Genomic DNA, 53864 nt, shown 5'->3' with positions numbered 1-53864 from the left:
CGGGTCATTCCGGCGCAGACCAAGGAAACCGCACGCATGGTGGTGCGCGCGGTGGTGAACGATCTGCTGGCGCGGCTGGAAGAGCCGATGCGCACGGCGGTCAGCGGGGCGCTGGACCGCGCGCGCCGCAACCGCCGCCCCCGCCTGGCCGAGATCGACTGGCACCGCACCATCCGCAGCAACCTGCGGCACTGGCAGCCGGAACTGCGCACGGTGGTGCCGCAGGAACTGGTGGGCTATGGCCGCAAGGCGCGCAAGCCGCAGCGCGAAGTGCTGCTGTGCATCGACCAGAGCGGTTCGATGGCCGCCTCGGTGGTCTATTCCAGCATCTTCGGTGCGGTCATGGCCTCGCTGCCGTCGGTGTCCACCCGGCTGGTGGTGTTCGACACCGAAGTGGTGGACATGAGCGAGCAGCTGGATGATCCGGTGGACATCCTGTTCGGCGTGCAGCTGGGCGGCGGGACCGACATCCACCGTGCGGTGAGCTACTGCCAGGGCCTGATCCGCGAACCGCACAGCGCCATCCTGGTGCTGATTTCCGATTTGTACGAAGGCGGCGTTGAAGACAAACTGCTGGCGCGCGCACGCGAACTGGTCGAATCGGGCGTGCAGTTCATCGTGCTGCTGGCACTGAGCGATGAGGGCCGCCCGTCCTACGACCAGCAGCTGGCGGCCAAGCTGGCGGCGCTGGGCGTGCCGTCGTTCGCCTGCACGCCCGACGCATTCCCTGGGTTGATGGCCGCGGCGATCCGCCGCGACGACATCAACCAGTGGGCCGGCGCCAATGGCCTGCTGGCCACCCGCGGCGAATGAGGGTCAGGCCTTCAACCAGCGGGGCGACACCGCCACGCCCAGGAAGGCCACCGCAACGCCGATGAAGGCGCCCACCAGCCCCACATGGTGGGCGGCGAAGCCGATCAGCACCGGCCCTGCCAGCACACCGGCATAGCCCAGCGTGGTGACCGCGGTGATCGCCACGCCCTCGGGCATGCGGGTCTGGTTGCCGGCCAGCGAGAACAGCGCCGGCACCACGTTGGCACAGCCCAGGCCCAGCATCACGTAGCCGACCAGCGAGGCCTGCCACGGCGTGACCAGAGTCAGCACCAGCACGCCCGCTGCGCCCAGCAGGCCACCCAGCACGATGGCGCGGTGCCGCCCCAGGTGGTCGACCACGCGGTCACCGAACAGGCGCGCCACGGTCATGCTCAGGGCGAAGGCCGCATAGCCCAGGCCGGCCAGCGTGGGTGCCACGCCGCGCACATCGGTCAGCAGCAGCGCGCTCCAGTCCAGCATGGTGCCTTCAGCCAGGAACGCCACGAACGCCAGCACGCTGATGAACAGCACGATGCCGCGCGGCCACGCCAGGAAGGGGCCTTCATGCGCGACCCGTTCGTTGCGCCAGTGGCGCAGGGCGGGCAGGGCGATCAGCACCATCACCGCGCAGCCCACCAGCACTGCCGGCAGCAGCGGCAGCCACGCCCCCAGCAGCAGCGTGCTGGCGGCACCGACGAAGCCGCCGATGCTGTAGAAGGCGTGGAAGCCGGACATCATCGCGCGCCGCGATTCGCGTTCCACCACTACCGCCTGCACGTTCATGGTGCAGTCCATGGCACCCACGCCGGCACCGAACACGAACAGGATCGCGCCCAGCGCCCAGGGCGAGGAGGCCACCGCCAGCCACGGCAGTGACAGGCAGATCAGTGCGCTGGTGGCGATCATCACCGTGCGGCAGCCCAGCCGTGCAGCAAGCACGCCCGCCAGCGGCATGGCCAGCAGCGAACCGGCGCCCAGACCGAGCAGGATCAGGCCGAGGGTGGCGTCGTCCACCCCGCTGCGGGCCTTGGCGAAGGGCACCAGCGTGGCCCAGATGGCGGTGGCAAAACCAGGAATGAAGAACGCAGCACGGGTGGCGTGCTGCTGCGCGCGGGGCGAGGAAACAGGCGTCATGGAAGAACCGGGCCAGGGGATCAGGAATGGGTGGGATGCACGGCAATGCCGGCGGCGCGGAAGCGTTCGGCCAGCGCGGCCGGTGCGGTGGTGGTCAACACCAGATCGTCGATCTCATCCAGCGCGGCCACCTGCCATACACCGCGCGCGCCCAGCTTCTCGGTGGTGGCGGCTACGATCACCCGGCTGGCGCAGGCCAGCATCGCGCGCTTCAACGTCGCTTCCTCGCCATCCATCGCCCACACGCCGGTATCGGCATCGACGGCACAGGCGCCAGGCAGGTACACATCGGCGCGCAGTCGCTGCACCTGGGCCAGCGCTTCGGCGCCCACCGCACCGCCGCCCTCGGCCAGGCGACCGCCGATCAGGTGCACGGCGGTGCCGGCCTGCCACGCCGCCGCCGTGGCGATCTGCGGCGCATTGGTGATCACCGTCAGCGCCAGCGCGCCGGGCAGCTGTTGGGCGATGGCCTGGTTGGTCGAACCGGCATCGATCAACACCACCTGGCCGGGCTGCAGCAGGGCGACCACGCGCGCGGCCAGTTCGGCCTTGTCGCCGCGGTCCTGGGTGAGCCGCTCGCGCAGCGGCGCCGGCTTCGGTGCCGGCAGCACCGCGCCGCCGTACACGCGCTGGCACAGCCCCTGGGCCGCCAGTTCGCGCAGGTCGCGGCGGATCGAATCTTCGGAAACGGCATAGCGGCGCGCCAGGTCGGCAGCCACCACGCGGCCCTGCTGGCGCAGTTCGTCCAGGATCAACTGGGTGCGCTGGGCGGGAAGGGTAGGGTCAGGAGTCATCGATGAAGTGTGCACGAATGTGCATGAACGTGCAATTTCGCGCATGTTGCGACATTCTGGCCCTGATCCGCGCCCGTGCGATACGGCAGACCTATCGTGCGCCCGGTTCAACGGTATTGGCCGTGTACCCGCGCCAGCCGCGATGCTTGGCGGATGAAGCCGATTTCCCTTGTTTCCTTTACCGGCCAGGTCGGGCTGGTGACCGGTGCCGCTGGTGGTCTGGGCCTGGCTTACAGCCGTTTGCTGGCCGAGCGCGGCGCCCACGTCGTGATGCATGACATCGGTGCGGGCCTGGATGGCAGCGGCAGCGACCCGCAGCGCATCGGCCGGTGCGTGCAGGAACTGCAGGCCCAGGGCTTTTCCGTGGAGGCCGCCCGCGGTGCCATCGACCAACGCGAGCGCTGCCACGCGCTGGTGCGCGACATCCTGCAGCGGCATGGCCGCCTGGATTTCCTGATCCACAACGCCGGCTGGGTGGCCTACCAGGGTGTGGAGAGCATTGACGATGCCGCGCTGGAGCAGATGCTGTGCGTGGCCGCCAAGACACCGCTGTGGCTGGCGCAGGCGGCATGGTCGGCGATGCGCGAGGCCGGCGGCGGGCGCATCGTGATCACCACCTCCGACCGTGCGCTGTACCCGCAGTACGCGCAACGCGGGCTGTCGGCCTATGCCATGGCCAAGCTGGCGGCACAGGGCCTGGTGAACGTGCTGGCGCTGGAGGGCGCTGAGCACGGCATCGTGGTCAATGCCGTCTCTCCGGTCGCCAAGACACGCATGTGGGGCATCGAAGGCGAACCCGATGAGCTACATCCGGCCGCGGTCGCCACCGGCGTTGCGTTCCTGGCATCCACGCGTTGCCAGCAGGGCGGCTGGATCCTGCGCGCCAGCAACGGCCAGTTCCATGCGTTGCGCCTGCAGGAAGCCGCGCATGTCGCGTACCCGCGCGACCTGCGCGCGGTGCAGGCCGACAGCATCGAGGCCGTCGCACTGCAATGGCCGGTGATCGCGCGGCCGAGTATCGATGCACGCGGCTGAGCGCGTACCCTAGGCCGGTCTTTGTTGCCGGTCCTGCCATGATCGATCTGCGTCTGCTCCGCCAGTTCGTGGCAGTGGCCGAAGAACTGCACTTCCACCGCGCCGCGGCTCGCCTGCACATGTCGCAGCCGCCGCTGACGGCCGCCGTCCGGCGTCTCGAAGAAGAACTGGGCGCAGAGCTGATCGTGCGCGGCAACCGCACGTTGGGCTTGACCACCGCCGGGCGCACGCTGCTGCTGGAGGCGCGGGCCACCCTGCTGCAGGCCGACCAAGCGGTGCAGCGCACCCGTGAAGCGGCCGCCGGGCAGATCGGAAGCCTGCGGGTGGGCTACGTTGGCAGCGCGCTGTACGGGCGCCTGCCGATCTTGATCCGGCGCTTCCGCCAAGCGTTTCCGCAGGTGCGCCTGCACCTGCAGGAGGCTACCTCGCGCCAGCAGCAGCATTGGCTGCGCGAATCGCAGGTGGATGTCGGCCTGCTGATTCCGCCCATCATCTCAGCCGAATTGCGCTTGCGGCCGTTTGATCACGATTGCCTGGCCATTGCACTGCCGCGTGGCCATCGGTTGGCTGTGCAGACCGCGTTGACGGTGGCCGATCTGGCCGACGAGCCGTTCGTGTCCTGGCCTTCTGCCGAAGGCGTCGGTTTCCACGCACAGGTGCTGGGCCTGTGCACGGCCGCCGGCTTCACGCCGCGCGTCGTGCAGGAAGCGCATGGCATGCACGCGGTGCTGTCGCTGGTGGCTGTGGAGGCCGGCGTTGCCATTGTCCCTGCCAGCATGCGTGGCTTCCGCCCGGATGAGATCGTCTACCGGTGGATCGACGGCGTGGATGCGCGTTTTGAACTGCAGCTGTGCACGCGCCCGGACAGGGCTGCGCCGGTACTGCAGCAGTTTCTGGACATGGCGGCTGCGGAAGATCTGGCGTAATCGGCCCGATGGTGGTGTCCACGCGTGTGGCGCACTGCTCGAAACAGCGCGTGCCGCGGTCTTGCGCGAGTACCCCAGGCAAGCGGGAGACCTTGAATCTGCAGGGCCGGGGCGTGGCCTGAGTGATCGCTGGAAAAACCCCGGCTGTTGCAGCGGCAATTCCCTACATACACACAGCCCCATGCAGGCAAGTCTGTGCGCGCCGGTTCCGTGGGGCCGGCTGGGATTGGCGTCCCACAATCAACTCTGGCGCGGCACCGGCGCACGTCAAGGACGGCGTGCCTGGCTGCCGCGAACCACTGTCTGTGGTGGGCGATGTGTGGGGATCATGACGGTCCGCCGGTCAGTCCAGAGTTGTCCGGTACGCCAACCCGCATCGCCCGCCGCCCGTCCGCGCCTCGTTGCGGACGTGCCGGTCGCGCCTGCCGGGGGCAGTGCGCACGCACCTGGGGAGGGGCGGCGGGCGGTGCATCTGGGGGGCTAGGGCAGCAGCTGGCGCGTCATGCGGAAGATGTCGCTGACGGCATACAGGCCAGCGTGTCGTGCGAGGTGTGCATTGTCCGGCCCGCGTGCGATGCCGCTGGCCAGCAGGCGGAACTGCCGGGCCGGGTCGGGCTGTTGCTGCAGACCGTACAGGGCGTGGCGGTCCACGTAATCGCGGCCATCGTTCAGCCGCTCGCCGCGGGCCCTCACGCCCTGCAGTTGTTCCCAGGCCAGCGGCATGTCCTGCGCAATGTCATAGAACTCCACGATCGGCGCATCGTGGCTGACCTCCAGCACGTGGAAGGCGTGATGGCGGCCGGCCGCCTGCATGCCGACCACATCGCCGGCGCGCCAGGCCGTGTTCGCCTTCGGCACGGAAGGGCGCCGCGCGGGCATCAGCGGCGCGGTGCGCAGCAATGCTTCGATCTCCGCGCTGCGGCGATGGAAGGTGTCGTTCAACGCCACGGCGGCATTCAGGGCCGCGATGGCCGTGATCGCATCAGCGGTCAGCCGCGCGTCGGCAAAGCCCTGCCGGTGCAGGCACAGGGCCAGTGCCAGCACAGTCTTGTGCATGTACAGCGGCGCAACCTCGGCAGGGGCGGCGTGCAGGATGCAGTTCCAGCGCAGCAGGAGGGTGTCGATCACCTCGGCACCGATCTGCGCTTGCGCGCGCTCAGCCGCTTGCGGCCCCAGCCGTGCCCAGTGCGCGCAGCGCTTGACGTCGCTGTCGATCGCTTCGACCAGCTTGTCCGCGGCAAGCAGTTTCAGTACGTCCGGGTATTTGATTGCCATGCGCCCACGTGTTTCCGCTACGGCCGTACAGTCTAGCGAGCGCAGAACAGGTGTTCGACCAGGTAATCAATGAACACCCGCAGGCGCGCACTCGGTTGCCGGTTGCCTGGCCACAGCAACGAGAACTGCCCCTGTTGATGGGGCACGGCCGGCAGCACGTCCTGCAGGCGGCCATCGGCCAGCGCGTCGGCGGCCAGGAAGTCGGGCATCCAGGCCGCGCCCATTCCGCCGATGGCGGCTGCCAGCACGGCCTCCATGTTGTTGCAGGTCATGCCGGTGGCCATGTCGGCAGCGGCATCGCCGCTATGGCCCGGTAGCGTCCACGGCTGCAGCTTACCGCTGGTGGGAACGCGGAAACGTACCGCAGGCAGGTGCCGCAGGTCCGCCTGTCGCTGCGGCGAGCCATGCGCCCGCAGCAAGGGCGGTGCTGCGCAGACGATGAAGCGGAACGTGCCCAGCTGCCGTGCCGTCAGGCTGGAATCGGCCAGATCACCGCTGCGGATCACCGCATCCAGACCCTCGTTGACCACGTCCACCAGCCGGTCGTTGAACTCCAGTTCCAGCTGCACCTGCGGGTAGCGTTGCTGGAAGCCGGGCAGCACCGGCAACAGGAAGCGGTAGCCGATGGTCGGCAGGCCGATACGCAGCAGGCCACGTGGTGCGTGCTGGCGCTGGGCCAGATCGGCCTGCGCCTCGGACAGTTCATCCAGTGCGCGTCGGCAGCGCTGCAGCAGCAGCTCTCCTTCCTCGGTCAGGTGCAGGCGGCGGGTGGTGCGATGGAACAGGCGCGCGCCCAGGTCCTGTTCCAGCCGGACAAGCCGCTTACCCACCGCCGAGGCGGTCAGGCCCAGTGCGCGCGCGGCGCCGACGATGCTGCCCGCTTCGGCGGTGCGGACAAAAGCGAGGAGGGCGGAAATGGAGTCCATGCAGGGATGATTGCGGAAAGAGTGGACGCAATCAACGTCCTTTCAGTGTGTTTTTCCCGCACTGGCTCACGCGCATCATCACGGCCCTTCGCGCAAGGAGGACCGCATGGCCCCACGTTCTACCCAGGATTGCCCCGCTGCCGCCGGGCATGGTGCACTGCTGGCCGTGTGCCTGGCGGCACTCGCTCTGCCACTGGCGTTCTCCGCAGGCGCGGTGGTCGTGCCGTCGCTGCATCCCGGTCCCGACGATTCGCCGCTGGCACTGGCGTGGGTGACCAATGCCTTCATGCTGACCTTTGGCGGCCTGCTGCTGGCTGCCGGCGCACTGGCTGACCGGCTCGGCCGGCGCCGCGTGTTCCTGGCCGGAACCGCCGGGTTCGCTGCCGTCACGGCGTGTGTCTGCATGGCCCCGGGTCTGCTGTGGCTGGATATCGCGCGTGGCCTGCAGGGCGTGGCAGCTGCGGCAGCACTGGCGGCGGGGACGGCCGCATTGGCCGACGCGTGGCAGGGGCCCGGCCGTGCACGCGCCTTCGCCGTGCTGGGCACGACCTTCGGTGCCGGTCTGGCACTGGGGCCGCTGCTGGCCGGTGTGCTGCTGCAGTGGGTGGGGTGGCGTGGCGTGTTTGCCAGCAGTGGCGTGCTGGCCCTGCTGGCCTGCCTGCTGGGCGTGCGCCTGCTGCGCGAAAGCCACGGCAATCGCGCGCGCCTGGATGTGGCCGGCATGCTGGTCTTCAGTCTGATGCTGGCCAGTCTGACCCTTGCGCTGCTGTGGCTGGGCGAACAGGGCATCGGCGACCCGCGTGTGTGGGGAGCACTCGGCGCCTGCGCCGTGCTGGCCATTCTGCTGGTGCGGCTGCAGCAGCGGCACGCCTCGCCGCTGCTGGATCTATCGTTGTTCTCGCAGCGTGCTTTCGTGGGTGTACAGCTGCTGCCGGTTGCTACCTGCTTCGGCTACGTGGTGCTGCTGGTGGTGTTGCCGCTGCAGCTGCTGGGCGTGTACGGGCAGGGCACAGCCATGGTGGGACTGCAGATGCTGGCGCTGTCGGCACCGTTGCTGGTGCTGCCGATACTGGCCGCGCGCTGCGCGCAGCACGTCGGCAGTGCGCTGCTGTGCACGGTGGGCCTGCTGCTGTGCGCACAGGGCCTGTGGTGGCTGTCGCAGCATGCCGCGGCACCGGTGCCGCAGCAATGGATCGCGCCCCTGCTGTTGATCGGCGCGGGCGCTGCGCTGCCGTGGGGCCTGATGGACGGCTTGTCGGTCAGCGTGGTGCCGGTGCAGCGCGCCGGCATGGCCGCCGGCCTGTTCGGCACGGTGCGCGTGGCCGGCGAAGGCATCGCACTGGCCGCGGTGACGGCGCTGCTGGCGGCGTTGATCGGGCGGCACTTGCCAGCGGCCTGGCCCGAGGCCACGGCATCAGCATCGCTGTATCTGGCAAGTGGTGACCTGGAAGGCGCGCAGGCGTGGTTGCCGCACGTCACCGTGGCCGAACTGCAGCAGGCCAGCGGGCAGGCGCTGGCCCAGCTGCTGCGCACGCTGTCGATGCTGACCCTGGGGTGCGCGCTGCTGCTGCAACTCCTGTTGGGGCGCCGTGGGCTGGCGCTCGCGGAGGCCGCTGACAGCGCCTGAACTACTGCCGGCGCGCAGCGCATTGGCCTCTGAGGGTCTCAGGGCGTTGCCGGCAGCGGCGCGCTGAGCAGCTGGCAACTGGCCGTACAACCGGCGTCCTGCACGGCAGCCTGCAGGCGGGCACGCGCTGCGCGGTCGATGCGGCCCTTGCTGTCGGCATCCTTCAGGGTCTTTTCGACGCCATCCAGCACCGCCTGGCGCATCGACGGCGTCATCGCGGCACCGGCTTCGCGCAGGATCGGCAGCGCATCGGCTTCGGTACGCGCGCGACTTTTCGGATTCAGATCGGTCAGCGTCGCGCCCATCGCCAGCATGCCGATCCTGATCGGCAGACCCTCGGCCATCTGCCGCATGTCCTCCAGTTGAACAGCGTCGCTGCTGCTGAGGCCGCGCTTGAGGATTTCGCGGCTCTGCATGTCCATCTGCCGCGCCGTGCACGCGGTGGTCATGATGGCGGTGCGATCGATCGCCACCGAGATCCGTCCCAGCGTAGCGTTCGGGTCTGGCGTGGCCATGGCCAGGCGCACCACCTGCTCAGCGGCCCGCCGGCCATTGCGGCAGGCGGCGAGCAGATCCAGCATGGCGTCCAGTCCGGCGCTGCCGGGCGGCACCAGGGCGGGGTCGGCAATGTCCATGGTCATCATCATGGCGGTGACCAGGGTGTCGTCGTCAGGCACGTTGCCCGCAGAGGCGGCATCGGCCAGCGCGGTCAGCGCGTGCAGGCGATCGGCCTGCAGCTCCAGGGCAGTGGCGGCGGGCGCGGGCCCGGCAGCCAGCAGGGGGGGCGTGGTGGCCAGCAATGCCGCCAGACAGATCGCACGCAGGCGCAGGGGGGTGACGTCCATGTTGCATCCTTGCCGAGGGGCCATTCGTTGGCCGGTTGCGTGGAGTGTAGCGGCCCTCGCTGCGGGCATCGTGAAATCGAACCGTTGTCATCGGCATGTCGTGGCGGACTCACGCGGCGCATGCCGGCACAGGCCTAGAGTGGACCGTCCCCGTCCCCCACGGAGACCTGCCATGTGGCTGCTTCATCACCTTTGGCCCCGCCGCCGAGTGCGCGCACCGGCGTTGATCGATGAACTGCCGCTACCGCCGCGCCGACCGTGGCTGAAGCGTCCCGCACGCGCCGGGCGCAGCGGCATGGCGCCCTGGCAGAAGATCGCACCGCCAACACGCCGAAGCCGTCACTGAGGGTTTGGCGCGGGCGTCCGGTCGGCCGGGTGGTTCACGCCATCATTTGTCGGAATCAGCCCAAGTGCGAACGGATCGATGCCTTCCAGACAGGCCACGTTGTAGCCGTACTGGTCGGGGTTGGAGCGGCGCCGGTGGTGGGTGTAGATGCCACACAGGCCACAGAAATAGTGTTCGGCCACGTGGGTATTGAACTGGTACAGGCGCAGGTGGGCGTGCCCGCGCACCACCTGCAGGCCCTGCTGCGGCACGCTGGCGACGATCGCGCCGCGGCGCCGGCACATGGAACAGTCGCAGCGGCGTGGATCGACGATGCCCTCGGGCAGGTCCAGTTGCAGTTCGACGGTGCCGCAATGGCAGGTGGCACGGTGCTGTGCCTGTACCGGAACCCCGGCGACGGAAGTGATGCCCATCCATGCGTCCTGCGCTGTGGTCAGGGCGCCAGTATGCACTTGCTGAACGCGTTGTAGATGCCAGGGTCAGGTCGCTTGTGGCTAACTAGGCCGCCCCCGCAAGCGACAGGATGCCCGTGAGAGCCGCAGGACGTTGGATGACAGGATGTGCCATGGCGCTGCTGGCGCTGTGGGTGGCCGGCCTGCTGGCCTATCAGTTGCCGGGGCCGGGCTGGCTGTCGGCAGGCGTGGCCGTGCTGTGGCTGGCGCTGGCCGGCTTCACCGCTTGGCGGGTGGCGCGTGGCCGCAGCCCGCGCCGCTGGACTGCCACCGTAGCCGCCTGCCTGGGATTGGCCGGGCTGGGCTGGCTGCTGCTGACCCCGCGCCAGGACCGCGACTGGGCCGACGACGTGGCCCAGCGCTTGCATGTGGCCTCGTTCGACGGCCGCCATGTGGTGCTGGACAACGTGCGCGATTTCACCTGGCGCAGCGAAACCGACTACGACGCGCGCTGGGTGCAGCGCCGCTACGATCTGGACCAGCTGCGTTCGGCCGATCTGGTGCTGTCGTACTGGATGGGCCCGGCCATCGCCCACACGCTGGTGTCGTTCGGTTTCGACGATGGCCGTTACCTGGTGTTCTCGCTGGAAATCCGCAAGGAGCGCGGCGAGGCATTTTCGGCCATCGGCGGCTTCTTCCGCCGCTTCGAAATGACCCTGGTGGCTTCGGAGGAAACCGACATTCTGCGTACCCGCACCAATGCGCGCGGTGAGGATGTCTATCTGTACCGCCTGCATGGCATGGACCGCGCGCAGCTGAAAACGCTGTTCGCCGCGTATCTGGACGAGGCACGCAAACTGGATGCAAAGCCGGCGTTCTACAACACGCTGACCAGCAACTGCACCACCATCGTGTTCGATCTGGCGCGCCATATCGCACCGGGTTTGCCGCTGGACTACCGCCTGCTGCTGTCGGGCTATCTGGCCGAGTACGCGCAGCAGGTGGGCGCATTGACCCCCGGCGTGCCCTTCGCCGAACTGCACGCGAAGGGCCGTATAACCCAGCGTGCGCTGCAGATGGCACCGGGGCAGAACTTCTCCCGCGTCATCCGCCAGGGCGTGCCGGGTACCGGCCCGGATGAACAGCCATGAGCCTGCGATCGATGATGGGCGCAGGGCGCCTGCTGCCGGCCGTGCTGGCGATGTTCCTGCTGCTGGGCAGCAGTGGCTGCGCGATGGTGACGGTGAAGCAGGTCGCATCCAGCGATTCGCTGGTGAACAAGCGCTCGGATGTGCTGAACACCGGCAAGCTGAGCCCGGCCTCGCGCGAGACCCTGAGTGCAGCAGGTCTGGATGAGTCGCAGTGCGACAAGGACTTCCTGGTCTGCCGCAGCACGCTGCTGATGACCGACGATCTGAATGTCGAGCAGCGGCTGTCCACTTTGTCCGAACTGTGGGTGAAGGCCGCACTGGCGCTGACGCCGAAGAAGCACGTCCAGGGTGAAGTGCCGATGAGTGATGCGGCGCTGGATGCGTGGCTGGAGGCGGCGCGCTACGGCTATGCCTATCTGTTCCACAGCGGTCGCTCACCGTCCGATCGCGCGTTCGAGGATCGCCAGACCCAGGTGCGCGATTACTACAACTACGCGGCCGAAAAAGCGGCGGTGGTGCTGTTCACCCGTGCCCGCGCCGCGGCGCTGGCCGGCGAGGATTACACCCAGCCGTTGTCTGCCGGCAGTTGGACGCTGGCCTCGAACTATGCGCAGCTGCAGTTGAAGAGCATTCCCGCGCAGCTGGTGCCGGCCGGATCGGTCAGCTTCGTCGGCCTGCGCAGCACGTACCGTCGCGATGGCTTCGGTGCCGAACTGGTGATGGTGATGGATCCGCCGAAGCTGGTGGCGCCGGTGATCGCCGCCGACGGCCCGCAGGTGCAGGACGCAGGCAGCGCCACCGATGCGCCGGCGCATCGCCGTGGGCGCGAGGCTGACGTGCCAGTGTTCAGCGAAATGTCGGCAATCAACGTGACTGCGCTGCTGCGCTTCCAGGGCGATACGCTGGAGGATGTGATGCGCACGCGGCGTGTGGAGCTGGATGCTTATTCGCCGGAAGCCACCGAGCGCATCACCCTGCATGGCGAGAGCGTGCCGCTGGCTGGCAACTTCACTGCCGCCTATGGTCTGTGGCTGGCGCAGAGTGGTTTTGCCAGGCAGTCGCTGCGCACGCTGTTCGGCCTGAGCGAGGGCATCGGCGAACCGCACATCTACCTGATGCAGCCGTGGGACCCCAATCGCCGCATCATCTTCATGCTGCACGGCCTGGCCAGCAGCCCGGAAGCCTGGGTGAACCTGGCCAACGAGATCATGGGCGACCCCGAGCTGCGCAGCCAGTTCCAGGTGTGGCAGGTCTACTACCCGACCAATGCACCGATCGCCCTGAACCGGTATGAGATCGCCGCGGCATTCAACGGTACGCTGAAACACTTTGATCCGCAGGGCACCGCGCCGGCGTCGAAGGACATGGTGTACATCGGCCACAGCATGGGCGGCGTGCTGGGACGCCTGCTGGTCAGCGATTCCGGTGACGTGCTGTGGGACGATCTGCTGGCCAGCTACGACCTGAAGGGCGAGCGGTTGAAGCGGGTGCAGGCCAAGCTGGGCCCGCTGCTGCACTTCAAGGCGCAGCCCAATGTCGAGCGCGCGATCTTCATTGCCGCGCCCCACCAGGGCACCGATATTGCCGGCAACAAGGTGGGTCGGCTGATCGGTCGGCTGGTGCGGCTGCCGCTGACTCTTCTGGGCAAGTTCGAAGATGTGTTCCTGGCGCTGGCGCAGGCCGAACAGCAGGTCGATGGCACCGCCAAACCGAAGATTCCCAACAGCATCGACAACCTGAAGGCCAGCGATCCGTTCGTGAAGGCCGCCGCGCAGCTGCCCATCGAGGCAGGCCTGAAATACCACTCGATCATTGCCCAGCGCAAACCGGAACTGCCGTTGCAGCAATCCGACGATGGCCTGGTGCCGTACTGGAGCGCCCACCTGCCGGGCGCACTGTCGGAGAAAGTGATCATTTCTGGCCACAGCGTGCAGGAAACACCGCAGGCCGTGCTGGAAGTGCGGCGCATCCTGCACCAGGACATCGACGAGGTGGGGCCGGTTGTTCGACCTTGAGTGGCCCCGGGGTCAGATCCCTTTCCCGCGGAAAGGGCTCTGACCCCGCAGCGCGACTACACCCGCCGCGCAACCACGCTGGCGAACACCGCCAGGCCGACGGTGATTGCCAGGCACAGCACGTATCCGGTGTGCGGGGCGCGTTCCACGAACAGCGCAAACAAGGCACCGGACACGGCCAGCGCGGTTGCCACGCACAGTGCTTCGCTCAACTGCAGCGCCGAACTGTTGCGGCCCTGTTCCTGCGGCGCTGACAGCGACAGCGTGAGCACCGACAGGCTGGCGTAGATCAGGCCCATGCCGAAACCGGTCAGGGCCCAGCCTGCCAGCGCCAGCAGCAGCGGCACCGCGTTGAACAGCACCGCCAGGGTGGCGGTGATACCCACGCTCATCAGCACAGTGCCCACCCGCAGCAGACGCTGGCGCGACCAGCCGCGCTGCTGGTGGCCCTGCAGCCACGATCCAGCGAACCAGCCCAGCGCACCCAGGCTGAGCACCGCGCCGGCCCAACTGGGCGAGAGCCCGCGCTCGCGCTGCAGCAGCAGTGGCAGGTAGGCCTCGCAGGCGAAGAAGGCTGCCGCCGCCACGCCGCGCAGGGCGATCACGCTGGGCAGGCCGCGGCGCAGGCGCAGCGTGCCGGTCGGCAGCAACTGGCGGGCGCACCACAGCAGCGCGACCACGGCCACCGCCATGCAGGCCAGCGCCACCGTGCCGTGCTGCTGGCCGCCGACATACAGCAGCAGGGCGGCCAGTGCTGCGCCGCTGGCCCAGCGCACGCGATCGTCGGCCTCGCCCGCATTCGTGCCCGCAGAGGCTGCCGCGCGCGCCGGACCGGCCAGGGCCGGCCGCAGCATCAGTGCGGCCGGTATCGCCAGCAACGGCACCAGCAGGAACACCCAGCGCCAACCCAGGTGCTGCACGATCAGCCCGCTGATCGCCGGGCCCACCAGCGACGGCACCACCCAGCCGGCAGAAAAGGCGGCGAATACCTTCGGCCGCAGTGCCTCGGGATAGTGGCGGCCCACCATCACGTACAGCGCCACCGAGATGGCGCCGCTACCCAACCCCTGCAGCAACCGCCCCGCCACCAGCATGCCCATGCGCGTGGCCAGGCCCGCCAGCAGCAGGCCCAGCAGGAAGCTGGCCAGACCCCACCACAGCGGCCGTGCCGGTCCATCGCGATCGGCCCAGCGCCCGGCCAGGGTCATGCCGACCACGCTGGTGGCCAGCGTTCCGCCAAAGGCCAGTGCGTACAGGCGCAGGCCATCCAGCGCTTCGGCCACGGTGGGCATGGCCGCCGCCACCGCCAGCGCCTCGAAGGCCAGCAATGCAACCAGCACGACCATGCCAACGGTGGTGGCGCGGTGGGCAGGCGAAAGAATGGAATCGACCACGGGCGCAGGCGCCGCGGCAGCAGGGGAGGGGGTGTTCATCGGCAGACGATAGCAGTGCAGCGCTTGTGTTCGTGCTGCGGAAGCGCCAGCATCACACCTGAACCAAGGTTGAGGTCAAGCAATGGCGGAATCGGAACTGGCGGTGGGCGAGGTGGCGCAACGCAGTGGCGTGGCAGTGTCGGCGCTGCACTTCTACGAGCGCAAGGGGCTGATCAGCAGTCTGCGCACGGCAGGCAACCAGCGTCGTTACGCCCGTGACGTGCTGCGCCGGCTGGCCGTGATACGCGTGGCGCAGCGGGTCGGCATGCCGCTGGAAGCGGTGGCGCGCGCGTTCGACACCCTGCCGCAGGGGCGCGCGCCGACCAAGGCCGATTGGGCCAGGTTGTCGGCACGCTGGCAGCAGGAGCTGGAAGAACGCATCCACATGCTGCAGTTGCTGCGCGATGAACTGACCGGCTGCATCGGTTGCGGTTGCCTGTCGTTGAAACGCTGCCGGCTGGCCAACCCGGACGACGTGCTGGGCCAGCGCGGCGATGGTCCCATGCGCTGGGGCTGATCCGTTTCTGCGAGCGCCTACCAGACGGTCAGCGTCTCGCCGCTCTGGATGCCTTCCACCGCGCGCTGGAAGGCCATCGCGGCGCGCTGCGCAGTGACCGCTTCAAAGCCGGGAAAGTAGGGCCCGTAGGCCTCCATTGATTCCACCAGCACATTCGGGCTGACCACGTTGATGCGCAGCCCGCGCGGCAGCAGTTCCAGTGCAGCCGCACGCACGAAGCCTTCCAGTGCCTGGTTCACGGCCGTGGCGTTGGCACCGTCGCGGATCGGCTGCGCGCTGACGATGCCGCTGGTCAGCGTGATCGAACCGCCCGGCTGCAGGTGATGCTGCGCGGCCAGTGCCAGGCGCACCTGGCCCAGCAGCTTGTCCTGCAGGCCGCTGTTGAACTGCGCGGCGGTCATGCGCTGCAGCGGGCCGAAGTGCAGCTTGCCAGCGGTGGAGATCACCGCGTCCAGCGGGCCGCTCTGTGCGAACAGCTCGGCCACGCTGCCGTCATCGGTCAGGTCCACGCGCAGGCTGCCGCTGTTGCGGCCGGCGGTGATGATCTGGTGCTGCTGGCCCAGGTGGCGGGCAACGGCCTGGCCGAGCGTGCCGCTGGCACCGACGAGGAGGATCTTCATGGCGACTCCGGGGCGAAGAGGGGAGGTGCCCAGTCTGCGCCCCGCTCCGATGGTTTGGTAAGGTGCTTATCGTTTGCTGATTGCTAACCAGAGGTTTGCAATGGATCTGTTGCGCTGCATGCAGGCGTTTGCCGCCGTGGCCGACCGGGGCAGTTTTTCTGCAGCCGCCGAGCACCTGCAGGTGTCGGCGGTGATGGTGGGCAAGTACGTCCAGCAGCTGGAAGTGCACCTGGGCAGTGCGTTGCTGCAGCGGAACACGCGCCGCCAGCGGTTGACCGACGCCGGGGTTACTTATCTGGCCGCTTGCCGCCAGGTGCTGGAGCAGGTGCTGCAGGCCGAGGCCGACGTGGCCGGCCTGCAGCGGCAGCCGCGTGGCCTGCTGCGCATCAGCGCGCCCACCACCTGGGGCAGCTGCGTGCTGGCGCCCCTGCTGGCCGGTCTGTTGCGCGCACAGCCGGAACTGAACATCGAGCTGGACCTGAGCAACCGCCGGGTGGACCTGATCGAGGACGGCTTCGATGCGGCGATCCGGGTTGGCCCGCTGCCTTCACAGGAACTGGTGGCGCGCCCATTGCCGCCGTATGCGATGAGCCTGTGCGCGGCGCCGGCCTACCTGCGCCGCCGCGGCACACCGCGTACGCCGGCCGATCTGGCCGGACATGACTGCCTGAGCCACCTGGCCTGGCGCGGCGGCCATGGCTGGCAGCTGGCCAACGGCGAACAGGTGGACTGGGAAGCGCGGTTGAGCAGCAACGATGGCCTGGCCTTGCGCGAAGCGGCGGTGGCCGGCGCGGGCCTGGTGCTGCAGCCGACCGCGCTGCTGGCCGCCGAGATCGCCGCGGGGCGGTTGAAGCCGGTGCTGCGCGACTACCTGCCCGAACCACGGCCGATGCACCTGATCTATCTGCCCGACCGCAGGCCACGGCCGAGGTTGCAGTGTTTCGTGGAGTACGTGATGCAGCAGCTGGGGTAGATCAGGGCCAGGGGTCAGAGCCCTTTGCTGGCGCAAAGGGATCCGACCCCAGATGGATGATCGGTGGGTGCCGACCGTTGGTCGGCACACCGGGCTCAATCGTTGGCCGCAGACAATTCCCGCCCACGCTGCTGCGCCGCGCGCAATGCCTTGCTCACCAGCCGTTCAAATCCATCGGCCTGGAAGCTTTCGATCGCCGCCTGGGTGGTGCCATTGGGCGAGGTGACCCGGCGCCGCAGTTCGGCCGGGCTCTCGCCGGCTTCATCCAGCATGCGCGACGCGCCCAGCAGGGTCTGCACCACCAGCGTGCGCGCGGCATCGGCCGGCAGGCCCTGGGCGATGCCCGCCGCTTCCATCGCCTCGGCAAGCAGGAAGACATAGGCCGGACCACTGCCGGAGACGGCGGTCACCGAATCCATCAGTGCTTCATCATCGATCCACACCGTGCGCCCGGCGCTGGCCAGGATCTGTTCGGCCTGCGCCTGCTGCGGCGCGCTGACCGCGGCGGTGGCATACAGCCCGGTCACACCGGCGCCGAGCAGGGCAGGGGTATTGGGCATGGCGCGGACCACCGGCAGGGTGCCGCCCAGCCAGCGCTGCAGCTGCGCACTGGTAATACCCGCGGCGATCGAGACGGCGAGCGGCTGGTGCTGCTGCGCCAGCGACTGCAGGCTCTGGCACACCCCGCGCAGCACCTGTGGCTTGACCGCCAGCAGCCACACGTCGCCCTGGGCAGCCGCATCGCTGGCGTTGTCATGGGTCTGCACGCCGAAATCGTCGGCCAGCGCCTGCCGAAGTTCGGCCACCGGTTCGGCCACGTGAATGTGCGCAGGCGCCGTGCCCTGGCGGATCAGCCCGGCGATCAGGCTGCGCGCCATGTTGCCGCCGCCGATGAAGGTGATGGATGCCGCTGCCATGGAACAGTTCTCCTTGCGAATCAGACCGGGCGCGGGCGCGCACCGAACAGGGCGGTGCCGATGCGCACCAGGGTGGCGCCTTCGGCGATGGCTTCGGCGTAGTCGCCGCTCATGCCCATCGACAGGGTATCCACGTGAGGGTGGCCGGCGGCCAGTGTCTCGAAAAGTGTGCGCATGCGCACGAAAGCCTCGCGGCGGCGCGCGGCCTCGGGCCACGGCGCAGGAATCGCCATCAGGCCACGCAGGCGCAGCGATGGTTCAGCGGCGATGGCCTGGGCCAGCGCATCCACCTGCTGCGGCGTGCAGCCGTGCTTGCTGCCTTCATCGTCTATGTTGACCTGGATGAGCACGTTCAGCGGCGCGCGGCCGGCCGGGCGGTGGTGGGCCAGTGCGGTCACCAGCTTGGCCCGGTCCACGCTCTGCACCCAGTCGAAATGGGCAGCTACGGCCTCGGCCTTGTTCGACTGCAGATGGCCGATCAGGTGCCATTCCAGCCGCAGGTCCTGCAGCGCCTGCATCTTGGACAGGGCTTCCTGCACGTAATTCTCGCCGAAGGCCTGCTGGCCCTGCGCGGCCAGCGCGGCCACGGCCTGTGCCGGCTGGGTCTTGGAAACGGCCAGCAGGCGCGGGGCTGGCCGCCCGGCGGCTTCGGCGGCGTTGTGCAGGTTGCTCAGGATTTCGGGCAGGGGAGTGGGCACGTAACGCGTTCCGGTGTGACAGGAGGCTATACTGCCGCCCGGGGAAAGATCCTTCCAGTCGCAGCCGTTATTGGGGAGTAGCCGCTCATGGATATCGCCGAACTGTTGGCGTTTTCCGTAAAGAACAAAGCGTCGGACCTGCACCTGTCCGCAGGCCTGCCGCCGATGATCCGCGTGGACGGCGATGTTCGCCGGATCAACATTCCAGCCCTGGACCACAAGCAGGTCCACGCGCTGGTCTACGACATCATGTCCGACAAGCAGCGCCGCGATTACGAGGAATTCCTCGAAGTGGATTTCTCCTTCGAGATTCCCTCGCTGGCGCGCTTCCGTGTCAATGCCTTCAACCAGAACCGTGGTGCCGGTGCGGTGTTCCGTACCATTCCCTCCGAAGTGCTGACCCTGGAAGACCTGGCCTGCCCGCCGCTGTTCCGCGAAGTGATCCAGCAGCCGCAGGGTCTGATCCTGGTGACCGGGCCTACCGGTTCAGGCAAGTCGACCACGCTGGCGGCGATGATCGACCACATCAACAAGAACGAATACGGCCATATCCTCACCGTCGAGGATCCGATCGAATTCGTGCACACCTCGCAGAAGTGCCTGATCAACCAGCGCGAAGTGCACCGTGATACGCACGGCTTCAACGAAGCACTGCGCTCGGCGCTGCGTGAAGATCCGGACATCATCCTGGTGGGCGAACTTCGCGACCTGGAAACCATCCGCCTGGCGCTGACCGCTGCGGAAACCGGCCACCTGGTGTTCGGCACGCTGCACACCAGTTCGGCGGCCAAGACCATCGACCGAATCATCGACGTGTTCCCGGCCGGCGAAAAGCCGATGGTGCGCTCGATGCTGTCCGAGTCGCTGCGTGCGGTGATTTCGCAGGCGCTGCTGAAGAAGGTGGGCGGTGGCCGTACCGCTGCGTGGGAAATCATGGTCGGCACCCCGGCCATCCGCAACCTGATCCGCGAGGACAAGGTGGCGCAGATGTACTCGGCCATCCAGACCGGCCAGCAGTACGGCATGATGACCCTGGACCAGCATCTGCAGGACCTGGTCAAGCGCAGCCTGATCACCCGCAACCAGGCGCGCGAGTACGCCAAGGACAAGCGTCTGTTCGAGTAAGGAGGGCTTCGGCACGGCGGCCCGCACAGACGTGGCCGCCGCGCTGACGTTCCGCGCTCGACCGATCTCTGGCACATGCCCATTGGGAGCCCGCCATGAACAGCACCGCCAGCACCATCGACTTCACCTCGTTCCTCAAGCTGATGGCGCACCAGCGCGCCTCCGACCTGTTCATCACCGCGGGCATGCCGCCGGCGATCAAGGTGAACGGCAAGATCTCGCCCATCACCCAGACACCACTGACCCCGCAGCAGAGCCGCGACCTGGTGCTGAACGTGATGACGCCGGCGCAGCGCGAGGAGTTCGAAAAGACCCACGAATGCAACTTCGCCATCGGCCTGGCCGGGGTGGGGCGCTTCCGTGTCAGCTGCTTCTACCAGCGCAACCAGGTGGGCATGGTGCTGCGTCGCATCGAGACGCGCATTCCCACCGTGGAAGAACTGAGCCTGCCGCCGATCATCAAGACGCTGGCGATGACCAAGCGCGGCATCATCCTGTTCGTCGGCGCCACCGGTACCGGCAAGTCCACCTCGCTGGCGGCGATGATCGGCTACCGCAACCAGAACTCGACCGGCCACATCATCACCATCGAAGACCCGATCGAATTCGTGCACACGCACGAAGGCTGCATCATCACCCAGCGCGAAGTGGGCATCGATACCGACAGCTGGGAAGCGGCCCTGAAGAACACCTTGCGCCAGGCGCCGGACGTGATCATGATCGGCGAGGTGCGCACGCGCGAGGGCATGGACCACGCCATTGCCTTCGCCGAAACCGGCCACCTGGTGCTGTGCACGCTGCACGCCAACAACGCCAACCAGGCGATGGACCGCATCATCAACTTCTTCCCGGAAGACCGCCGCAACCAGTTGCTGATGGATCTTTCGCTGAACCTGAAGGGCGTGGTCGCGCAGCAGCTGGTGCCGTCGCCGGACGGTCGCTCGCGCAAGGTCGCCATGGAAATCCTGCTGGGCACGCCGCTGGTGCAGGACTACATCCGCGAGGGCGAGATCCACAAGCTGAAGGAACTGATGAAGGAATCGGTCCAGCTGGGCATGAAGACCTTCGACCAGAGCCTGTTCGAGCTGTACCAGGCCGGCGAGATCAGTTACGAGGACGCGCTGCGCTACGCCGATTCGCAGAACGAGGTGCGCCTGCGCATCAAGCTCAGCCAGGGCGGCGACGCACGCACGCTGTCGCAGGGTCTGGATGGGGTGGAGATTTCCGAGGCGCGTTGAGCGCCCGGACAGTGCCGGGGTGAACGCACCCCGGCGGCGGTTGCAACCTGACGGGGTGCATATGGATATGCCGGCGCTGCGCAATGTTGTGCTGATCGATTACGAGAACGTGCAGCCCTGTTCTCTGAAGGGACTGGTCGCACCTGGCTTCACGGTCATCGTGTTCGTGGGCAGTGCGCAGACGAAGATCCACATCGACGTGGCCGAGGCGATCCATGCGCTGGGCAGTCACGGGTGCTACGTGCGCTGCAAGGGGCAGGGAGCCAATGCGCTCGACTTTCATATTGCCTTCCATGTCGGTGAACTGCTCAGCAGCGATCCGAAGGCGCGCATCCACATCATTTCCAAGGACACCGGCTACGATCCGCTGATCGCCTATCTGCGCGGGCGACAGTTCGCGGTGTCCCGCAGCGTGTCGATAGAGGCGCTGCCGATGTTCCGCAGTGCGGCCGCGAGCACGCCGGCTGCGGCCAAGCCCCAGGCAAAATCAACGGACAAGGCGATGAGTGGGCAGGAGTGCCTGAAGTATGTTCATGGGTGGTTGGTCAAGGTGGGCAGCAAGCGCCCTGCCTCGATCAAGTCGTTGGGCAATGCGTTGGCTGGGCATGTGCCGCAGGACCGGATCCCTGGCGTGATTGCCGAGCTGCAGCAGAGGAAGTGGATGGTGGTGGAGGGTGGCAAGCTTCGTTACCAGCTGGGCAAGTTCACCGCCTGAGGCGGCTGCAAAGGCGGGGTTTCGCCCGATTGACCGCGCGTTCGTAGCGTCGAGCTTGCTCGACTGATGGCCCGCGCAGTGCAGGGTAGTCGAGCAAGCTCGACTCTACCGGGGGGTTCTGCGATAGTCGCGCCGTCACCGCGTTCGCGGGACAGGGGGAGCCGGCACCGCGCCGGCGCGACAGACAACAGGTTTGCATATGGAACTGCACGACCCGTACCGTGCGCCGGCGGCTGCGCCTGCGCGCCCGCCGGTGCTGCCGGCTGCTGCGCCGACGCCGCTGGCCAGCCGGCCCGCGCCCACTGCGGCGGTCTACTATTCGCCGCCCACCATGAAGATCGTCGCACTGTCCCTGTCCACCCTGGGCGTGTACCCGATGTACTGGTTCTGGCGGAACTGGCAGGCGATCAAACGCGAGAGCGAGGGCGAACAATGGCCCTGGGCACGCGCGCTGTTTTCGCCGATCTGGGCCTACTTCTGCTTCCGCGATCTGCAGGTCGTCGCCGAGAACCGGCGGCGCATCCTGGCGTTCACCCCGGGCATGCTGACAGTGTTCTACATCCTGCTGTGCCTGGTCGGCCAGGTACGCGGTGGGGTGGGGCTGATCTCGGTGCTGGCGTTCATGCCGTTGCTGCCGATCAACAGTCTGCTGCGTCGCTATCACCAGGATGAGCGGGTGGACATGCAGCAGATGGACCGTTTCGGCGGCTGGCATATCCTGCTGCTGATCGTGGGCGGCAGTGTGCTGCTGCTGGCCCTCGCGTTCGGGGTGATGCTGGCCGGCCGTCGGCTCTGATGCCGATTGATGAATTCCAATCATGACCGACTGCCATTCAGGCCGTTCCATCCGGCGGCCTGGCGGGCGTATCGTCGTCGTTCCCCCTTTCAGGAACACGACGATGCAGACACGTGAACTCGGCCGCAGCGGCTTGAAGGTTTCCGCGCTGGGCCTGGGCTGCATGGGCCTGAGCCACAGCTACGGCACGCCTGTTGCGCAGGAGCAGGGCATTGCCCTGCTGCATGCGGCGGTCGAACGCGGCGTCACCTTCTTCGACACCGCCGAAGTGTATGGCCCTTACACCAACGAAGAACTGGTCGGCCAGGCGCTGGCGCCGTACCGCGACCAGCTGGTGATTGCCACCAAGTTCGGCTTCAAGCAGGCGCGCACCGATACCGGCCTGGACAGCCGGCCGGAGAACATCCGCGCGGTGGCCGAAGCCAGTCTGAAGCGCCTGCGCACCGATCGCATCGACCTGTTCTACCAGCACCGCGTGGACCCGAACGTACCGATCGAGGACGTGGCCGGCACGGTGGGCGAATTGATTGCCGAGGGCAAGGTGCTGCATTTCGGCCTGTCAGAAGCCAGTGCGGCCACCGTGCGCCGCGCGCATGCGGTGCAGCCGGTGGCGGCGGTGCAGAGCGAATACTCACTGTGGTGGCGTGAGCCCGGGCGCGAACTGCTGCCCACGCTGCAGGAGCTGGGCATCGGCTTCGTGCCGTTCAGCCCGCTTGGCCGTGGCTTCCTGACCGGTGCGATCACCGCCGAAACCACCTTCGCCGAGAACGACTTCCGCAACACCGTGCCGCGTTTCGAAGTGGAAGCGCGCCGCGCCAACCAGGCGCTGGTGGACCGCATCAGCACCCTGGCCGCGGCCCGTGGGGCAACCCCGGCGCAGATAGCGCTGGCCTGGTTGCTGGCGCAGGCACCGTGGATCGTGCCGATTCCCGGCACCACCAAGGTGCACCGTCTGGAAGAGAATCTTGCCGCCGCTGCGCTGCAGTTGTCGCCGCAGGAACTGCAGCACATTGCCCAGGTATTGGACGAAGTGGCGATCGTCGGCGAGCGCTACAACGCGCAGCGTGCGGCGCAGGCCAAGGGCTGATCTGATCTGTGGTGGGTGCGGACCATTGATTGTGGGTGCGGACCGTTGGTCCGCACTCCTCGGCCTAGCCCCCCATCGGCCCACGCAGCGCGTCCAGTACGGTGCGCATGGCCACGCTGACGTGGCGGCGTGACGGGTAATAGGCGTAGTAGCCGTCGAACGTGGGGCACCAGTCGTCCAGCGTCGACTGCAGGCGCCCGTCGTCCAGCATGGCCTGCACCTGGTCTTCGGGCAGCCAGGCCAGGCCGCTGCCGGCCAGGGCCGCGGTGCGGGTCATGCCCATGGTGTTGAAGGTCCATTGCCCGGCGACACGCACGCTGAGCTCGCCGCCATCGCGGCCGAAATCCCAGGGCATCAGCCCGCCGTGGGTGGGCAGGCGCAGGGTGATGCAGTTGTGCGCGGCCAGATCGTGGGGATGCGTCGGGGCCACGTGCTGGCGGAAGTAGGCCGGTGCGCCGACCACGCGCATGCGCAGCGGCGGGCTGATCGGCACCGCCACCATGTCGCGGGCCAGGCGTTCACCCAGCCGGATGCCGATGTCGTAGCGTTCGGCCACGATGTCGGCCAGACCGTAATCGGTGGTCAGTTCCACGTTCAGGTCCGGGTGCTGCTGCAGCAGCGGCGCCAGCCGTGGCCAGGCCAGGTATTCAGCGGCGTGGCCGGTGGCGTTGATGCGGATGGTGCCGGCCGGGCGCTCGCGGTACTGGGCCAGCGCGACCAGCTCTTCCTCGATTTCCGCCAGTCGCGGGGCCAGTGACTGCAGCAGGCGCGCACCGGCTTCGGTGGTGGACACGCTGCGGGTGGTGCGGGTCAGCTGGCGCACGCCCAGGCGTGCTTCCAGCCCGCGCATGGCATGGCTCAGGGCCGACTGGGATACGCCCAGCTGTGCGGCGGCGCGGGTGAAGCTGCCCTCGCGGGCGACGTGGACGAAGGCCTGCAGGTCATTGAGGTTTTCACGGGGCATGGGGGGATGATACGGCCGGGCTGCGCCCGGCACCTGCCGAAGCAACGTCAACGTCAACAGCAGCCGCAACGGCAAAGGCAACGTCAAAAGCTGGCTATCCGTGGGATGGCGGGGTGGGTCCGGTTGAGGGGGACGCTGCAAGTACGTCCATGTAAGCTCGGTCGCCGCATCCATGCGGCTCACGCCCCCTCAACCGGACCCACCCCGCCTTCGACAGTTTGCTGCGATCTGTCGGGCCAGGCGGGGTAGTGGGGTTGTCGATTTGTGCGGCTGTGATTCGTTGAATGAATGACGTTCAACAGGAGTGGCACATGCGCACTGACACCCCGCCGAAAGGCCCGGCCTCGTATTTCCCTTCCATCGAAAAAACCTACGGCCAGCCGGTGGCGCACTGGCTGGGCCTGCTGGCCAAGCAGCCGGGCCTGAAGCACATGGAACTGGTCAGCTACCTGAAGATCGAACACGGCCTGGGCCACGGCCACGCCAACGCCCTGGTCGCCCACCATCTCAAAGCCGCACGCTGACCTCCGCTCCCGAGCGAAGCGACCCGCTCCTGCTTTTTTCTTTTTTCTTTTCACGTGACTGGACGGCGCACGGAACCTGTCCAAGGACGGGCGGGGTGGGGGCGCGGGGGTGTCCGCGGCATGGATGCCGCGGCCAAGCCCCCAGGGAAGGGTTAACGGCGTCCCCCGCGAACCCGCCCCGCCCGGCCAAGCCGACGAACCACGCAATGCCGCCCAGCCACAAGGGGCTGCGCCGTTCGCCGGCCACCCAACTGAATCGATTTCATCTGCAACTGTCATCGGGATCGTGTCTAATACGCGTCCCCACTGCAGCACCCCACACCCCATGTCCCTGCATTCCCATGGCCCCGCGCCGTGCGACGACGCTGACGGCCACCTGGTCACCGCCGGTCCGCTGACCCCGCCGCCTGACAGTGCCGGCACCCCCGCCGACGACAAAGCACTTCGCCATTCCGTGGCCGAAGACGTGCAGGGCATGGTGCTGGCCATGCTGGTGGCCTCGCTGGGCCTGGCCATCTTCGCCAAGGGCGGGCTGATGATCGGCGGCATGGCAGGCATGGCCTTCCTGCTGCACTACGCCATGGGCTGGAACTTCGGCCTGGTGTTCGTGCTGGTGAACCTGCCGTTCTACTGGGTGGCGGTGCGCCGCATGGGCTGGGAATTCACCCTGAAGACCTTCGCGGCGGTCACGGCCTGTGGCGTGCTGACCGACATCCTGCCGCGCTGGGCCGATTTCTCGCACATGGCGCCGCTGTATTCGGCGCTGGTGGGCGGCGCGCTGTCGGGGCTGGGCATCCTGTTCTTCATCCGCCACCGGGCCAGCTTGGGCGGCATCGGCATCCTGGCGGTGTACCTGCAGCGCACCCGTGGCTGGAGTGCGGGCAAGGTGCAGATGTCCTTCGACGCCTGCCTGATGGTGGCCGCGTTCTTCGTACTGTCGCCGTCGAAGGTGATGTACTCGGCCATCGGCGCGGTGGTGCTCAGCCTGGTGCTGATGTTCAACCACCGCCCCGGTCGGTACATGGGCGTCTGATTGCACCAATGGCTTCCGCCGGGCCATGCCCGGCGGATCTGCATCAGCGGCCAGCCGCCTGCAGCCACGGCGGGGACAGCTTCAACAGCCGCGCATGCACCGGGCAATCCTCGGCATGCGCGCCGGGCAGGTAGCCCAGGCTCATCAGGAATTCGCCGGTGATCTCGCCGCCGGTGAAGCGGAAGGTCTTCTTGAACAGCTTCACCCAGTCGGCCTTGCTGCGCGGATGGTGCGCATCCAGCCAGGCGGCGAAGCTGCCATGCTGCGCGCGCAGCTGCTGGATCACCTGCGCGTTGTGGATCGCAGCCAGCACTTTCAGCCGGTTGCGGATGATGCCGGTGTCCGACAGCAGGCGTTCAATGTCCTGCTCGGCATAGTCCGCCACGCGGTCCACGTCGAAGCCATCGTAGGCCGCACGGAAGCCCTCGCGCTTCTTCAGGATGGTTTCCCAGCTCAGGCCGGCCTGGTTGATTTCCAGCACCAGGCGCTCGAACAGTTCGCGTTCCTCGCGCTGCGGGAAGCCGTATTCATGGGCGTGGTAGTAATCGTGCACCGGATGGCCCGGGGCGATGCGGCAGTATCCGCTCATTTGCTGCGCCTCTTACCGAAGTCGTTGTTGTACTGCAGGGTGCTCGCCTGGTCATCCAGCAGGAACTCCGGCCAGCGGCTCTCGCGCGTCTGCAGGCGACCTTCGCGCAGCGCCTGGTTGGCGGCCTCGGCACCGAAGCGGATCTGCCCCACGTTCGTCCAGTGTCCTTCGTCGAGGGTGTGCAGGTCGCACTGCGGGCCCCATGCCCTTCGGATCTGGCACAGCAGCACGTCCGGCTGGCCGTCGCCGTCCAGATCGCGCTGCAGGGCCATGCAACCCTCGTTGCTGGACAGGCACTCGGTGCTGTCCAGGTCATCCAGCACCGCCTGCCACCAGCTGTCCGGGGGCATTGCGCTGCCTTTCGCCATCTGGATGCGTGCCTTCAGCGTCGGCAGGTCGTACACGCCGGCCTCCACCAGGTTTTCCTGGCGATAGCTGGGCATTTTCCTGCCGCTCAATTGCTGGGCAATGATGCTCGAGGCGCGGCGGTCGGCCTGGATGGCGGGGTCCTGCTGCAGCCTGCGCAGCACGTCCACGCCCCGGCGCCCGGTGTGTTCGCGCAGGTAGCTGACATCACGCACCACCAGTTGCGCAGGATTGCTGCGCAGCCGCTCGGCCACACTGGCCGCGGACAGGCGCGCCGGGTCCAGCACGGGGGAATTGCCCAGTACGGCCACGGCGATCACCGCCCAGCTCATCACCCGGTTCACCGGTTCCACGCCCTGCAGCCAGCGCTCCCCGGGCCGGAGCACGGCCAGCGCATAGCCCAGCGCGTAGCCGGCGGTGATCAGCGCAGCGGCCGCTGCCCAGAAGCGATCGATGGTCCAGCCGTACTGGCCGATCCGCAGTGCCAGCGCGTACAACGCCAGTCCGGCGTAGATCGGCAGCGTCAGCAGGCCGGCTTCCACCGCACGCCGCAGCAGGCGCGGGTAGGGCAGTTCAGTGTCGTCGCGCTGGTAGACCGCATTTACCAGGCAGATCAGCAGCAGGGCCAGGGTCAGCAGTTCCTTGGCCGGCGAGCGGTGGCCGGCGCCGCTCATCAGCCCAGTGAAGGGCAGCGACAGCACGAACAGCACGGCGATGAACGCCAGCAATGGCAGCAGCGCGCGGCAGATCGCGAACAGCACCTGGCGGGTGATCTGGATGGCGCGGTGCTGGGTACGCCCGATCAGCACACCGAATCCGGCCAGGGTGCCGGTGGCGAGCGCCACGAAGGCGCGCTCGGCGAACAGTTGCTGGAAGAACGACACCTCTACCAGGGTGAACAGGGCGGCCCACAACCACAGCAGCATCCAGCCCAGGCCGGTGAACACGGCCGCCAGCAACAGCACCAGCCCGTTCTGCCAGGCGCGCTCGAACAGGGCGGCGTGGTCGGCGCGCCAGGAACCGTGCTGCAGCCGGAACTGCCACCACGGCAGCGCCACGAAGGTCGCCACTGCCAGGCCCAGTGCCAGCGGTTCACGCTGCGCGGACGTCCAGTGCCCTTCCATGCCACGCAGGGTCCAGCCCACCCAACCGGCCAGCGCCGCCACCAGCAGCGATGCCAGCGCCGCATGCAGCCACAGCCGGCGGTCCCTCAGGTCGACCAGGGTCAGCGCGATGGCGGTGGGCACGGTCAGCACCCACGCGTACCAGGCGAAGCGGCAGGCGGGATCCTGGAAAGGCGCGGTCTCGTACAGTTCCTGCGCGGCGTACAGCGCCAGACCCTGCAGCAGGGCGATCAATACGATCATGCTGCGCGTCGGCCACGCCAGTGCTGCGTCCTGTTGCATGGGGTTTCCTCCTTGGATGCGGCCATCCTAGCCCATGCCTTCGCGCCCGCGTGCGGCCCCAGCAGGTAGAATGACCGCCATGCCTGTAACGCCCACCTCCCTTGCCGATCACCTGCTCGTCGCGCTGCCGTCGCTGACCGACGCCACCTTCGCCCGTACCGTCGCCCTGATCTGCCAGCACGACGACAACGGCGCCATGGGGGTGCTGGTCAACCAGCCGTCGGAATACACGCTGGGCGAGGTGCTGGCGCAGATGGACATTGCCACCGGCGACAGTGAACTGCAGGCGCGCATGGTGCTCAACGGCGGGCCGGTGCACCCTGAACGCGGCTTCGTGATCCACGACGATGCGCGTGAATGGGATTCCAGCCTGGCGGTGGGCAATGGGTTGTTCCTGACCACATCACGCGACATCCTGGAAGCCATGGCCCGCGGCGAAGGCCCGGCCAATGCGCTGGTTACCCTGGGCTGTGCCGGCTGGGGGGCGGGCCAGCTGGAAAGCGAGCTGGCCGAGAACAGCTGGTTGACGGTGCCGGCCGATGCAGAGGTGGTGTTCCAGCTGCCGTTGGAGCAGCGCTGGCAGGGCGCCGCAGCGCGCATCGGCGTGGACCTGTTCCGCCTGACCGACTACAGCGGCCATGTCTGAGCCGGTCCTGATCCGTCGCGACGGTACCGTGCTCGGCTTCGATGTCGGCTCGCGTCGGATCGGCGTGGCCATCGGCAGCGCGTTCGCCGCGCACGCCCGTGCGGTGGCCGTGGTGGATGTGCACGGCAACGGCCCGGACTGGGCTGCCGTGGAGCGCCTGATCAAGGAATGGAAGCCGGACGGCCTGGTGGTGGGCGATCCGCTCACCCTGGACGGCCAGGACCAACCCAACCGCAAGCGCGCGCAGGGCTTCGCCCGCCAGCTGCGGGAACGTTTCAAGCTGCCGGTGGTGATGATCGACGAGCGTTCCAGCTCGGTCGAAGCCGCCCGCCGTTTCGCCGTCGAGCGCGCCGAAGGGCGCAAGCGCCGCCGTGATGCGGCCGCGCTGGATGCCGTGGCCGCGGCGGTGATCATCGACCGCTGGCTGTCGTCCCCCGACGACGCCATCCCCATTCCCTGACTGCACGACGCCTGCCATGACCGCCCAGCAACTCGACGCCTCCGGCCGCCTGCGCCACCTGTTGACCCTTGAAGGCCTTCCCCGCGAAACCCTGGTGCAGCTGCTCGACCGCGCGGGCCAGATCCGCGATGCGGCCGTTGGCCGGGTAGGCAACAAGCGGCAGGTGCTGGCCGGTTCGGCGGTGTGCACGCTGTTCTTCGAACCGTCCACCCGCACCCGCAGTTCGTTCCAGCTGGCGGCCCAGCGCCTGGGCGCCGATGTGCTGAACTTCGATGCCTCCACGTCTTCCACGCGCAAGGGCGAGACCGCCTGCGACACGTTGAAGAACCTGGAAGCGATGGGCGTGCGCGGCTTCGTGGTGCGCCACCCCGATGATGGCGCGGTGGCGGCACTGGCCGCCGCGGCCGGCGAGGGCACTGCGCTGGTGAACGCCGGCGATGGCCGCAGCTCGCACCCGACCCAAGGCCTGCTGGACATGCTGACCCTGCGCCAGGCCAAGGGCCCGGACTTCTCGAAGCTGAAGGTGGTGATCGTCGGCGACGTGAAGCACTCGCGCGTGGCCCGCACCGACCTGCATGCGCTGCGCACGCTGGGCGTGGGCGAGATCCGCGTGTGCGGCCCGCAGTCGCTGCTGCCCGACGATGAAACCCTGAAGGGCTGCGTGGTCGGCGACGACTTCGACGCCATGCTGGAAGGTGCCGATGCGCTGATGATGCTGCGCCTGCAGCGCGAGCGCATGGAAGAAGGCCTGGTGCCGTCGCTGGAGCAGTATCACGCTCAGTACGGCCTGAACGCCGCACGCCTGGCCCGTGCCGGCAAGGATGCCGCGGTGCTGCACCCGGGCCCGATCAACCGCGGCGTGGAAGTGACCGATGAGGTGGCCGACGGTCCGCAGTCGTGGGTGCTGCGCCAGGTCGCCAACGGCGTGGCCGTGCGCATGGCCGTGCTGGAAACCCTGCTGGGTTGATAGCGGTATTGGCGGGCACACACCCCGCTCTGGTAGGTGCCAACCTTGGTTGGCACACGCCCCGCTTTGGTAGGTGCCAACCTTGGTTGGCAAACGCCCCGCTTTGGTAGGTGCCAACCTTGGTTGGCACTATTCGTCAGTGCCAGTGGTTCCCAGACAAACACATGGCGATTCCAGCTCCCATTCGCACCACGCGTGTCGATAGTGCCCGACCTGTGCCGCCAACCCAACCCTGATCGGGTTACCCATCAGATACATCGCATGCCGGTACAGCGATTCATCAGATCGAATCGCGTGATCGTGATAGCCGCCCTGCCAGAAACGCCCGATTCGCCCTAAGGATCGATTCGCCTGTTGTGCCGTGCGCGACTTGAATCGCTTCATCACCGTTTCAAGTGTCCCTGCGCGCAGTTCGACCAGCCAATGAATGTGGTCGGGCATGACCACATAGGCAATCGATCGGGTGAAGCCTTCCTGGTCGAGACGCTGGAATTCGCGGATAGCCAGCTCTGCAGCAGCATCGCTGGCAAGCAACGGAGCGCGGCCATGGACAACGGTGGTGAGGATGTAGCGGAGGCCGATGCTGGAATGACGGCCGAGCAGAAGTCGAGGGCTGTTCATGGAGGCAAGCATGGGCGGGCCTGCCTGCGGTGAACATCGGGGAATGACTTGGCTTTGGGTAAGCGTGTGCCAACCAAGGTTGGCACCTACCAAGGCGGTGTGAGTGCCAACCAAGGTTGGCACCTACCAAGGCGGTGTGAGTGCCAACCAAGGTTGGCACCTACCAGAGCGGTGCGTGTGCCAACCAAGGTTGGCACCTACCGCAGCGTCAGCGCTTCTGCGCGAACAGCCAGGCCCACATGGCCGGGTCGGCGTAGGTGGCGTCCCAGGCGTTGTGGTTGCCGTCGGGGTACTCGGTGTAGCGCACGTCGCGCGCGCCGGCCGCCTGGAAGGCGGCATGCAGTCTGCGGTCGTCTGCCGGGGGCACCACATCGTCCAGCGCGCCGTGGAAGATCCAGATCGGGGTGCGCTGCAGGCGCTGGGCGATGGCCGCGTAGGGATCGGCTTCATGCGCGACCTGTTCGACGAACAGGGTCGGGCGCACCGCGCGCGGGGCCAGCACCGCGCCGCACACCGGCACGATCGCGGCGAAGCGCTGCGGGTCGTCCAGGGCGATGTTCCAGCTGCCATAGCCGCCCATCGACATGCCGGTGAGGTACTGGCGCGCGGGATCGGCGTTGAATTCGGCCACGGTCGCATCCAGCGCAGCGATGGCGACGCGGTTGTTGTGGCCGCTCCATTCCTGGTCGCCGGGCACCTGCGGGAACACGGCCAGCGCCGGGAAATCGGCCGCGTGGCGGCGCAGATGCGGGCCCAGTCCGGCGTGGGTCGGCTTCACCCCGTCGCTGCCGCGTTCACCCGAGCCATGCAGGAACAGCACCACCGGCAGCGGGCCGGCGGCACGTGCGCGGTCGGCAGGAATGAACACCTGGTAGTAGGCCGTCTGCCCGTCCACCTTCACCGCGCGGGATTCGAAGTGGCCACGTGCGCTGTCCGGCGTGCTGGCGCAAGCGCTGAGCATCAGTACGGCCAGCAGCGGCAGCCAGCGCAGGAACGGACGAACCATGGCGTTTCCCCAGGGGTTGGAAGCGTTTTCATGGTAGTGCGTCGGCGCGCGCCGGGCATCGTGCAGCGCATCACTGCGGGCGCGGGGCGCTGGCGATGATGGCCAACTGCTCCTGTGCTTCGGCATTGCCCGCCGCGGCCGCGGCCTGCACCTGCGCCAGGTCGGGGTGCAGTACCACCAGCAACGGGTTTTCGCACACCGGGCAGTCGTACTCGGTGGCGTCTTCGTCCAGTTCCATCACCATCGCGCGCGAGCTGCCTTTCCATTCGCACGCCGCGCAGGTGTGCATCTGTTCGCGCCAGCCGGGCTGGAAGTAGTTGTCGATCGTGGTGGCCATGGGCGTTCGGAAGGTAGTGCAGCTGGGGTCAGAGCCCTGCTGCGCAGGGATCCGACCCCGTGCGGGGTCAGTGCAGCAGGATGAGGGTGGCCAGGCCGAGGAAGCTGAAGAAGCCCATCACGTCGGTCACTGCGGTCACCACCACGGTACCGGCCACGGCCGGGTCGACGTTCATGCGCTTGAGCAGCAGCGGCAGCAGCACCCCGGCCAGTGCGGCGGCCAGGAAGTTGATGATCAGCGCCAGGGTGATCACCAGCGACAACAGCAGGCTGTGGAACCACAGGAAGGCGATGACGCCCACCAGCAGGCCGATCAGGGTGCCGTTGATCAGCGCGACGCGCGCTTCCTTCCACAGCAGGATGCGGGCGTTGCTCTGGCCCACCTGGCCCAGCGCGATGCCGCGCACCATCAGGGTCAGCACCTGTACGGCGGCATTGCCGCCCACGCCGGCCACGATCGGCATCAGCACGGCCAGTGCCACGACCTTCTGCAGGGTCAGTTCGAACTGGCCGATGACACTGGCGGCCAGGAAGGCGGTGCACAGGTTGATGCCCAGCCAGACCACGCGGCCGCGCACGGCACGCTTGATCGGCGAGAACAGATCCTCTTCCTCGTCCAGACCGGCGGCGCCCAGCGCCTGGTGCTCGGCCTGCGAACGGATGATGTCCACCACGTCATCGATGGTGATGCGGCCGAGCAGGATGTTGTTGTCGTCCACCACCGGCGCAGACACCCAGTCATGGTCGGAGAACTGCCGCGCCACTTCCTGGTCGCTTTCGCCAACATCGATGGCCGGCTGCTCGTCATCAATCAGGCGGTTGATGGGCGTGGTGTCTTCGTGGGTGACCAGTGCGGCCAGCGATACGCGGCCCAGGTACTGATGGCGGCGACTGACCACGAACAGATGGTCGGTGTGGTCGGGCAGCTCGCCGCGCAGGCGCAGGTAGCGCAGCACCACGTCCACGTTGACGTCGGCGCGCACGGTCACCACGTCCGGGTTCATCAGGCGGCCGGCGCTGTCCTCGGGATAGGACAGCACCTGTTCCAGACGCTCGCGGTTCTCGCGGTCCATCGACTTGAGGACTTCGTCGATGACCGTATCGGGCAGATCCTCGACCAGGTCGGCCAGATCGTCGATGTCCAGGTCTTCGACCGCGGCGATGATTTCGTCCGGGTCCATGTCCGCGAGCAGGCTCTCGCGCACTTCCTCACCGACGTGGACCAGCACCTCGCCGTCGTCTTCCGGGTCGACCAGGCCCCACACCACCTCGCGCTTGCCCGGCGGCAGCGATTCCAGCAGGTTGCCGATCTCGGCCGGCGCCAGGGTGTTGACCAGGCGGCGCACCGGGCCCAGCCGGCCGCTGTCGAGCGCATCGGACAACAGGCGCAGTTGGCGCGCAGTCTTGTCGTGGCGTACAGCTTCGGCCATCGCAGCTCCCGCGGAAAGAGAAAAGCCGCGATCCAGGCAAGGATGCGGCAACAGGGGTGTTCAGCGCGTCATTATCGCAAGCCGATGTTGCAACGCATAGCCGCCGGGCATGGCCCGGCGCTACCGGGGACGCATTGTGGTGGTAGCGCCGGGCCGCGCCCGGCGAGCGCGTAGCGCGGCAGTCAGGGTGTCTCGGCCACCAGCGCCAGCCAGCGTTCGATGCCGCGGCGGTCGCGCGCGGCCAGTAGTTTCGGGGCGCGTGCGCGCAGCGCCGCCAGATCGCTTTCGCGCACGGCACGGCGTACTTCCAGCAGGGTGCCGGGGTGCAGGCTGAACTCGGTCAGGCCCAGTGCCAGCAGCAGCGGCGTCATGCGTGCGTCGCCGGCGATCTCGCCGCACACCGCTACCGGAATGCGGTGGCGCGCGCCGGTGTCGATCACCAGCTGCAGCAGGCGTACCACCGCCGGGTGCAGCGGCGAATACAACTCGCCCAGCGCTTCGTTGTTGCGGTCGGCGGCCAGCAGGTACTGCACCAGATCGTTGGTGCCGATCGACAGGAAATCCACCAGGTCGATGAAGCTTTCCAGTGCCAGTGCGGCGGCGGGCACTTCGATCATCGCCCCCAGCGGCACATGGTCGGCCACCGCATGGCCTTCGGCGCGCAGCTGTTCGGCCAGCTTCAGCAGGCGCCGGCGCACCGCCAGCAGTTCTTCGCGGGTGCTGACCATGGGCACCAGCACGCGCAGCTTGCCGTAGGCGGACGCGCGCAGGATCGCGCGCAGCTGCGTGTCGGACACCTTCGGCCGCGCCAGCGACAGGCGCACGCCGCGCAGGCCCAGGGCCGGGTTGTCTTCATTGCTCAGGGTCAGGCCGGTGCGGTCGGCCTTGTCCGCGCCCAGGTCCAGGGTGCGGATGGTGACCGGGCGTCCGCTCATGCCCAGTGCGGCATCGCGGTAGGTCTGGAACTGTTCTTCCTCGTCGGGCAGCTCGTTGCGCTGCAGGAACAGGAACTCGGTGCGGTACAGGCCCAGCCCCTGCGCACCCAGGGCATGTGCCTGGGTCACGTCTTCCAGCGATTCGGCGTTGGCCAGCAGGGCGATATCGACCTGGTCGCGGGTGCGGCTGGGCTTGCTGCGCAGGCGGCCCAGTTCGCGCTGTTCGCGCGCGTGTTCCTTCAGCCGTACGCGGTAGTCACGCAGGTTGTCGGCCTGCGGATTCACGGTGATGCTGCCGTCGGCGCCGTCGATGATCAGCACATCGCCGTCGGCCACCCGGCCCAGTACCTGCGGCACGTTCACGATCAACGGCAGGTGCAGGCTGCGGGCCAGGATCGCACTGTGTGACAGTGCGCTGCCGGCGGCGGTGACGATGCCGACCACGCCCTGGGCCTGCAGCTGGGCCAGCTCGGACGGTGCGATGTTGTCGCAGACCAGGATTTCCCCGGCCAGGCCCTTCACCACCGGCGCGCGGTCGGGTTGCAGGAAGGCATGGATGCGGCCGATCACATGGTCCAGGTCGTCCATGCGGCTCTTCAGATAGGCATCGTCCATGCCATCGAAGACCTTGGCCAGGCGGTCGCGCTGCAGGCGCAGCGCGTAGCCGGCGCTGTAGGGGCCGCTGCGGATCAGTTCGTCCAGGCCGAACAGCAGTTCCGGGTCATCCAGCAGCAGGGCGTGCAGGTCCAGGAATTCGCCCACTTCCTGGTTCAGCGCGCCGTGCAGGCGCTGGCGCAGGTCGTGCATCTCGGTGCGCGCCGCTTCCACGGCGCGGTGCAGGCGGGCCAGCTCGGCCGGCACCTGCTGCGGGGCGACGCGCTGTTCGGCAACTTCCAGCGCATGCGGCAGGCGCACGCGGGCGCGCCCCAGAGCGGTACCGCGCGCGGCGCCGTGGCCGGACAGCAGCTGCACCGGCCGTTGGCCGGAAGGCAGTTGCCCGGCACGTGCGCGCGGCACGCTCAGCTGTCCTCGTCGAAGCGGCGCTCGAACAGATCGACCACCGCGTCCATCGCAGCCGCCTCGTCCTCGCCGGTGATGCGGATGGTGACCGGCGTGCCTTGGCCGGCGGCCAGCAGCATCACGCCCATGATGCTCTTGGCGTTGATCTCACGGCCCTTGGCGGCCATGGTCACGTTGCAGCGGAAGGGCGCCAGGGTCTGCACCAGCTTGGCGGTGGCCCGGGCATGCAGGCCCAGGCGGTTGCTCACGGTGAGTTCTCGTTCAAGCATCGTCGACTATCGCTCCATTGCGGGTGCCCGCCGCCGCAGTGGCGGGCAGTTGATCCAGTGCCTGTTCCGGATAATTCATCACCCGCAGCAACATCGGCAGGCTCAGCGCCGACACCCGGCGAACCGGGGTTCCCAGCCGGGCCAGCTGCCCGGCAAGGTTGGCAGGGCTGGCGCCGTACAGGTCGGTCAGGATCAGCACGCCTTCGCCCCCATCGACCCGGCGCAGGGCAGCCGAGGCGAGCGGAAGAAGGGCATCCAGGTCTGCGTCGAACGGTACTTCGAAAGCTTCGGTCTTCAGCGGCAGCTGCCGCAGGAGCCGGGTCGCCACATCAAGCAGGGCGGTCCCGATTCCAGGGTGTGTTACGAGGAGAATGCCACAGGTCATTACTGCACGTTAACAGGTCGAGGTGAATTGGCGATAGCAGCAGGAGAGGGGCACTGTGTCCCGTATTCAGTGTTGCCGGGGTCAGAGCCCTTTTTCGTTGAAAAAGGGATCCGACCCCATCGTGTCGACCAAGGTCGACACGTACCAACAGCACACGGAATCTGTCAGAGGCGGGGTGGTGTGGGTCTGCAGGACCGCAGGCGCCATGGATGGCGCCTACGAGCCCCCATGGACGGGTTTACGGCGTGTCCTGCAGACCCACACCGCCCCGCCATGCCACCGAATGCCGGCTTTTGACGTTGCATCAGTCGAGCATGGCTCGACGCTACAGGGTGCCGGGCGCGGCCCGGCTGCGCTCAATCCTGTTCGCGGTGGTAGGTGGCCACGTCGTCCCAGCCCATTTCGCGGGCGTGCCGGGCCATGCGTTCGGCCAGGTAGACCGAACGATGCTTGCCACCGGTACAGCCGAAGGCCACGGTCACGTAGCTGCGCGTGCCGTCGCCCAGCTTCGGCAGCCAGGTGTCCAGGAAGTCCATCAGCTGGGTCAGGTAGCGCTGCACGTCCGGCTGCGCTTCCAGGTAGTCGCGCACGCCCGGCTCACGGCCACTCAGCGCGCGCAGTTCCGGGTCCCAGTGCGGGTTGGGCAGCACCCGGGCATCGAACACGAAGTCGGCCTCGGCTGGCACGCCGCGCTTGTAGGCGAACGATTCGAACAGCAGCGACAGGCGCGTGGCATGGCCCAGCGCGAATTCGGTGATGATGCGGCGGCGCAGCTGGTGCACGTTCAGGGCGCTGGTATCGACCACGGCATCGGCTTCATGGCGCAACGGTGCCACCAGTTCGCGCTCGCGGGCGATCGCTTCGGGCAGCGACAGGCCCAGCTGGCTGAGCGGATGCCGGCGGCGCGTGTCGGCATAGCGCTTGAGCATGGTTTCATCGCTGGCCTCGAAGAACAGCACCTTCACCTGCACGCCGGCGTCGGTGGCCTGCTGGCGCCAGTCCGAAAGCTGGCTCAGGTCGCTCTGGCCGCGCACGTCGATGCCGACCGCCAACCGCCGCGGCGCGGCGCCGTCGTGGTTGTCCAGCACGCTGCGCACGAAATCCGGCAGCAGCCGGATCGGCAGGTTGTCCGAACAGTAGTAGTCCTGGTCCTCGAAGGTCTTCAGGGCGACGGATTTACCCGAGCCGGACAGGCCGCTGACGATGATCAGGGTCGGGGCGGTGGGGGTGGCGGTGCTCATGGACAGGCTCTTTGCAGTGGGCTCAGGGTGTTCGCCGTTCCAGCAGGTTGCTGTGGCGGGCAATGAACATCGCCGCCGGGTCGATACCCTTGGTACGTAGAATGTGCAGCCGGGTGGCCGCCTCGGTCAGCACCGACAGGTTGCGGCCGGGCATCACCGGCAGGGTGATCAGCGGCACGTCCAGGTCCAGCACATGGCGGGTGCCGGAATCGCCGGTCAGGCGCTCGTAGCCATGGGGCGTGGGCTCGGTCATCGGTTTGGTCAGGTGCACGATCAGGCGAAGGTACTTGTTCTTCTTTACCGCCGTATCACCAAACATCTCGCGCACGTTCAGCACGCCCAGGCCGCGCACTTCCAGCAGATCCTGCAGCAGTTCCGGGCAGGTGCCATCGAGCACGTCCGGGGCGATCTGGGTGAATTCGGGGGCATCGTCGGCCACCAGCCGGTGGCCGCGGCTGAGCAGTTCCAGTGCCAGTTCGCTCTTGCCCGAACCGGCTTCGCCGGTGATCAGCACGCCGATCGAATAGATTTCCATGAACACGCCGTGCAGGATCACCCGCGGTGCCAGCGTGCGTGCCAGGTGGTAGGACAGGTGGTTCAGCAGTTCGTGGCCGCGCTTGGGCGATACCCACAACGGGGTGCCCGATTCGTCGGCCGCCGCGCGCAGGTCTTCCGGGCACGGCTGGTTGCGGGTGATGACCAGCGCCAGCGGGTGCGAATGCATGATCTTTTCGATCGTTTCCCAGCGCTGCCGCGATTCCAGTGCGTCCAGCCAGGACAGTTCTTCCGAGCCCAGGATCTGCACCTTGTTCGGGTAGATCGCATTGAGATAGCCCGCCAGCGAGGGGCGCCGGGACACCGTGTTGCCGGCTTCCAGTTCGCGCTTCTCGCCGGACTGGCCGGCGACCCAGCGCAGCCCCAGGCGCTCGCGCTGCTGGTCGAACAGTTCACGGGCGGTGATGCTGGTGTTCATGCGGCGCTCGCCGAAGGGGGAAGGTCCAGGGCCAGGCGCAGGCTACGGGCATCGCCGGCCTCGCGCAGTGCCTGGCGGATGGCCGGTGAGGAGAACAGTTCGGCCAGCTCGGACAGCAGCATCAGATGCTGGTGCGTGTAGTGGGCGGGCACGGCCATGGCGAACACCAGATCCACCGGCGCGTCGCCGCCGAAATCGATGGGGGTGGCCAGCCGCAGCAGGGCACCACGGGGCCGGTCCAGCGCAGGGGCGCGCCCGTGCGGAATGGCGATGCCCTCGCCGATGCAGGTACTGCCCAACGCTTCGCGCTGGCACAGGTTCTGGTAGATCTGCTCGGCATTGGCCTGGCGGCAGGCCAGCAGGCCGGCGGCGGTCTGCAGGACGCTGTCGCGGTCGGTGGCCGTGCAGAGCTGGGTCTGCACGGCCGCCAGGAGGTCAGTCAGGGGCATGTCTGCGGGGAACGGTGGCGATCAGCCGCCATTGTCGCCCACCGGCAGCGGTGCGTGCTGCTGTTTTTTCTCCTTGTGCTTGATCACCAGGCGGTCAAGCTTGTCCGCCAGCAGGTCGATGGCGGCATACATGGTCTGGCCGCTGGCCTCGGCATGCAGGGTCTGGCCGGGAATGTTGAGGCTGGCGTCGACGTGGTGTTCGGTCTTCTGCAGCTTGAGGGTTACCCGCGCTTCGCAGTGCTGGTCGAAGTGCTTGCCGATCCGGGCCAGCTTGTCCTCCACATAGGACTGCAGGGCCGGGGTGACTTCGACATCTTTGCCAAACGTTTCGATGCGCATCGGGTTTCTCCTGTGTTCGGATGAGCCAATGAACCTCTCCGCCGGGCGCGGCGGCGCGTCAAGCGATTCTGACCCTTTCGTGCGAGGCGGAGATGTTCATGGCCTCACGATACTTCGCCACGGTGCGTCGCGCTACCGGAATTCCCGACGTCTTCAACAGGTCAGCCAGCTTGGCGTCAGAAAGCGGCTTGCGCGGGTTCTCGTCATCGATCAGGCGGCGGATCATCGCCTGGATGGCCGTGCTGGACGCCTCACCACCGCCGTCGGTATCGATGCCGGAAGCGAAGAACGCACGCAGGGGCAGGGTGCCGCGCGGCGTGCGCACGTGCTTGCGGGCGATCGCGCGCGACACCGTGGATTCGTGCAGGCCCAGTTCCCCGGCGATCTCGCGCAGGGTCAGCGGGCGCAGCGCCTGTTCGCCGAATTCGAGGAAACCCGCCTGTTGCTGGATCAGGCAGCGCACCACGCGCAGCAGGGTTTCGCCGCGTGCCTGCAGGCCCTTCAACAGCCAACGGGCTTCCTGCAGCTGGCTGCGCAGGTAACCGGCATCGGCATCGCCGCAGCGGCGGATCATCTGTTCGTAGCCGCGATGGATCATCACCTTGGGACCGGCGTGGGCGGCCAGCGCGGCGCGCCAGACGCCGCCCTGCCGCCACACCACCACGTCGGGCACCACGTAGGTGTCCTGCGAAAGCGGGGCGATCTGCGTGCCTGGGCGCGGGTCCAGCGAGCGTAGCAGGGCCACCGCGGTTTCGACCTCGGCCAACGGCTGCTTCAGTTCCTGGGCGATGCCGGACACGCCGCTGCGCGGCAGCCGTTCCAGCGGCCCGGCGGCGATCTGTCGCGCCAGCGCCTGGCCCGGCGTGTCGGCTGGCAGTACTGCAAGCTGCAGCTGCAGGCATTCGCCCAGCGTGCGTGCGGCCACGCCCACCGGATCGAAGCGCTGGATCTGGTGCAGCACGGTCAGGATTTCATCTTCGCCGGCGTGGATGGCCGGCAGCAGTGTTTCGGCGATGGTGTCCAGCGATTCACGCAGGTAGCCGTCGTCCTCCAGCGCATCGATCAGGGCTGCGCCGATGCTGCGGTCGCGCATCGACAGGTGCGACAGATGCAACTGCCACAACAGGTGGTCGGCCAGGGTCTCGGTTTCGGCCACGCGTTCGGCCGCGCTGCCGGTGTCTTCGTCGTCGTCGAAGCTGCCGCTGCTGCCGCCGCTGCTCCAGTCCAGTTCGGCCGGAGCCCAGTCATCGCCGTTGCCATCGGTGGCGTCAGCGGCAGGCGGCGCTTCGTTGTCGGCGCCGCCGTCGTGCTCGCCTGCTGCTGCGGCATCATCGCCCTCGGCCCAGTCCAGCAGCGGGTTGCTTTCCACGGCCTGGGCGATTTCCAGTTCCAGCTCGGTGCTGGACATCTGCAGCAGCTTGATCGCCTGCTGCAGCTGCGGTGTCAGCACCAGGTGCTGTCCCAACGATGTCTGCAGCCGAGTCTTCATGCCTGTGCCGAACGGAGGGGAGTGGGCCCGGCGGCCGCCTTACAGCTTGAAGGAATCTCCAAGGTAGACGCGACGCACGTCTGCGTTGTCCAGGATCGCCTCGGGCGAGCCCTGGGCCAGCACGGTGCCCTCTGCGAGGATATACGCGCGGTCGCAGATTCCCAAGGTTTCGCGCACATTGTGGTCGGTGATGAGCACGCCGATGCCACGCTGTTTCAGGTGGGTGACGATGCGCTGGATTTCACCGACCGAGATCGGGTCGACACCGGCGAACGGTTCGTCCAGCAGGATCAGGCGCGGCTTGGCGGCCAGTGCACGGGCGATCTCGCAGCGGCGGCGCTCGCCACCGGACAGGCTGGCGCCCAGCTGTTCGGAAACGTGGCCCAGCTGCAGTTCGTCCAGCAGGCTGTTCAGCTCGCGCTCGCGGCCGGCCGAATCCAGGTCGTCGCGCAGTTCCAGCACCAGGCGCAGGTTGTCGGCCACGGTCAGCTTGCGGAACACCGACGGTTCCTGCGGCAGGTAGCCCACGCCCTGCTTGGCGCGGGTGTACATGGGGTCGTCGGTGATGTCCTGGCCGTCCAGTACGATGCTGCCGGCATCGGCCGCGACCAGGCCCACGATCATGTAGAAGCAGGTGGTCTTGCCGGCACCGTTGGGGCCGAGCAGGCCGACCACTTCACCGGCGTCCAGGGTCAAGCCGAAATCCTTGACCACTTCGCGCTGCTTGTAGCGCTTGCGCAGGCCCTTGGCGACGAGCATTACTTCTTGCTCCCGGCCGGCTGGGCCGGCGCGGCCGGCGTCTTGTTCTTGGGCGGAATGACCGTGCGCACACGGCTGCCGTCGCCACCGGAATTCATCTCGCCGCTCTTCATGTTGTAGACCATGCGCTGGCCGGCATTGGTGCCGCGCGCGCTGGTGACCTTGTAGTTGCCGGTCAGGGTGACGGTATCGCTCTTGACGTCGTAGTCGATGTTGTCGGCCACGGCATCGACCCAGGTGCCATCGTCCAGCTGCTGCTTCATCTTGGCCTGCTTGCCGGTGAACACGGCGCGTACCGCTTCGCCGTCCTTCATGTAGATCTCGGCCTGGGCCGAGCGCAGGTCCAGCGTGCCCTGGGTGATCACCACCCCCTGCGACAGGGTGGTCTTGCCGTCGCCGGTGAGCGAACCGGACTGCGCACCGGCATCGATGTGCATGTCTTCGTTGCGGTCGCTGGATTTGGCGAAGGCGGCGCTGGGGACAAGAAGACCAAGCGCGAGCACGGCTGCAAAGGGAATCTTCATCGGGGTCCGTTCTACCGGTGGGAGGCGCCTGGATGAAACCGGGCGGCCGGGTGGGTGCTGCTGGCGCTGCGCCTGTCGGGAAGACGTCGCGGGCCGGCGGCGGAATCAGCGCTTGGGCGTGTAACGGCCCTTGGACTGGCTGAGGAAATGATACGTGTTGTTCTTCGAATCCACTTCAAACCCGACGCCGGACTGCTCCATGCCCGGGCGGGTCATGGTCACCCGCGCGTCGGTGCGGGCGCGGTTCTCTTTCGGGAACACGTCCAGGTGGTCGGTGCGGAAGGTGGTGGGCACCACGCCGGGGGCGACCGGGCTGTCGCCGGCCACGTCGCCGCGCAGCTTCATCTCATCGCCTTTGGCGCTGAGCCAGCCGGTCTTCGCGCGCAGGGTCCAGTGCCGGCCTTCGGCATCGGGCATTTCAAACAGCGGGGTGGCGATGTTGATGGTCTGGTCGCCGCGCTGGCGTTCCAGCAGGGGCGCGCGCAGGGTGGTCGATTCCTTGCCCTGGTCGTCCAGGGCCACGATCTGGAAATCGTGCAGGATGTAATCCACGCCCGCGTCCTGGCCTTCGCTGACCGGGCCCTTGTCGCGGTTGCGCAGGGCCGCCCAGCTGCTCAGCAGGGCCGCCAGCAGCAGGCCGGCACCCAGTACGGTGCGCCAGTTCACACGCGCGGTGTTCATGCGCCGAACCTTGCCAGCACGGCGTCCACGTGACCCTGTGCGGCCAGCAGCACATCGCACAGCTCGCGGGCGGCGCCACGGCCGCCCTCGCTGCGGGTCTGCCAGTGGGCGCGTTCGGCGATCCACGGATGCGCATTGGCCGGCGCCACGGCCAGGCCGACCGCGCCGATCGGGGCCAGGTCGGGCAGGTCGTCGCCCATGAAGGCGACCTGGTCCAGGCCGATGCCGTGCTGGGCGCACAGCGCCTGCACGCTGGCCAGCTTGTCGCCGACCGCGATCTGGGTGTCGATGCCCAGGTCGGCGCCGCGCTTGAGCGCGGACTGGCTGTTGCGCGCGGTGATGAGCACGGGGTGGATACCGTGCTGCTGCAGCAGTTTCAGGCCCAGACCATCCTGCACGAAGTACGCCTTGCTCTCGTTGCCGTCCTTGTCGTAGTACAGCCGACCGTCGGTGAGGGTACCGTCCACGTCGAAGCAGGCCAGGCGGATGCGGGCCGCGGTGGCAAGCAGATGGGCAGGGAAGGCGGGCAGGGGGGACCAGGGCATCAGGGTGTCGGACTCGGTGTTGGTATCTGAATGGGGTCTACGGACTATTGGTTAAACCACCCGGGCCCGCAACAGGTCATGAATGTTCAGCGCGCCGACGGCCCGGCCCTGCGCATCGACCACGATCAGGCCGTTGATCTTGTGGGTTTCCATCAACCGGGCCGCTTCCACGGCCAGCTGGTCGGCACCGATGGTGCGCGGGCTGCGGGTCATGATGTCGGCGATGCGGGCGGTGCGCACGTCCAGCGCGCTGTCCAGCGCACGGCGCAGGTCGCCGTCGGTGAACAGGCCGATCAGCACGCCCTGGGCATCGACCACGGCGGTCATCCCCAGCCGCTTGCGACTCATCTCCATCAGGGCTTCGCTCAGGCTGGCGCCGGCGTCCACCTTGGGCAGGTCCTCGCCGCTGTGCATCACATCGGTGATGTGCAGCAGCAGGCGGCGGCCCAGGCTGCCGGCCGGGTGCGAACGGGCGAAGTCATCGGCGGTGAAGCCGCGCGCGTCCAGCAGGGCCACGGCCAGTGCATCGCCCATCACCAGTGAGGCGGTGGTGCTGGAGGTGGGGGCCAGGGCCAGCGGACAGGCTTCGGCCGGCACGCTCACATCCAGGTGGATGTCGGCGGCGCTGGCCAGGCTGGACTGGGCGCGGCCGGTCATGGCGATCAGGGTGTTGCCCTGGCGCTTGAGCACCGGCAGCAGCATCAGAATCTCGTCGGATTCGCCTGAATAGGACAGGGCCAGCACCACATCGTCCTCGGTGATCATGCCCAGGTCGCCATGGCCGGCTTCACCGGGGTGCACGTAGAAGGCCGGGGTGCCGGTCGAGGCCAGGGTGGCGGCGATCTTGCGGGCGATATGCCCGGACTTGCCCATGCCGGTGGCGACCACGCGCCCGCGGCTGCCCAGGATGGTCTGGCAGGCCTGCTGGAAGGCCTCGCCCAGGCGCCCGGCCACGGCCTGCAGGGCCTGCTGTTCGATCTCGAACACGCGCTGGCCACTGGCCACCAGGGCAGCGGGATCGACGGAACGGGGGGGCAGGAGGGACTCGGCCATGCGGACGCCACGCAGCGGAAGTAGAATGAGGGTTCATTTTATTAGGAAAGCCCGTTGGACGCCGACACCATCCGCAACCTGATCGAAACCGGCCTGCCCGGCGCCCGCGCCGATGTGCGTGGCGACGACGGCGTGCACTTCGAAGCGACCGTGGTCAGCGAGGCCTTTGCCGGCAAGATGCCGCTGGCCCGCCACCGGATGGTCTATGCCACCCTGGGCGACCTGATGGGCGGCGCGATCCACGCGCTGGCACTGAAAACCGTGACCCCGGCCGAAGCCGGCTGAACCGCAGAAGATTCCCAATACATGGCCAAGATCGTTGTGACCGGCGGCGCTGCGCTGCACGGTGAAGTGAGCATCTCCGGCGCCAAGAACGCCGTCCTCCCCATCCTCTGTGCAACCCTGCTGGCCGATGAGCCGGTGGAGATCACCAACGTGCCGCACCTGCACGATGTGGTCACCACGGTGAAGCTGCTGGGCGAGCTGGGCGCCAAGGTCACCATCGACCAGGGCACGCTGTCGCGCGGCAGCGCGATCGTGGTCGACCCGCGTTCGGTGAACCAGCACGTGGCACCGTATGAGCTGGTCAAGACCATGCGCGCCTCGATCCTGGTGCTGGGCCCGCTGCTGGCCCGCTTCGGCGCCGCCGAAGTGTCGCTGCCGGGTGGCTGCGCGATCGGTTCGCGCCCGGTGGACCAGCACATCAAGGGCCTGCAGGCGCTGGGTGCGGACATCGTGGTGGAAAACGGCTTCATCAAGGCCACCGCCAAGCGCCTGAAGGGTGGCCACTTCACCTTCGACATGGTCAGCGTGACCGGCACCGAGAACGTGCTGATGGCGGCCGTGCTGGCCGAAGGCACCACCATCCTGGACAACGCCGCGATGGAGCCCGAAGTAACCGATCTGGCGCACTGCCTGATCGCCCTGGGCGCGAAGATCGAAGGCGTGGGCACCGCCCGCCTGGTGATCGAAGGCGTCGAGCGCCTGTCCGGTGGCCGCCACGAAGTGCTGCCCGACCGCATCGAAACCGGCACCTTCCTGGTGGCCGCGGCGATGACCGGTGGCAAGGTCACGGTGAACCGTGCGCGCCCGAACACCATGGATGCGGTGCTGTCCAAGCTGGTGGAAGCCGGTGCGACGATCGAGACCACCGACGATTCGATCACCCTGGACATGCAGGGCAAGCGGCCGAAGGCGGTGAACCTGACCACCGCGCCGTACCCGGCGTTCCCGACCGACATGCAGGCCCAGTTCATGGCATTGAACTGCGTGGCCGACGGCGTGGGCGTGATCAATGAAACGATCTTCGAGAACCGTTTCATGCACGTCAACGAACTGCTGCGCCTGGGCGCGGACATCCAGATCGAAGGCCACACCGCCATCGTGCGCGGTGCCGAACGCCTGAGCGGTGCACCGGTGATGGCCACCGACCTGCGTGCGTCGGCCTCGCTGATCCTGGCCGGCCTGATGGCTGATGGCGATACCACCATCGATCGCATCTACCACCTGGACCGCGGCTACGAGAACATCGAAGAGAAGCTGTCTTCGCTGGGCGCCACCATCCGGCGCGTGACCGCATGATCCTGCGCGGGAAATTCACCCGCCGCCGCAAGGCGCTGCTGGCGCTGGTGCTGCTGGCGCTGGCGTGGCTGGGCTATGCCTGGTACGCCAACCTTGCCATCACCAAGGGTATCGAGCAGAAGGACATGGACTGGAACGGTGACGGCACGGTCAGCCGTGACGAGATCATCCAGTCGTTCTACGCGGTGGCCGTGAATGACAGCCAGGACGGCAACCGGCACTGCCGCACATTCGTCTGGCGCAGCAGCGGTGAGCAGATCCGCGTGGACTGCCGAACCGAGTTCAAGCCGGCTGCGGCCGAGGAGAAGAAATAAGAGAACGCCCGCGAAAGCGGGCGTTTTTCTGTGTGGGACCAGGGGTCGGAGCCCTTCCCGCTGGGAAGGGATCCGACCCCGGCGGTCAATTCATCGCCTTGATGGTCAGGTCCAGCGCGTCGCGGCCACTTTCCTTCTGCAGCATGCGCGCCGGCACCGGGAATTCCGGCACGATCCAGGCGATCAGTTCCTTGTTGCCGTCCACGCGCGAGACCTTGGTGGCCTGGTAGCTCTTGCCACCCACGGTCACCGCTTCCTTGCCCACGATCTTGTAGGTCATGTTCTTGATGCGGCCTTCGTCCACCATGCGGTAGGTCAGCGGCTTGCCGGCGGCCAGATCACGGGCGATGGCCAGGTTGATCAGCAGCGCATCCATGTCACCGGCCTTCAGGGCAATCGGCCCGGCGCGGTCAGGCTTGATATCGCCGGTCCAGGTGGCCTGGTTGCTGCTCCAGTTGTAGTTGGCCTGCACGTTGCGCTTCTTCACCAGCAGCGCCGAACGGTCCTGGCTGCTGAGCGGGCGCAGCTGCCCGCGCACTTCCTCGAACACCGTGCTCTGGCTCAGGTCGGCCAGCTGGTTCTTCACGTTCAGGCTGTATCGCCACTTGTTGGCACCTTCGCTGGCCAGGGTCATGGTGCCGTTGGCCTGCATGCCCATGTAGCTGGCCAGGTAGTCCGCCTTGAACGGCTGCAACGCCATGGCCGGCAGGCTGGCTACCGACAGCGCGGCGGCGGCGATCCAGGTCAGGGGACGGGTCAGGGTCTTCATGCTCATACTCCTTGGTATTCGATCAGGCGCAGGTCCACGCGGTCCTCGCCGTCTTCGCGTTGCAGGATGCGCACCGGCGTGGGGACACCGTTGGCGATCCAGAGAATGGTTTCGTTGCTGCCGCCGTTGGTGCGGAACACCCGCAGCGCGTTGTACGACAGGTCGCCCACCGCCACGTTTTCGGTCTCGGCCGCAGCCTGGTAGTCATGCTGGCGTACCCGGCCCATGTCGACGTAGCGGTAGTGCATGGTGGCGCCCGGGCGGGCGTCGCGCATGATCGCCAGGTTGATCAGCAGGGCGCTCTGGTCACCGGCCTGCAGCGGAATGGGCTGGGCGCGGTCCTTCTTTACATCGCCGCTCCACTGCGCGGTACCGGCCTGCCAGTTGTAGGTGCCCACCGCCTTCTTGCCCAGGAACAGGCCCTTGCGCACCGTGCTCTGGCTGAGCGGTGCATAGGCGCCGCCGCGTTCCTCGAACACGGTGCTCTGTTCGATGTTCAGGCCCAGCACGCTGGCGAAGCCACGGCGGCCGACCACCTGCATGTCCACGCGCCACTGGGTGCCGCCGGTGTGGGTGACCTGCATGGTCGCATCACCGGCCTCCTTGCCCTTGTAGAAGGCCTGGTAGGTGGCGCTGAACGGTTGCAGCGGCGGCGGTTCCCAAGCCAGTGCCGGGGGCATCGGCACGGCCGGTGCGGCCGGTACGGCGGCGGGCGCGTCGGGGGGCGTGGCCTGACCCCAGGCCGCGCAGGCGAGCACAGCAATCGGCAGCAGCAGGAATTTGCGCAACAACGGCGTGGTCTTCATGGCGGGCAGGAACCGCAGGAGGGGGCAGGATGCCAGCCCCGTAGTCAGCAGGGCGTGTGCACGGGCGTTACCGGTTCAGGTTCCCGGCGGAATCTAGGGCCAAGGGCTTAAACAGAGGGTGACCGTCGAACTGCGGCCGGCCCTCCCGTTCAGCCAGGCGCCCCTGGCAGAGCAGCTGCAGGGTCGCGATCAGCAGGGGGTGCTCCACCGCCAGCACCCGCGTGGCCAAGGCCTGCGCGTCATCGCCGGCCAGTACCGGCACCCGTGCCTGGGCCAGCACGGCACCGGCGTCCAGTTCGGGCACCACGAAGTGCACGCTGGCCCCGGCTTCGGCATCGCCCGCTTCCAGCGCGCGGGCGTGGGTGTGCAGGCCCTTGTACAGCGGCAGCAGCGAGGGATGGATGTTGACCAGCCGGCCACTGAAGCGCTGGACGAAATCGGCGCCGAGGATGCGCATGTAGCCGGCGCAGACAATCCAGTCCGGTGCGAACGCGGCCAGGGCATCGCCCAGTGCGGCATCGAAGGTGGCGCGGTCGGCGAAGTCCTTGGGGGAGCGCGCCCAGCGCTGCGCGGGCGGCACGTTCAGCAGTGCGGCGGCGTCGGGCTTGTCCGACAGCACTGCCACGACCTGTGCATCGAGCCGGCCCGCGGCGATGGCGTGGAGGATGGCCTGCAGGTTGCTGCCCCGGCCCGAGGCAAGTACGGCAATGCGCGCGGTCATGCGATGACGGCGCTACCGGGGGCGGCAAAACGTGCGGCCACATCGGCGCGCAGCAGCACCACCAGCGCGTACACACCCAGGCCGATGCCCAGCGCGCCGCCCAGGCAGGCCGCGCCGGAGGCCACCAGACACAGGGTGCGCCGTTGCCGCTGGCCGAGGGCGCGGGCGGCGAGCAGGCTGAGGACGGCGAACGCACCGATGACGACGGCGAAACCCGTGAAAATCACCGCCAGCAGCACCGGCGAGGCATTCGGGTCCGTGCTGCGGCTTTCGCTGACGTAACCGCCCAGCGCGCCCAGCAGGAGCAGCAGGCTCAGCAGCACCTGTACGCCGCCGTAAACGTAGAACAGGATTTTCAGCGTATGCAGGTGGCCGTTGATCTGGATCTCGGTCCAACCACGGGGAGCGTTCAACGGGGGCGGTACGGCAGCCATGGAGGTCTCAGCGGCGGGCGGGGGCGTTGGCTTCGAAGGCGGCCTTCACCTGCGGCCGCAGCAGCACGATCAGGGTGAACACGCCCAGCACCGTGCCGAACGGGGTGAACAGGCAGGACACGCCGGCCACCACCAGGCACAGCAGATAGCGGCGGCGCTGCTGCAGGCAGCGCCCGGCCCAGGCGATGCATGCCGCCAGCGCCAGGCCGCAGGACACGATGCCGCCGCCCATGACGATGAACATCCAGCCCATGAAGCGCGCTTCATGCGGGGACGTAGGCTGGCCGTTGGAGGTCATCGGCAGGGTGCCGTTGAGCATCATCACGCCCATCACGATGTGGAACACGAAGATGAGTGCGAACACCGCCGCCAGCCCTGCCACCACGTAATGGAAGATCGACAGCAAGCGCAGGTGGTTGCTGTCTTCAGGGGTGAGCACCGGCGCGGCGGGAACGGGCGCCGGCGGCGGCAGGTCGTGGGCGGAAGGGGGCAGTGCGTCCATGCGGGCTCCTGCGTGCCGGATCAGCCGATGCGGACGCGTTCAGCGCCGGCAGCGGGGGTGACCTGGCCGATGGTCCAGTGCTGCAGGCCCTGCGCCTGCACGGCGGCCGACACCGCCTCGACCTGGTCGGGGGCCACGATCAGCACGAAGCCGACGCCGCAGTTGAAGGTGCGCCACATTTCGCTGTCCACCACCGCGCCTTCCTTCTGCAGCCACTGGAACACCGGCGGCAGGGTCCAGGACGAGGCCTGGATATCCAGACCCAGGCCTTCGGGCACCACGCGGATGATGTTCTCGGTCAGGCCGCCACCGGTGATGTGGGCCATGCCGTGGATGGCCTCGCCGTGCGACTTCAGCAGCGACAGGATCGGCTTCACATACAGGCGGGTCGGCGCCATCAGCGCATCGACCAGCTTCACGCCGTCTTCCAGCACCAGGTCGGCCGGCTGGCCGGCGCGGTCATAGATGCGGCGCACCAGTGAATAGCCGTTGGAGTGCGGGCCGGACGAGGCGATGCCGATCAGCACGTCGCCGGCAGCCACGCTGGCGCCATCCTTCAGTTCGCTCTTTTCCACCGCAGCCACGGTGAAACCGGCCAGGTCATATTCGCCCGGGGCGTACATGTCGGGCATTTCAGCGGTCTCGCCGCCGATCAGGGCGCAGCCGGCCTCGGTGCAGCCGTTGGCAATGCCGCCCACCACCGCCGCGGCGGTGTCGATGTCCAGCTTGCCGGTGGCGAAGTAATCCAGGAAGAACAGCGGTTCGGCGCCCTGCACCAGCACGTCGTTCACGCACATGGCCACCAGATCGATGCCGATCGTATCGTGGCGGTTCAGCTGGTGGGCCAGCTTCAGCTTGGTGCCCACGCCGTCGGTACCCGACACCAGCACCGGCTCGCGGTACTTGTTGGACAGGTCGAACAGGGCGCCGAAGCCGCCCAGGCCGCCCATCACTTCCGGACGGAAGCTGCGCTTGACCAGGGGCTTGATCCGCTCGACCAGCTCGTTGCCGGCGTCGATGTCGACACCCGCATCACGGTAGGTGAGGGGGGAAGGGGCGGAAGACGGGGTGTTGGTCACGGGCGTCGGCGCTGGCAGGGGTTGAACGGGCGATTTTAACAGGCCGGATTGGCGCACAGGCCGTATTCGGGCAACAATTCCCCCCGGATACGTCGAGCCAATGGATGTCCTGATGCGCCGCAGCCTGTTTCTCCCCCTGCTTCTGGCCCTGAGCCTGCCGGTGGCCACGATGGCCCAGAGCGGCCTGCGAACCGAAGGCGATGTCGCTACCGCCAGCGGTGCCTATGAAGCCGAAGTCCCGGTCAACAGCCAGGCCGAGGGCGACCGCAATGGCGGTCTGGCCCGTGCCCTGGGCGTGGTGCTGGGCAAGCTGTCCGGCGACCGCAGCGCGATGAGCCGGCCGGGTGTGGCGCAGGCGCTGCGCAACGCCAAGGACTATGTGGCCAGTTACGACTACAAGCAGGACCAGAGCGTCGGCGCCAGCGGCGCCCCCAGCTACCGCACCCTGCTGGTCGCGCGCTTCCGCGAGGACGATGTGGACGCGCTGGTGTCGGCCCTGGGCCTGCCGCTGTGGCCGCAGCCGCGGCCCAAGCCGGTGGTCTGGATGGCGGTGGACGATGGCAGTGGCCCGCGCCTGGTGAGTGTGCAGCAGGCCAATGCCGCCCGCCCGTTGCTGAACCGCGCCATCGAGCGTGGCTACAAGCTGGGCCTGCCCAGCGGTGGCGCCGCGGAGCAGGCACTGGTAGGGGCCATCTGGCGCCAGGACAGTGCTGCCGTGGCCCGCGCTTCGGCACGCTACGCCCCGCCCATGCAGCTGATCGGCAAGCTGTACCGCGCCAACGGTGGCTGGCAGGCCGACTGGGTGTTCGTGGACAACGGCCGCGAACTGAACAAGTGGACCAGCAAGGATGCCAACGCCATGCGCGCGATGGCCGCCGGTGCCGACGGCGCCGCCGACGCGCTGGTGAAGCGCTACGCCAAGGCGGGTGCGGCTACCGGCCAGGCCGGCAGCTACCGCGTGGTGGTGACCGGCATCAACAGCACCGACGACTACCTGCGCCTGGCCGCGGGCCTGCGCGAGGTGCCGGTGGTGCGCAACGTCACCCCGCTGCGCGCGACCGCCGACCACCTGGAACTGAACCTGGACATGACCACCGGGCTGGCCGGCTTCAACCGCATGCTGGGCGAGAACGGCGTGCTGGTGCCTTCGGCCACTCTGCCGGCGCTGCCCACGCCGCTGGATGACAGCACCGGCGCGCCGGTCGCACCGCCGGTCAGCAACGAGTACCGCCTGCGATGATCCTGAGCCCGGAAGCGGAAATCGCGCAGTTCCTGCGGCGGCTGAAATATGTGGCCGTGGCCCTGATGGTGGGTTGGGTGGTGTGGCTGCTGGCGCCCATCCTGACCCCGTTCGTGCTGGCCCTGGCGCTGGCCTGGCTGGGCGATCCACTGGTGGATCGACTGGAGGCCCGTGGCCTGTCGCGCAACACCGGCGTGGTGCTGGTGTTCGTGGCGATGGTCCTGCTGATCACCGGGCTGATGCTGGTGCTGGTGCCGATGATCGAGCGGCAGATCTCCACCCTGGTCGCGGCCGTGCCGCAGGCGCAGGCGTGGCTGATGCAGAAGGGCATTCCGTGGTTCGAGCAGAAGACCGGCCTGGAAGTGATGCAATGGATGGATCCGGACCGGCTGATCGAGTGGGTGCGCAGCCATTGGCAGCAGGCCGGCGGCTTCGCCACCACCTTCATGGGCTACGTCTCGCGCTCGGGTTTCACCGTGGTGACCTGGGTGGTGAACCTGGCGCTGCTGCCGATCCTGGCGTTCTACTTCCTGCGTGACTGGGACAAGCTGGTCGAGCGCGTTGCCTCGGTCATTCCGCGCAACCACATCGGCACCATCAGCAACCTGGCCCGCGAATCCAACGATGTGCTGGGTGCGTTCATCCGCGGCCAGTTCCTGGTGATGGTGGCGCTGGGCGTGATCTACGCCGCCGGCCTGTCGCTGGTCGGGCTGAAGCTGGGCCTGCTGATCGGCCTGGTGGCGGGCCTGATCAGCTTCATTCCCTACCTGGGCGCGACCACCGGCATCGTGATGGCGGTGGTGGCCGCGCTGGTGCAGGCGCAGGGCATCGACCTGAAGCTGCTGCTGCTGGTGGGCGTGGTGTTCACCGTGGGCCAGCTGCTGGAAAGCTACGTGCTGACCCCGCGCATCGTCGGCGACAAGATCGGCCTGCACCCGGTGGCGGTGATCTTCGCGGTGATGGCTGGCGGCCAGCTGTTCGGCTTCCTGGGTATGCTGCTGGCACTGCCGGTGGCGGCGGTAAGCAACGTGCTGCTGCGCTATGCCCACCAGCGCTACCGCCAGAGCGAGCTGTACGCGGGCGAGAAGCCGTCCATCGTGCTTGATGGCGTGGTCGATGCGCCCCATATCATCGTCACCCCTTACGAGAACGGCCCGGACCCCAGGTGATTGGTGTGCCGCAACTTCCGCTGGCCCTGCATTACCCGCGGGACCAGCGCCTGGAAACCTTCATCGGTGCGCCGGATGGCGCGCTGGCGCAGCTGCGCGCAATCGCGCTGGGCGCCAGCCATGATTGGGTGTACCTGGAAGGCGCGGCGGGCACCGGCAAGACCCACCAGGCGCTGGCCATGTGTTCGACTGCCGAACAGGCGGGCCGGCTGCCGACCTACGTGCCGCTGGCCAGCGTGGTCGGCCGGGTGCGGGTGGCACTGGAAGGGCTGGAACAGCGCGAGTTGATCGCGCTGGATGGGCTGGATGCGGTAGCAGGCGACCGCGAGGACGAGGTCGCGCTGTTCGATTTCCACAACCGCGCGCGCGCGGCCGGGGCGACGGTGCTGTACACCGCGCAGGCGGCGCCGGGCGAGCTGGGGTTGTTGCTGCCGGACCTGCGTTCGCGGCTGGGCCAGTGTGTGCGCGTGCTGCTGCAGCCGCTGGACGAAGAGGGGCGCGCGGCGGTGTTGCGCGAGCGCGCGCTGCGGCGCGGGCTGGCCATTGATGAGGCGGCCATCGAGTGGCTGCTGTCGCACACCGGGCGCGAGCTGGGTGGGTTGATTACCCTGTTGGACTGGCTGGACCGCGAATCGCTGGCGGCCAAGCGCAGGATCACGGTGCCATTCCTGCGCCAGGTGCTGGAAGAAGGCCGCCCGCGTTACTGAGGGTGGGGTTTTTTTTATTGCAGGACTGCTGCCCTGCACCCGCTGAAGATCAAGTGCAACAGCTGGCTTCCTGAGGGGAGGCGGGGCGGTGTGGGCTTGCAGGACACGCCGTAAACCCGTCCATGGGGGCTCGT

At 67.8% G+C, this 53864-nt stretch carries 60 protein-coding genes (1 of these 60 running past the window's edge); 24 read left to right on the top strand and 36 right to left on the bottom strand.

Annotation, left to right across the window (positions count from 1 at the left end; all coding sequences use genetic code 11):
* Window positions 1-813, top strand: partial view of a VWA domain-containing protein gene (locus RTY46_RS12915; protein WP_312708811.1) — the 3' portion only. It extends 378 nt beyond the left edge of the window; 813 of the gene's 1191 nt are visible here — the last part of the coding sequence; the start codon falls outside the window, past its left edge; the stop codon is at window positions 811-813.
* A 3-nt stretch (window positions 814-816) separates the two neighbouring features.
* Here the strand turns inward: RTY46_RS12915 and RTY46_RS12910 are convergent, their stop codons facing one another.
* Both RTY46_RS12910 and RTY46_RS12905 read right to left on the bottom strand, forming a co-directional pair.
* Window positions 817-1947: an MFS transporter gene (locus RTY46_RS12910; protein ID WP_199932603.1), complete on the bottom strand. Its 1131-nt coding sequence runs from the start codon at window positions 1945-1947 to the stop codon at window positions 817-819.
* 20 nt (window positions 1948-1967) lie between these two features.
* Window positions 1968-2741, bottom strand: coding sequence for a DeoR/GlpR family DNA-binding transcription regulator (locus tag RTY46_RS12905; RefSeq protein WP_312708810.1), 774 nt, complete (start codon window positions 2739-2741; stop codon window positions 1968-1970).
* A 153-nt stretch (window positions 2742-2894) separates the two neighbouring features.
* Between RTY46_RS12905 and RTY46_RS12900 the strand changes: the two genes are divergently transcribed.
* Both RTY46_RS12900 and RTY46_RS12895 read left to right on the top strand, forming a co-directional pair.
* The gene (locus RTY46_RS12900) at window positions 2895-3776 is read left to right on the top strand and encodes an SDR family NAD(P)-dependent oxidoreductase (protein WP_312708809.1); all 882 of its coding nucleotides are present in this window, start codon (window positions 2895-2897) and stop codon (window positions 3774-3776) included.
* A gap of 38 nt (window positions 3777-3814) precedes the next feature.
* Window positions 3815-4702: a LysR family transcriptional regulator gene (locus RTY46_RS12895; RefSeq protein ID WP_312708808.1), complete on the top strand. Its 888-nt coding sequence runs from the start codon at window positions 3815-3817 to the stop codon at window positions 4700-4702.
* Window positions 4703-5182: 480 nt separating this feature from the next.
* Here RTY46_RS12895 and RTY46_RS12890 read toward each other — a convergent pair whose 3' ends face one another.
* Window positions 5183-5977, bottom strand: a complete 795-nt coding sequence (locus RTY46_RS12890) for a hypothetical protein (protein ID WP_312708807.1) — start codon at window positions 5975-5977, stop codon at window positions 5183-5185.
* A 32-nt stretch (window positions 5978-6009) separates the two neighbouring features.
* Window positions 6010-6903: a LysR substrate-binding domain-containing protein gene (locus RTY46_RS12885; protein ID WP_312708806.1), complete on the bottom strand. Its 894-nt coding sequence runs from the start codon at window positions 6901-6903 to the stop codon at window positions 6010-6012.
* A gap of 106 nt (window positions 6904-7009) precedes the next feature.
* Here RTY46_RS12885 and RTY46_RS12880 point away from each other — a divergent pair, with 106 nt between their 5' ends.
* Entirely contained in the window at window positions 7010-8530 is a 1521-nt protein-coding gene (locus tag RTY46_RS12880) for an MFS transporter (protein ID WP_312708804.1), read from the top strand.
* 38 nt (window positions 8531-8568) lie between these two features.
* Here the strand turns inward: RTY46_RS12880 and RTY46_RS12875 are convergent, their stop codons facing one another.
* Together RTY46_RS12875 and RTY46_RS12870 are read right to left on the bottom strand one after the other, a co-directional pair.
* On the bottom strand, window positions 8569-9375 hold the full coding sequence (locus RTY46_RS12875; RefSeq protein WP_312708803.1) for a hypothetical protein: 807 nt from the start codon (window positions 9373-9375) through the stop codon (window positions 8569-8571).
* Between the two features lie 339 nt (window positions 9376-9714).
* Window positions 9715-10134 (bottom strand): GFA family protein, encoded by a 420-nt coding sequence (locus RTY46_RS12870; protein ID WP_312708802.1) that lies wholly within the window; start codon window positions 10132-10134, stop codon window positions 9715-9717.
* Between the two features lie 152 nt (window positions 10135-10286).
* Between RTY46_RS12870 and RTY46_RS12865 the strand changes: the two genes are divergently transcribed.
* Window positions 10287-11264 carry a DUF4105 domain-containing protein gene (locus RTY46_RS12865; RefSeq protein WP_312708801.1) on the top strand — a complete coding sequence of 326 codons (978 nt, stop codon included), beginning with the start codon at window positions 10287-10289 and terminating at the stop codon, window positions 11262-11264.
* Window positions 11261-13279 carry an alpha/beta hydrolase gene (locus RTY46_RS12860; protein ID WP_312708799.1) on the top strand — a complete coding sequence of 673 codons (2019 nt, stop codon included), beginning with the start codon at window positions 11261-11263 and terminating at the stop codon, window positions 13277-13279. Before RTY46_RS12865 ends, RTY46_RS12860 begins: the two co-directional genes overlap by 4 nt.
* Before the next feature lie 56 nt (window positions 13280-13335).
* On the opposite strand, the gene RTY46_RS12855 is transcribed toward RTY46_RS12860, so the two are convergent.
* Window positions 13336-14712: an MFS transporter gene (locus tag RTY46_RS12855; RefSeq protein WP_312708798.1), complete on the bottom strand. Its 1377-nt coding sequence runs from the start codon at window positions 14710-14712 to the stop codon at window positions 13336-13338.
* A gap of 82 nt (window positions 14713-14794) precedes the next feature.
* Between RTY46_RS12855 and soxR the strand changes: the two genes are divergently transcribed.
* Window positions 14795-15229 (top strand): redox-sensitive transcriptional activator SoxR, encoded by a 435-nt coding sequence (gene soxR, locus RTY46_RS12850; protein ID WP_312708797.1) that lies wholly within the window; start codon window positions 14795-14797, stop codon window positions 15227-15229.
* 17 nt (window positions 15230-15246) lie between these two features.
* Here soxR and RTY46_RS12845 read toward each other — a convergent pair whose 3' ends face one another.
* Window positions 15247-15849, bottom strand: a complete 603-nt coding sequence (locus tag RTY46_RS12845; protein WP_312708796.1) for a short chain dehydrogenase — start codon at window positions 15847-15849, stop codon at window positions 15247-15249.
* Window positions 15850-15949: 100 nt separating this feature from the next.
* On the opposite strand from RTY46_RS12845, the gene RTY46_RS12840 reads away from it, so the two are divergent.
* Complete coding sequence (locus tag RTY46_RS12840) at window positions 15950-16822, top strand: LysR family transcriptional regulator (protein WP_312708795.1); 873 nt, start codon at window positions 15950-15952, stop codon at window positions 16820-16822.
* A gap of 95 nt (window positions 16823-16917) precedes the next feature.
* On the opposite strand, the gene proC is transcribed toward RTY46_RS12840, so the two are convergent.
* Complete coding sequence (gene proC / locus RTY46_RS12835) at window positions 16918-17739, bottom strand: pyrroline-5-carboxylate reductase (protein ID WP_312708794.1); 822 nt, start codon at window positions 17737-17739, stop codon at window positions 16918-16920.
* Between the two features lie 20 nt (window positions 17740-17759).
* Window positions 17760-18437 (bottom strand): YggS family pyridoxal phosphate-dependent enzyme, encoded by a 678-nt coding sequence (locus RTY46_RS12830; protein WP_312708793.1) that lies wholly within the window; start codon window positions 18435-18437, stop codon window positions 17760-17762.
* A gap of 87 nt (window positions 18438-18524) precedes the next feature.
* Here RTY46_RS12830 and RTY46_RS12825 point away from each other — a divergent pair, with 87 nt between their 5' ends.
* The 5 genes from RTY46_RS12825 (at window position 18525) to RTY46_RS12805 (ending at window position 23398) form a co-directional block, all read left to right on the top strand.
* Complete coding sequence (locus tag RTY46_RS12825; protein WP_108748780.1) at window positions 18525-19562, top strand: type IV pilus twitching motility protein PilT; 1038 nt, start codon at window positions 18525-18527, stop codon at window positions 19560-19562.
* 95 nt (window positions 19563-19657) lie between these two features.
* Window positions 19658-20800 (top strand): PilT/PilU family type 4a pilus ATPase, encoded by a 1143-nt coding sequence (locus tag RTY46_RS12820; protein ID WP_312708792.1) that lies wholly within the window; start codon window positions 19658-19660, stop codon window positions 20798-20800.
* 19 nt (window positions 20801-20819) lie between these two features.
* Complete coding sequence (locus RTY46_RS12815) at window positions 20820-21515, top strand: PIN domain-containing protein (RefSeq protein ID WP_312708791.1); 696 nt, start codon at window positions 20820-20822, stop codon at window positions 21513-21515.
* A gap of 199 nt (window positions 21516-21714) precedes the next feature.
* On the top strand, window positions 21715-22311 hold the full coding sequence (locus RTY46_RS12810) for a hypothetical protein (RefSeq protein WP_312708790.1): 597 nt from the start codon (window positions 21715-21717) through the stop codon (window positions 22309-22311).
* 103 nt (window positions 22312-22414) lie between these two features.
* Complete coding sequence (locus RTY46_RS12805) at window positions 22415-23398, top strand: aldo/keto reductase (RefSeq protein ID WP_312708789.1); 984 nt, start codon at window positions 22415-22417, stop codon at window positions 23396-23398.
* Window positions 23399-23462: 64 nt separating this feature from the next.
* On the opposite strand, the gene RTY46_RS12800 is transcribed toward RTY46_RS12805, so the two are convergent.
* Window positions 23463-24362: a LysR family transcriptional regulator gene (locus tag RTY46_RS12800; RefSeq protein ID WP_312708787.1), complete on the bottom strand. Its 900-nt coding sequence runs from the start codon at window positions 24360-24362 to the stop codon at window positions 23463-23465.
* A gap of 311 nt (window positions 24363-24673) precedes the next feature.
* On the opposite strand from RTY46_RS12800, the gene RTY46_RS12795 reads away from it, so the two are divergent.
* Together RTY46_RS12795 and RTY46_RS12790 are read left to right on the top strand one after the other, a co-directional pair.
* Window positions 24674-24886, top strand: coding sequence for a DUF4287 domain-containing protein (locus tag RTY46_RS12795; RefSeq protein WP_312708786.1), 213 nt, complete (start codon window positions 24674-24676; stop codon window positions 24884-24886).
* Between the two features lie 325 nt (window positions 24887-25211).
* Window positions 25212-25919: a YitT family protein gene (locus RTY46_RS12790; protein WP_312708785.1), complete on the top strand. Its 708-nt coding sequence runs from the start codon at window positions 25212-25214 to the stop codon at window positions 25917-25919.
* Window positions 25920-25962: 43 nt separating this feature from the next.
* Here RTY46_RS12790 and RTY46_RS12785 read toward each other — a convergent pair whose 3' ends face one another.
* On the bottom strand, window positions 25963-26508 hold the full coding sequence (locus RTY46_RS12785) for a DNA-3-methyladenine glycosylase I (RefSeq protein ID WP_312708783.1): 546 nt from the start codon (window positions 26506-26508) through the stop codon (window positions 25963-25965).
* Window positions 26505-28280, bottom strand: coding sequence for a DUF4153 domain-containing protein (locus RTY46_RS12780; RefSeq protein ID WP_312708781.1), 1776 nt, complete (start codon window positions 28278-28280; stop codon window positions 26505-26507). The genes RTY46_RS12785 and RTY46_RS12780 overlap by 4 nt, the downstream gene beginning before the upstream one ends.
* A 79-nt stretch (window positions 28281-28359) precedes the next feature.
* On the opposite strand from RTY46_RS12780, the gene RTY46_RS12775 reads away from it, so the two are divergent.
* From RTY46_RS12775 to RTY46_RS12765, 3 genes are read left to right on the top strand one after another with little or no spacing between them, the layout of a single operon-like run.
* The gene (locus RTY46_RS12775) at window positions 28360-28926 is read left to right on the top strand and encodes a YqgE/AlgH family protein (RefSeq protein WP_312708860.1); all 567 of its coding nucleotides are present in this window, start codon (window positions 28360-28362) and stop codon (window positions 28924-28926) included.
* Window positions 28919-29386 carry a Holliday junction resolvase RuvX gene (gene ruvX / locus RTY46_RS12770; protein WP_312708780.1) on the top strand — a complete coding sequence of 156 codons (468 nt, stop codon included), beginning with the start codon at window positions 28919-28921 and terminating at the stop codon, window positions 29384-29386. The genes RTY46_RS12775 and ruvX overlap by 8 nt, the downstream gene beginning before the upstream one ends.
* Before the next feature lie 16 nt (window positions 29387-29402).
* The gene (locus RTY46_RS12765; protein ID WP_312708778.1) at window positions 29403-30353 is read left to right on the top strand and encodes an aspartate carbamoyltransferase catalytic subunit; all 951 of its coding nucleotides are present in this window, start codon (window positions 29403-29405) and stop codon (window positions 30351-30353) included.
* A 129-nt stretch (window positions 30354-30482) separates the two neighbouring features.
* On the opposite strand, the gene RTY46_RS12760 is transcribed toward RTY46_RS12765, so the two are convergent.
* The 17 genes from RTY46_RS12760 to RTY46_RS12680 all read right to left on the bottom strand — a co-directional run bounded on the left by RTY46_RS12760 (window position 30483) and on the right by RTY46_RS12680 (window position 44408).
* Window positions 30483-30974 (bottom strand): transposase, encoded by a 492-nt coding sequence (locus RTY46_RS12760; RefSeq protein ID WP_312708858.1) that lies wholly within the window; start codon window positions 30972-30974, stop codon window positions 30483-30485.
* A gap of 208 nt (window positions 30975-31182) precedes the next feature.
* Window positions 31183-31980 carry a prolyl oligopeptidase family serine peptidase gene (locus RTY46_RS12755; RefSeq protein WP_312708777.1) on the bottom strand — a complete coding sequence of 266 codons (798 nt, stop codon included), beginning with the start codon at window positions 31978-31980 and terminating at the stop codon, window positions 31183-31185.
* A 70-nt stretch (window positions 31981-32050) separates the two neighbouring features.
* Window positions 32051-32317: a hypothetical protein gene (locus tag RTY46_RS12750; RefSeq protein WP_312708775.1), complete on the bottom strand. Its 267-nt coding sequence runs from the start codon at window positions 32315-32317 to the stop codon at window positions 32051-32053.
* Window positions 32318-32384: 67 nt separating this feature from the next.
* The gene (mgtE, locus tag RTY46_RS12745; protein ID WP_108748796.1) at window positions 32385-33746 is read right to left on the bottom strand and encodes a magnesium transporter; all 1362 of its coding nucleotides are present in this window, start codon (window positions 33744-33746) and stop codon (window positions 32385-32387) included.
* A gap of 182 nt (window positions 33747-33928) precedes the next feature.
* A complete protein-coding gene (ptsP, locus tag RTY46_RS12740; protein WP_312708774.1) occupies window positions 33929-35698 on the bottom strand; it encodes a phosphoenolpyruvate--protein phosphotransferase in 1770 nt (589 codons plus the stop codon).
* Window positions 35699-35700: 2 nt separating this feature from the next.
* The gene (locus RTY46_RS12735; RefSeq protein ID WP_108748798.1) at window positions 35701-35970 is read right to left on the bottom strand and encodes an HPr family phosphocarrier protein; all 270 of its coding nucleotides are present in this window, start codon (window positions 35968-35970) and stop codon (window positions 35701-35703) included.
* Window positions 35963-36355 (bottom strand): PTS fructose IIA subunit family protein, encoded by a 393-nt coding sequence (locus RTY46_RS12730; protein ID WP_312708773.1) that lies wholly within the window; start codon window positions 36353-36355, stop codon window positions 35963-35965. Before RTY46_RS12730 ends, RTY46_RS12735 begins: the two co-directional genes overlap by 8 nt.
* A 356-nt stretch (window positions 36356-36711) precedes the next feature.
* A complete protein-coding gene (gene rapZ, locus RTY46_RS12725; RefSeq protein ID WP_312708772.1) occupies window positions 36712-37596 on the bottom strand; it encodes an RNase adapter RapZ in 885 nt (294 codons plus the stop codon).
* 22 nt (window positions 37597-37618) lie between these two features.
* On the bottom strand, window positions 37619-38569 hold the full coding sequence (hprK, locus tag RTY46_RS12720) for an HPr(Ser) kinase/phosphatase (RefSeq protein WP_312708770.1): 951 nt from the start codon (window positions 38567-38569) through the stop codon (window positions 37619-37621).
* On the bottom strand, window positions 38566-39018 hold the full coding sequence (locus tag RTY46_RS12715) for a PTS sugar transporter subunit IIA (RefSeq protein WP_108752376.1): 453 nt from the start codon (window positions 39016-39018) through the stop codon (window positions 38566-38568). Before RTY46_RS12715 ends, hprK begins: the two co-directional genes overlap by 4 nt.
* A 21-nt stretch (window positions 39019-39039) precedes the next feature.
* Window positions 39040-39357, bottom strand: a complete 318-nt coding sequence (gene raiA / locus RTY46_RS12710) for a ribosome-associated translation inhibitor RaiA (RefSeq protein ID WP_312708768.1) — start codon at window positions 39355-39357, stop codon at window positions 39040-39042.
* Window positions 39358-39415: 58 nt separating this feature from the next.
* A complete protein-coding gene (locus RTY46_RS12705; RefSeq protein WP_312708767.1) occupies window positions 39416-40846 on the bottom strand; it encodes an RNA polymerase factor sigma-54 in 1431 nt (476 codons plus the stop codon).
* A 39-nt stretch (window positions 40847-40885) separates the two neighbouring features.
* The gene (gene lptB, locus RTY46_RS12700; protein ID WP_108748804.1) at window positions 40886-41605 is read right to left on the bottom strand and encodes an LPS export ABC transporter ATP-binding protein; all 720 of its coding nucleotides are present in this window, start codon (window positions 41603-41605) and stop codon (window positions 40886-40888) included.
* On the bottom strand, window positions 41605-42129 hold the full coding sequence (gene lptA / locus RTY46_RS12695; RefSeq protein ID WP_312708766.1) for a lipopolysaccharide transport periplasmic protein LptA: 525 nt from the start codon (window positions 42127-42129) through the stop codon (window positions 41605-41607). Before lptA ends, lptB begins: the two co-directional genes overlap by 1 nt.
* 105 nt (window positions 42130-42234) lie before the next feature.
* The gene (lptC, locus tag RTY46_RS12690; RefSeq protein ID WP_312708764.1) at window positions 42235-42810 is read right to left on the bottom strand and encodes an LPS export ABC transporter periplasmic protein LptC; all 576 of its coding nucleotides are present in this window, start codon (window positions 42808-42810) and stop codon (window positions 42235-42237) included.
* Window positions 42807-43355 carry an HAD hydrolase family protein gene (locus RTY46_RS12685; RefSeq protein ID WP_108752380.1) on the bottom strand — a complete coding sequence of 183 codons (549 nt, stop codon included), beginning with the start codon at window positions 43353-43355 and terminating at the stop codon, window positions 42807-42809. The genes lptC and RTY46_RS12685 overlap by 4 nt, the downstream gene beginning before the upstream one ends.
* Window positions 43356-43406: 51 nt before the next feature.
* On the bottom strand, window positions 43407-44408 hold the full coding sequence (locus RTY46_RS12680) for a KpsF/GutQ family sugar-phosphate isomerase (RefSeq protein WP_312708762.1): 1002 nt from the start codon (window positions 44406-44408) through the stop codon (window positions 43407-43409).
* 54 nt (window positions 44409-44462) lie between these two features.
* On the opposite strand from RTY46_RS12680, the gene RTY46_RS12675 reads away from it, so the two are divergent.
* Genes RTY46_RS12675 through RTY46_RS12665 form a run of 3 tightly spaced genes read left to right on the top strand, consistent with a single transcriptional unit; the run spans window position 44463 to window position 46303 of the window.
* Window positions 44463-44693 carry a BolA family protein gene (locus RTY46_RS12675; RefSeq protein ID WP_108748809.1) on the top strand — a complete coding sequence of 77 codons (231 nt, stop codon included), beginning with the start codon at window positions 44463-44465 and terminating at the stop codon, window positions 44691-44693.
* A 21-nt stretch (window positions 44694-44714) separates the two neighbouring features.
* Window positions 44715-45989, top strand: a complete 1275-nt coding sequence (gene murA, locus RTY46_RS12670; protein WP_312708761.1) for a UDP-N-acetylglucosamine 1-carboxyvinyltransferase — start codon at window positions 44715-44717, stop codon at window positions 45987-45989.
* Window positions 45986-46303 (top strand): EF-hand domain-containing protein, encoded by a 318-nt coding sequence (locus RTY46_RS12665; RefSeq protein ID WP_312708760.1) that lies wholly within the window; start codon window positions 45986-45988, stop codon window positions 46301-46303. Before murA ends, RTY46_RS12665 begins: the two co-directional genes overlap by 4 nt.
* A gap of 85 nt (window positions 46304-46388) precedes the next feature.
* Here RTY46_RS12665 and RTY46_RS12660 read toward each other — a convergent pair whose 3' ends face one another.
* From RTY46_RS12660 to purM, 6 genes are all read right to left on the bottom strand, one after another.
* A complete protein-coding gene (locus RTY46_RS12660; RefSeq protein WP_108748812.1) occupies window positions 46389-47072 on the bottom strand; it encodes a DUF3108 domain-containing protein in 684 nt (227 codons plus the stop codon).
* Between the two features lie 2 nt (window positions 47073-47074).
* Window positions 47075-47878 carry a DUF3108 domain-containing protein gene (locus RTY46_RS12655; protein ID WP_312708759.1) on the bottom strand — a complete coding sequence of 268 codons (804 nt, stop codon included), beginning with the start codon at window positions 47876-47878 and terminating at the stop codon, window positions 47075-47077.
* A 67-nt stretch (window positions 47879-47945) separates the two neighbouring features.
* Entirely contained in the window at window positions 47946-48599 is a 654-nt protein-coding gene (purN, locus tag RTY46_RS12650) for a phosphoribosylglycinamide formyltransferase (RefSeq protein ID WP_312708758.1), read from the bottom strand.
* Complete coding sequence (locus RTY46_RS12645) at window positions 48596-49012, bottom strand: hypothetical protein (RefSeq protein ID WP_312708757.1); 417 nt, start codon at window positions 49010-49012, stop codon at window positions 48596-48598. The genes purN and RTY46_RS12645 overlap by 4 nt, the downstream gene beginning before the upstream one ends.
* A gap of 28 nt (window positions 49013-49040) precedes the next feature.
* Window positions 49041-49535 (bottom strand): hypothetical protein, encoded by a 495-nt coding sequence (locus RTY46_RS12640; protein ID WP_312708756.1) that lies wholly within the window; start codon window positions 49533-49535, stop codon window positions 49041-49043.
* A gap of 20 nt (window positions 49536-49555) precedes the next feature.
* On the bottom strand, window positions 49556-50614 hold the full coding sequence (purM, locus tag RTY46_RS12635) for a phosphoribosylformylglycinamidine cyclo-ligase (RefSeq protein WP_312708755.1): 1059 nt from the start codon (window positions 50612-50614) through the stop codon (window positions 49556-49558).
* Between the two features lie 112 nt (window positions 50615-50726).
* Here purM and RTY46_RS12630 point away from each other — a divergent pair, with 112 nt between their 5' ends.
* Genes RTY46_RS12630 through hda form a run of 3 tightly spaced genes read left to right on the top strand, consistent with a single transcriptional unit; the run spans window position 50727 to window position 53730 of the window.
* Entirely contained in the window at window positions 50727-51854 is a 1128-nt protein-coding gene (locus RTY46_RS12630) for a DUF2066 domain-containing protein (RefSeq protein ID WP_312708754.1), read from the top strand.
* Window positions 51851-53023 carry an AI-2E family transporter gene (locus RTY46_RS12625; protein ID WP_108761418.1) on the top strand — a complete coding sequence of 391 codons (1173 nt, stop codon included), beginning with the start codon at window positions 51851-51853 and terminating at the stop codon, window positions 53021-53023. Before RTY46_RS12630 ends, RTY46_RS12625 begins: the two co-directional genes overlap by 4 nt.
* Window positions 53023-53730: a DnaA regulatory inactivator Hda gene (gene hda / locus RTY46_RS12620; RefSeq protein WP_312708856.1), complete on the top strand. Its 708-nt coding sequence runs from the start codon at window positions 53023-53025 to the stop codon at window positions 53728-53730. The genes RTY46_RS12625 and hda overlap by 1 nt, the downstream gene beginning before the upstream one ends.
* Window positions 53731-53864 lie beyond the last annotated feature (134 nt).

This window comes from Stenotrophomonas sp., from assembly GCF_032056425.1.
In the GTDB taxonomy this organism is placed as follows: Bacteria; Pseudomonadota; Gammaproteobacteria; order Xanthomonadales; family Xanthomonadaceae; genus Stenotrophomonas.
This window is presented reverse-complemented; position numbering and strand designations above follow the sequence as displayed.

What these genes read in the sequence shown, in the direction of transcription:
- RTY46_RS12715 (WP_108752376.1), bottom strand. Translation starts at nt 39,018, where the DNA reads ATGCCCCTGACTGACCTCCTGGCGGCCGTGCAGACCCAGCTCTGCACG.
- hprK (WP_312708770.1), bottom strand. Translation starts at nt 38,569, where the DNA reads ATGAACACCAGCATCACCGCCCGTGAACTGTTCGACCAGCAGCGCGAG.
- RTY46_RS12655 (WP_312708759.1), bottom strand. Translation starts at nt 47,878, where the DNA reads ATGAAGACCACGCCGTTGTTGCGCAAATTCCTGCTGCTGCCGATTGCT.
- RTY46_RS12875 (WP_312708803.1), bottom strand. Translation starts at nt 9,375, where the DNA reads ATGGACGTCACCCCCCTGCGCCTGCGTGCGATCTGTCTGGCGGCATTG.
- RTY46_RS12765 (WP_312708778.1), top strand. Translation starts at nt 29,403, where the DNA reads ATGACCGCCCAGCAACTCGACGCCTCCGGCCGCCTGCGCCACCTGTTG.
- RTY46_RS12910 (WP_199932603.1), bottom strand. Translation starts at nt 1,947, where the DNA reads ATGACGCCTGTTTCCTCGCCCCGCGCGCAGCAGCACGCCACCCGTGCT.
- RTY46_RS12840 (WP_312708795.1), top strand. Translation starts at nt 15,950, where the DNA reads ATGGATCTGTTGCGCTGCATGCAGGCGTTTGCCGCCGTGGCCGACCGG.
- RTY46_RS12865 (WP_312708801.1), top strand. Translation starts at nt 10,287, where the DNA reads ATGGCGCTGCTGGCGCTGTGGGTGGCCGGCCTGCTGGCCTATCAGTTG.
- RTY46_RS12825 (WP_108748780.1), top strand. Translation starts at nt 18,525, where the DNA reads ATGGATATCGCCGAACTGTTGGCGTTTTCCGTAAAGAACAAAGCGTCG.
- soxR (WP_312708797.1), top strand. Translation starts at nt 14,795, where the DNA reads ATGGCGGAATCGGAACTGGCGGTGGGCGAGGTGGCGCAACGCAGTGGC.
- RTY46_RS12760 (WP_312708858.1), bottom strand. Translation starts at nt 30,974, where the DNA reads ATGAACAGCCCTCGACTTCTGCTCGGCCGTCATTCCAGCATCGGCCTC.
- RTY46_RS12755 (WP_312708777.1), bottom strand. Translation starts at nt 31,980, where the DNA reads ATGGTTCGTCCGTTCCTGCGCTGGCTGCCGCTGCTGGCCGTACTGATG.
- lptA (WP_312708766.1), bottom strand. Translation starts at nt 42,129, where the DNA reads ATGAAGATTCCCTTTGCAGCCGTGCTCGCGCTTGGTCTTCTTGTCCCC.
- RTY46_RS12630 (WP_312708754.1), top strand. Translation starts at nt 50,727, where the DNA reads ATGCGCCGCAGCCTGTTTCTCCCCCTGCTTCTGGCCCTGAGCCTGCCG.
- RTY46_RS12855 (WP_312708798.1), bottom strand. Translation starts at nt 14,712, where the DNA reads ATGAACACCCCCTCCCCTGCTGCCGCGGCGCCTGCGCCCGTGGTCGAT.
- RTY46_RS12885 (WP_312708806.1), bottom strand. Translation starts at nt 6,903, where the DNA reads ATGGACTCCATTTCCGCCCTCCTCGCTTTTGTCCGCACCGCCGAAGCG.
- murA (WP_312708761.1), top strand. Translation starts at nt 44,715, where the DNA reads ATGGCCAAGATCGTTGTGACCGGCGGCGCTGCGCTGCACGGTGAAGTG.
- raiA (WP_312708768.1), bottom strand. Translation starts at nt 39,357, where the DNA reads ATGCGCATCGAAACGTTTGGCAAAGATGTCGAAGTCACCCCGGCCCTG.
- RTY46_RS12790 (WP_312708785.1), top strand. Translation starts at nt 25,212, where the DNA reads ATGTCCCTGCATTCCCATGGCCCCGCGCCGTGCGACGACGCTGACGGC.
- ruvX (WP_312708780.1), top strand. Translation starts at nt 28,919, where the DNA reads ATGTCTGAGCCGGTCCTGATCCGTCGCGACGGTACCGTGCTCGGCTTC.
- RTY46_RS12780 (WP_312708781.1), bottom strand. Translation starts at nt 28,280, where the DNA reads ATGCAACAGGACGCAGCACTGGCGTGGCCGACGCGCAGCATGATCGTA.
- RTY46_RS12795 (WP_312708786.1), top strand. Translation starts at nt 24,674, where the DNA reads ATGCGCACTGACACCCCGCCGAAAGGCCCGGCCTCGTATTTCCCTTCC.
- RTY46_RS12625 (WP_108761418.1), top strand. Translation starts at nt 51,851, where the DNA reads ATGATCCTGAGCCCGGAAGCGGAAATCGCGCAGTTCCTGCGGCGGCTG.
- lptC (WP_312708764.1), bottom strand. Translation starts at nt 42,810, where the DNA reads ATGAACACCGCGCGTGTGAACTGGCGCACCGTACTGGGTGCCGGCCTG.
- RTY46_RS12750 (WP_312708775.1), bottom strand. Translation starts at nt 32,317, where the DNA reads ATGGCCACCACGATCGACAACTACTTCCAGCCCGGCTGGCGCGAACAG.
- RTY46_RS12685 (WP_108752380.1), bottom strand. Translation starts at nt 43,355, where the DNA reads ATGCCCTGGTCCCCCCTGCCCGCCTTCCCTGCCCATCTGCTTGCCACC.
- RTY46_RS12665 (WP_312708760.1), top strand. Translation starts at nt 45,986, where the DNA reads ATGATCCTGCGCGGGAAATTCACCCGCCGCCGCAAGGCGCTGCTGGCG.
- proC (WP_312708794.1), bottom strand. Translation starts at nt 17,739, where the DNA reads ATGGCAGCGGCATCCATCACCTTCATCGGCGGCGGCAACATGGCGCGC.
- RTY46_RS12870 (WP_312708802.1), bottom strand. Translation starts at nt 10,134, where the DNA reads ATGGGCATCACTTCCGTCGCCGGGGTTCCGGTACAGGCACAGCACCGT.
- RTY46_RS12905 (WP_312708810.1), bottom strand. Translation starts at nt 2,741, where the DNA reads ATGACTCCTGACCCTACCCTTCCCGCCCAGCGCACCCAGTTGATCCTG.
- RTY46_RS12660 (WP_108748812.1), bottom strand. Translation starts at nt 47,072, where the DNA reads ATGAAGACCCTGACCCGTCCCCTGACCTGGATCGCCGCCGCCGCGCTG.
- RTY46_RS12640 (WP_312708756.1), bottom strand. Translation starts at nt 49,535, where the DNA reads ATGGACGCACTGCCCCCTTCCGCCCACGACCTGCCGCCGCCGGCGCCC.
- RTY46_RS12735 (WP_108748798.1), bottom strand. Translation starts at nt 35,970, where the DNA reads ATGCTTGAACGAGAACTCACCGTGAGCAACCGCCTGGGCCTGCATGCC.
- RTY46_RS12810 (WP_312708790.1), top strand. Translation starts at nt 21,715, where the DNA reads ATGGAACTGCACGACCCGTACCGTGCGCCGGCGGCTGCGCCTGCGCGC.
- RTY46_RS12880 (WP_312708804.1), top strand. Translation starts at nt 7,010, where the DNA reads ATGGCCCCACGTTCTACCCAGGATTGCCCCGCTGCCGCCGGGCATGGT.
- RTY46_RS12805 (WP_312708789.1), top strand. Translation starts at nt 22,415, where the DNA reads ATGCAGACACGTGAACTCGGCCGCAGCGGCTTGAAGGTTTCCGCGCTG.
- lptB (WP_108748804.1), bottom strand. Translation starts at nt 41,605, where the DNA reads ATGCTCGTCGCCAAGGGCCTGCGCAAGCGCTACAAGCAGCGCGAAGTG.
- RTY46_RS12820 (WP_312708792.1), top strand. Translation starts at nt 19,658, where the DNA reads ATGAACAGCACCGCCAGCACCATCGACTTCACCTCGTTCCTCAAGCTG.
- mgtE (WP_108748796.1), bottom strand. Translation starts at nt 33,746, where the DNA reads ATGGCCGAAGCTGTACGCCACGACAAGACTGCGCGCCAACTGCGCCTG.
- RTY46_RS12895 (WP_312708808.1), top strand. Translation starts at nt 3,815, where the DNA reads ATGATCGATCTGCGTCTGCTCCGCCAGTTCGTGGCAGTGGCCGAAGAA.
- RTY46_RS12730 (WP_312708773.1), bottom strand. Translation starts at nt 36,355, where the DNA reads ATGACCTGTGGCATTCTCCTCGTAACACACCCTGGAATCGGGACCGCC.
- RTY46_RS12860 (WP_312708799.1), top strand. Translation starts at nt 11,261, where the DNA reads ATGAGCCTGCGATCGATGATGGGCGCAGGGCGCCTGCTGCCGGCCGTG.
- RTY46_RS12890 (WP_312708807.1), bottom strand. Translation starts at nt 5,977, where the DNA reads ATGGCAATCAAATACCCGGACGTACTGAAACTGCTTGCCGCGGACAAG.
- RTY46_RS12705 (WP_312708767.1), bottom strand. Translation starts at nt 40,846, where the DNA reads ATGAAGACTCGGCTGCAGACATCGTTGGGACAGCACCTGGTGCTGACA.
- rapZ (WP_312708772.1), bottom strand. Translation starts at nt 37,596, where the DNA reads ATGAGCACCGCCACCCCCACCGCCCCGACCCTGATCATCGTCAGCGGC.
- RTY46_RS12775 (WP_312708860.1), top strand. Translation starts at nt 28,360, where the DNA reads ATGCCTGTAACGCCCACCTCCCTTGCCGATCACCTGCTCGTCGCGCTG.
- purN (WP_312708758.1), bottom strand. Translation starts at nt 48,599, where the DNA reads ATGACCGCGCGCATTGCCGTACTTGCCTCGGGCCGGGGCAGCAACCTG.
- RTY46_RS12800 (WP_312708787.1), bottom strand. Translation starts at nt 24,362, where the DNA reads ATGCCCCGTGAAAACCTCAATGACCTGCAGGCCTTCGTCCACGTCGCC.
- RTY46_RS12900 (WP_312708809.1), top strand. Translation starts at nt 2,895, where the DNA reads ATGAAGCCGATTTCCCTTGTTTCCTTTACCGGCCAGGTCGGGCTGGTG.
- RTY46_RS12680 (WP_312708762.1), bottom strand. Translation starts at nt 44,408, where the DNA reads ATGGCCGAGTCCCTCCTGCCCCCCCGTTCCGTCGATCCCGCTGCCCTG.
- RTY46_RS12785 (WP_312708783.1), bottom strand. Translation starts at nt 26,508, where the DNA reads ATGAGCGGATACTGCCGCATCGCCCCGGGCCATCCGGTGCACGATTAC.
- RTY46_RS12845 (WP_312708796.1), bottom strand. Translation starts at nt 15,849, where the DNA reads ATGAAGATCCTCCTCGTCGGTGCCAGCGGCACGCTCGGCCAGGCCGTT.